This is a genomic window from Actinoplanes sp. NPDC026670 (assembly GCF_040638175.1).
In the GTDB taxonomy this organism is placed as follows: Bacteria; Actinomycetota; Actinomycetes; order Mycobacteriales; family Micromonosporaceae; genus Actinoplanes.
On sequence record NZ_JBEZXU010000012.1, the window covers coordinates 1 to 56837 of the forward strand.

53 protein-coding genes and 1 tRNA gene (1 of these 54 running past the window's edge) are annotated in these 56837 nt (G+C 70.6%); 31 read left to right on the forward strand and 23 right to left on the reverse strand.

The genetic code is table 11. The features are described 5' to 3' along the window. Positions 1–108: 108 nt before the first annotated feature. The 4 genes from rocD to AB0E94_RS13985 form a co-directional block, all read right to left on the reverse strand. Positions 109–1323, reverse strand: coding sequence for an ornithine--oxo-acid transaminase (gene rocD / locus AB0E94_RS13970; protein ID WP_360326107.1), 1215 nt, complete (start codon positions 1321–1323; stop codon positions 109–111). Further along, entirely contained in the window at positions 1320–2117 is a 798-nt protein-coding gene (gene ddaH / locus AB0E94_RS13975) for a dimethylargininase (protein WP_360326109.1), read from the reverse strand. Before ddaH ends, rocD begins: the two co-directional genes overlap by 4 nt. Before the next feature lie 260 nt (positions 2118–2377). Next, positions 2378–2947 (reverse strand): hypothetical protein, encoded by a 570-nt coding sequence (locus AB0E94_RS13980; RefSeq protein ID WP_360326111.1) that lies wholly within the window; start codon positions 2945–2947, stop codon positions 2378–2380. Between the two features lie 117 nt (positions 2948–3064). Further along, complete coding sequence (locus tag AB0E94_RS13985; protein WP_360326113.1) at positions 3065–3670, reverse strand: ATP-dependent Clp protease proteolytic subunit; 606 nt, start codon at positions 3668–3670, stop codon at positions 3065–3067. Positions 3671–3761: 91 nt separating this feature from the next. Between AB0E94_RS13985 and AB0E94_RS13990 the strand changes: the two genes are divergently transcribed. Then, entirely contained in the window at positions 3762–4598 is an 837-nt protein-coding gene (locus AB0E94_RS13990) for a zinc finger domain-containing protein (protein WP_360326115.1), read from the forward strand. Here AB0E94_RS13990 and AB0E94_RS13995 read toward each other — a convergent pair. Continuing rightward, positions 4570–5952, reverse strand: coding sequence for a polysaccharide deacetylase family protein (locus tag AB0E94_RS13995; protein ID WP_360326117.1), 1383 nt, complete (start codon positions 5950–5952; stop codon positions 4570–4572). The genes AB0E94_RS13990 and AB0E94_RS13995 overlap by 29 nt on opposite strands. Before the next feature lie 137 nt (positions 5953–6089). Continuing rightward, positions 6090–7244, reverse strand: a complete 1155-nt coding sequence (locus tag AB0E94_RS14000) for a glutamate--cysteine ligase (RefSeq protein WP_360326119.1) — start codon at positions 7242–7244, stop codon at positions 6090–6092. A gap of 126 nt (positions 7245–7370) precedes the next feature. Between AB0E94_RS14000 and AB0E94_RS14005 the strand changes: the two genes are divergently transcribed. After that, positions 7371–8744, forward strand: coding sequence for a carbohydrate-binding protein (locus AB0E94_RS14005; protein ID WP_360326121.1), 1374 nt, complete (start codon positions 7371–7373; stop codon positions 8742–8744). 1 nt (position 8745) lies between these two features. Here the strand turns inward: AB0E94_RS14005 and AB0E94_RS14010 are convergent, their stop codons facing one another. After that, positions 8746–9396 carry a DedA family protein gene (locus tag AB0E94_RS14010; RefSeq protein WP_360326123.1) on the reverse strand — a complete coding sequence of 217 codons (651 nt, stop codon included), beginning with the start codon at positions 9394–9396 and terminating at the stop codon, positions 8746–8748. A 125-nt stretch (positions 9397–9521) separates the two neighbouring features. Between AB0E94_RS14010 and AB0E94_RS14015 the strand changes: the two genes are divergently transcribed. The 6 genes from AB0E94_RS14015 to AB0E94_RS14040 are packed head-to-tail and all read left to right on the forward strand — an operon-like array spanning position 9522 to position 15233. Further along, positions 9522–9869, forward strand: a complete 348-nt coding sequence (locus tag AB0E94_RS14015; RefSeq protein ID WP_317790323.1) for a PadR family transcriptional regulator — start codon at positions 9522–9524, stop codon at positions 9867–9869. Beyond that, positions 9866–10885 carry a hypothetical protein gene (locus AB0E94_RS14020; protein ID WP_360326125.1) on the forward strand — a complete coding sequence of 340 codons (1020 nt, stop codon included), beginning with the start codon at positions 9866–9868 and terminating at the stop codon, positions 10883–10885. Before AB0E94_RS14015 ends, AB0E94_RS14020 begins: the two co-directional genes overlap by 4 nt. Then, on the forward strand, positions 10878–12524 hold the full coding sequence (locus tag AB0E94_RS14025) for an alpha-amylase family protein (RefSeq protein WP_360326127.1): 1647 nt from the start codon (positions 10878–10880) through the stop codon (positions 12522–12524). The genes AB0E94_RS14020 and AB0E94_RS14025 overlap by 8 nt, the downstream gene beginning before the upstream one ends. A 51-nt stretch (positions 12525–12575) precedes the next feature. Beyond that, positions 12576–13337, forward strand: coding sequence for a 3-oxoacyl-ACP reductase FabG (gene fabG / locus AB0E94_RS14030; RefSeq protein ID WP_360326128.1), 762 nt, complete (start codon positions 12576–12578; stop codon positions 13335–13337). Positions 13338–13385: 48 nt separating this feature from the next. Beyond that, complete coding sequence (locus tag AB0E94_RS14035) at positions 13386–13775, forward strand: hypothetical protein (RefSeq protein ID WP_360326130.1); 390 nt, start codon at positions 13386–13388, stop codon at positions 13773–13775. A 27-nt stretch (positions 13776–13802) separates the two neighbouring features. Beyond that, complete coding sequence (locus AB0E94_RS14040; RefSeq protein WP_360326132.1) at positions 13803–15233, forward strand: glutathionylspermidine synthase family protein; 1431 nt, start codon at positions 13803–13805, stop codon at positions 15231–15233. A gap of 31 nt (positions 15234–15264) precedes the next feature. Here AB0E94_RS14040 and AB0E94_RS14045 read toward each other — a convergent pair whose 3' ends face one another. After that, entirely contained in the window at positions 15265–15681 is a 417-nt protein-coding gene (locus AB0E94_RS14045) for a hypothetical protein (RefSeq protein ID WP_360326134.1), read from the reverse strand. Then, positions 15674–16039: a hypothetical protein gene (locus AB0E94_RS14050; RefSeq protein ID WP_360326136.1), complete on the reverse strand. Its 366-nt coding sequence runs from the start codon at positions 16037–16039 to the stop codon at positions 15674–15676. The genes AB0E94_RS14045 and AB0E94_RS14050 overlap by 8 nt, the downstream gene beginning before the upstream one ends. A 78-nt stretch (positions 16040–16117) precedes the next feature. On the opposite strand from AB0E94_RS14050, the gene AB0E94_RS14055 reads away from it, so the two are divergent. Further along, the gene (locus AB0E94_RS14055; RefSeq protein ID WP_360326138.1) at positions 16118–17005 is read left to right on the forward strand and encodes a Gfo/Idh/MocA family oxidoreductase; all 888 of its coding nucleotides are present in this window, start codon (positions 16118–16120) and stop codon (positions 17003–17005) included. A 279-nt stretch (positions 17006–17284) separates the two neighbouring features. Beyond that, positions 17285–17614: a hypothetical protein gene (locus tag AB0E94_RS14060; RefSeq protein WP_360326140.1), complete on the forward strand. Its 330-nt coding sequence runs from the start codon at positions 17285–17287 to the stop codon at positions 17612–17614. Positions 17615–17621: 7 nt separating this feature from the next. On the opposite strand, the gene AB0E94_RS14065 is transcribed toward AB0E94_RS14060, so the two are convergent. Continuing rightward, positions 17622–18599, reverse strand: a complete 978-nt coding sequence (locus tag AB0E94_RS14065) for an AraC family transcriptional regulator (RefSeq protein WP_360326141.1) — start codon at positions 18597–18599, stop codon at positions 17622–17624. A gap of 296 nt (positions 18600–18895) precedes the next feature. Between AB0E94_RS14065 and AB0E94_RS14070 the strand changes: the two genes are divergently transcribed. Further along, positions 18896–19252, forward strand: coding sequence for an STAS domain-containing protein (locus AB0E94_RS14070; protein ID WP_109591156.1), 357 nt, complete (start codon positions 18896–18898; stop codon positions 19250–19252). Positions 19253–19321: 69 nt separating this feature from the next. On the opposite strand, the gene AB0E94_RS14075 is transcribed toward AB0E94_RS14070, so the two are convergent. The 3 genes from AB0E94_RS14075 to AB0E94_RS14085 are packed head-to-tail and all read right to left on the reverse strand — an operon-like array spanning position 19322 to position 21961. Continuing rightward, positions 19322–20875: an MDR family MFS transporter gene (locus AB0E94_RS14075; protein WP_360326143.1), complete on the reverse strand. Its 1554-nt coding sequence runs from the start codon at positions 20873–20875 to the stop codon at positions 19322–19324. Further along, positions 20875–21462: a helix-turn-helix domain-containing protein gene (locus tag AB0E94_RS14080; protein ID WP_360326145.1), complete on the reverse strand. Its 588-nt coding sequence runs from the start codon at positions 21460–21462 to the stop codon at positions 20875–20877. The genes AB0E94_RS14075 and AB0E94_RS14080 overlap by 1 nt, the downstream gene beginning before the upstream one ends. Positions 21463–21502: 40 nt before the next feature. Beyond that, complete coding sequence (locus AB0E94_RS14085) at positions 21503–21961, reverse strand: hypothetical protein (protein WP_360326147.1); 459 nt, start codon at positions 21959–21961, stop codon at positions 21503–21505. 63 nt (positions 21962–22024) lie between these two features. Between AB0E94_RS14085 and AB0E94_RS14090 the strand changes: the two genes are divergently transcribed. The 3 genes from AB0E94_RS14090 to AB0E94_RS14100 all read left to right on the forward strand — a co-directional run bounded on the left by AB0E94_RS14090 (position 22025) and on the right by AB0E94_RS14100 (position 26063). Continuing rightward, entirely contained in the window at positions 22025–22384 is a 360-nt protein-coding gene (locus AB0E94_RS14090) for an SgcJ/EcaC family oxidoreductase (RefSeq protein WP_360326149.1), read from the forward strand. Between the two features lie 79 nt (positions 22385–22463). Then, entirely contained in the window at positions 22464–24032 is a 1569-nt protein-coding gene (locus tag AB0E94_RS14095; RefSeq protein ID WP_360326151.1) for a serine/threonine-protein kinase, read from the forward strand. A gap of 171 nt (positions 24033–24203) precedes the next feature. Beyond that, a complete protein-coding gene (locus AB0E94_RS14100; RefSeq protein WP_360326153.1) occupies positions 24204–26063 on the forward strand; it encodes a capsular polysaccharide synthesis protein in 1860 nt (619 codons plus the stop codon). Between the two features lie 1579 nt (positions 26064–27642). Here AB0E94_RS14100 and AB0E94_RS14105 read toward each other — a convergent pair. The 3 genes from AB0E94_RS14105 to AB0E94_RS14115 all read right to left on the reverse strand — a co-directional run bounded on the left by AB0E94_RS14105 (position 27643) and on the right by AB0E94_RS14115 (position 29262). Continuing rightward, a tRNA-Arg gene (locus AB0E94_RS14105) sits at positions 27643–27714 on the reverse strand. A 105-nt stretch (positions 27715–27819) separates the two neighbouring features. Further along, a complete protein-coding gene (locus AB0E94_RS14110) occupies positions 27820–28461 on the reverse strand; it encodes a DUF305 domain-containing protein (RefSeq protein WP_360326155.1) in 642 nt (213 codons plus the stop codon). Positions 28462–28464: 3 nt separating this feature from the next. Then, a complete protein-coding gene (locus AB0E94_RS14115) occupies positions 28465–29262 on the reverse strand; it encodes a DUF3105 domain-containing protein (RefSeq protein ID WP_360326157.1) in 798 nt (265 codons plus the stop codon). 86 nt (positions 29263–29348) lie between these two features. Here AB0E94_RS14115 and argS point away from each other — a divergent pair, with 86 nt between their 5' ends. The 5 genes from argS (at position 29349) to thrC (ending at position 35186) form a co-directional block, all read left to right on the forward strand. Then, positions 29349–31010: an arginine--tRNA ligase gene (argS, locus tag AB0E94_RS14120; protein WP_360326158.1), complete on the forward strand. Its 1662-nt coding sequence runs from the start codon at positions 29349–29351 to the stop codon at positions 31008–31010. A 3-nt stretch (positions 31011–31013) separates the two neighbouring features. Beyond that, complete coding sequence (lysA, locus tag AB0E94_RS14125; protein ID WP_360326160.1) at positions 31014–32399, forward strand: diaminopimelate decarboxylase; 1386 nt, start codon at positions 31014–31016, stop codon at positions 32397–32399. After that, positions 32396–33703 carry a homoserine dehydrogenase gene (locus tag AB0E94_RS14130; protein WP_360326162.1) on the forward strand — a complete coding sequence of 436 codons (1308 nt, stop codon included), beginning with the start codon at positions 32396–32398 and terminating at the stop codon, positions 33701–33703. The genes lysA and AB0E94_RS14130 overlap by 4 nt, the downstream gene beginning before the upstream one ends. Then, complete coding sequence (locus tag AB0E94_RS14135) at positions 33700–34068, forward strand: VOC family protein (RefSeq protein ID WP_360326163.1); 369 nt, start codon at positions 33700–33702, stop codon at positions 34066–34068. Before AB0E94_RS14130 ends, AB0E94_RS14135 begins: the two co-directional genes overlap by 4 nt. A gap of 68 nt (positions 34069–34136) precedes the next feature. After that, a complete protein-coding gene (gene thrC / locus AB0E94_RS14140; protein WP_360326165.1) occupies positions 34137–35186 on the forward strand; it encodes a threonine synthase in 1050 nt (349 codons plus the stop codon). Here the strand turns inward: thrC and AB0E94_RS14145 are convergent. Then, positions 35183–35653: a MarR family transcriptional regulator gene (locus tag AB0E94_RS14145; RefSeq protein WP_360326166.1), complete on the reverse strand. Its 471-nt coding sequence runs from the start codon at positions 35651–35653 to the stop codon at positions 35183–35185. The two genes, thrC and AB0E94_RS14145, sit on opposite strands and share 4 nt — an antisense overlap. Before the next feature lie 152 nt (positions 35654–35805). Between AB0E94_RS14145 and AB0E94_RS14150 the strand changes: the two genes are divergently transcribed. The 5 genes from AB0E94_RS14150 to AB0E94_RS14170 all read left to right on the forward strand — a co-directional run bounded on the left by AB0E94_RS14150 (position 35806) and on the right by AB0E94_RS14170 (position 44937). Next, positions 35806–39066 carry an efflux RND transporter permease subunit gene (locus tag AB0E94_RS14150; RefSeq protein ID WP_360326167.1) on the forward strand — a complete coding sequence of 1087 codons (3261 nt, stop codon included), beginning with the start codon at positions 35806–35808 and terminating at the stop codon, positions 39064–39066. 61 nt (positions 39067–39127) lie between these two features. Beyond that, positions 39128–40384: an MFS transporter gene (locus AB0E94_RS14155; RefSeq protein WP_360326169.1), complete on the forward strand. Its 1257-nt coding sequence runs from the start codon at positions 39128–39130 to the stop codon at positions 40382–40384. 20 nt (positions 40385–40404) lie between these two features. Beyond that, positions 40405–41349, forward strand: coding sequence for a homoserine kinase (gene thrB, locus AB0E94_RS14160; protein ID WP_360326171.1), 945 nt, complete (start codon positions 40405–40407; stop codon positions 41347–41349). Between the two features lie 295 nt (positions 41350–41644). Further along, positions 41645–43642 carry a transcription termination factor Rho gene (gene rho / locus AB0E94_RS14165; protein ID WP_360326173.1) on the forward strand — a complete coding sequence of 666 codons (1998 nt, stop codon included), beginning with the start codon at positions 41645–41647 and terminating at the stop codon, positions 43640–43642. Positions 43643–43776: 134 nt separating this feature from the next. Beyond that, positions 43777–44937 carry a nitric oxide synthase oxygenase gene (locus tag AB0E94_RS14170; RefSeq protein WP_360326174.1) on the forward strand — a complete coding sequence of 387 codons (1161 nt, stop codon included), beginning with the start codon at positions 43777–43779 and terminating at the stop codon, positions 44935–44937. On the opposite strand, the gene AB0E94_RS14175 is transcribed toward AB0E94_RS14170, so the two are convergent. The 3 genes from AB0E94_RS14175 to AB0E94_RS14185 are packed head-to-tail and all read right to left on the reverse strand — an operon-like array spanning position 44921 to position 47490. Beyond that, complete coding sequence (locus AB0E94_RS14175; RefSeq protein WP_360326175.1) at positions 44921–45538, reverse strand: RNA ligase family protein; 618 nt, start codon at positions 45536–45538, stop codon at positions 44921–44923. The genes AB0E94_RS14170 and AB0E94_RS14175 overlap by 17 nt on opposite strands. Position 45539: 1 nt before the next feature. Continuing rightward, positions 45540–46436, reverse strand: a complete 897-nt coding sequence (locus tag AB0E94_RS14180) for an AAA family ATPase (RefSeq protein WP_360326176.1) — start codon at positions 46434–46436, stop codon at positions 45540–45542. 7 nt (positions 46437–46443) lie between these two features. Further along, the gene (locus AB0E94_RS14185; protein ID WP_360326178.1) at positions 46444–47490 is read right to left on the reverse strand and encodes an RNA ligase; all 1047 of its coding nucleotides are present in this window, start codon (positions 47488–47490) and stop codon (positions 46444–46446) included. Positions 47491–47686: 196 nt separating this feature from the next. Here AB0E94_RS14185 and rpmE point away from each other — a divergent pair, with 196 nt between their 5' ends. Together rpmE and prfA are read left to right on the forward strand one after the other, a co-directional pair. After that, a complete protein-coding gene (gene rpmE / locus AB0E94_RS14190; protein ID WP_093619065.1) occupies positions 47687–47911 on the forward strand; it encodes a 50S ribosomal protein L31 in 225 nt (74 codons plus the stop codon). 79 nt (positions 47912–47990) lie between these two features. Next, positions 47991–49082, forward strand: a complete 1092-nt coding sequence (prfA, locus tag AB0E94_RS14195; RefSeq protein WP_360326179.1) for a peptide chain release factor 1 — start codon at positions 47991–47993, stop codon at positions 49080–49082. Here the strand turns inward: prfA and AB0E94_RS14200 are convergent. Then, positions 49066–50436, reverse strand: coding sequence for a PQQ-binding-like beta-propeller repeat protein (locus tag AB0E94_RS14200; RefSeq protein WP_360326180.1), 1371 nt, complete (start codon positions 50434–50436; stop codon positions 49066–49068). The genes prfA and AB0E94_RS14200 overlap by 17 nt on opposite strands. Beyond that, positions 50433–51932 carry a GGDEF domain-containing protein gene (locus AB0E94_RS14205; protein ID WP_360326182.1) on the reverse strand — a complete coding sequence of 500 codons (1500 nt, stop codon included), beginning with the start codon at positions 51930–51932 and terminating at the stop codon, positions 50433–50435. Before AB0E94_RS14205 ends, AB0E94_RS14200 begins: the two co-directional genes overlap by 4 nt. Positions 51933–51999: 67 nt before the next feature. Here AB0E94_RS14205 and prmC point away from each other — a divergent pair, with 67 nt between their 5' ends. The 4 genes from prmC to AB0E94_RS14225 are packed head-to-tail and all read left to right on the forward strand — an operon-like array spanning position 52000 to position 55136. Further along, entirely contained in the window at positions 52000–52887 is an 888-nt protein-coding gene (prmC, locus tag AB0E94_RS14210) for a peptide chain release factor N(5)-glutamine methyltransferase (RefSeq protein WP_360326184.1), read from the forward strand. A gap of 24 nt (positions 52888–52911) precedes the next feature. Continuing rightward, the gene (locus AB0E94_RS14215; RefSeq protein ID WP_360326360.1) at positions 52912–53556 is read left to right on the forward strand and encodes an L-threonylcarbamoyladenylate synthase; all 645 of its coding nucleotides are present in this window, start codon (positions 52912–52914) and stop codon (positions 53554–53556) included. Between the two features lies 1 nt (position 53557). After that, on the forward strand, positions 53558–54154 hold the full coding sequence (locus AB0E94_RS14220; protein WP_360326185.1) for a phosphotyrosine protein phosphatase: 597 nt from the start codon (positions 53558–53560) through the stop codon (positions 54152–54154). Positions 54155–54170: 16 nt separating this feature from the next. Continuing rightward, complete coding sequence (locus tag AB0E94_RS14225) at positions 54171–55136, forward strand: L-threonylcarbamoyladenylate synthase (protein WP_360326187.1); 966 nt, start codon at positions 54171–54173, stop codon at positions 55134–55136. Here AB0E94_RS14225 and AB0E94_RS14230 read toward each other — a convergent pair. Further along, entirely contained in the window at positions 55119–56582 is a 1464-nt protein-coding gene (locus tag AB0E94_RS14230) for an SDR family oxidoreductase (protein WP_360326188.1), read from the reverse strand. The two genes, AB0E94_RS14225 and AB0E94_RS14230, sit on opposite strands and share 18 nt — an antisense overlap. An 82-nt stretch (positions 56583–56664) precedes the next feature. Between AB0E94_RS14230 and glyA the strand changes: the two genes are divergently transcribed. Beyond that, positions 56665–56837, forward strand: partial view of a serine hydroxymethyltransferase gene (gene glyA / locus AB0E94_RS14235; RefSeq protein WP_360326190.1) — the beginning only. The gene runs 1138 nt beyond the window's last position; 173 of the gene's 1311 nt are visible here — the first part of the coding sequence; it begins with the start codon at positions 56665–56667; its stop codon lies off the right edge, out of view.

A 56837-nucleotide genomic window follows, 5' to 3' on the forward strand; every position in this document is an offset into this window, starting at 1 on the left:
CCCCGTGGCGGTTTGGGGCGCGCCCCCGACGTGGGCGTCCCGGCGGGTGGGCCGCTCACACGTCTGGGGGGCGCTGCCACCGGCAGCGCCCCACTGAGCAGAACCCGGTCAGCCCTTCAGGACCTCCGCGAGCTGGGCCAGCGCGTGGTCCAGGTCCTCCTCGGTGACCACCAGCGGCGGGGCCAGCCGGATCGTCGAGCCGTGCGTGTCCTTGGCCAGCACGCCGCGCTGGGCGAGCCGCTCGCAGGCCTGCCGGCCGGTCATCAGCACCGGGTCGATGTCCACGCCGGCCCAGAGGCCCCGCCCGCGGACCGCGACCACACCCTGGCCGATCAGCGCCTCCAGCCCGGCGTGCAGCCGGGCGCCGAGCCGCGCCGATCGCTCCTGGAACTCGCCGGTCTCCAGCAGCTTGACCACCTCGGCGCCGACCGCGCACGCCAGCGGGTTGCCGCCGAAGGTGGAGCCGTGCTCGCCGGGCTTCAGCACACCGAGGACCGCCCGGTCGGCCGCGACCGCGGAGACCGGCACGATGCCGCCGCCGAGCGCCTTGCCGAGCACGTACATGTCCGGGACGACACCCTCGTGCTCGATCGCGAAGGTCTTGCCGGTACGCCCCAGACCCGACTGGATCTCGTCGGCGATCATCAGCACGTTGTGGTCGGTGCACAGCTCACGGATCCCGGCGAGGAACCCGGCCGGCGGCACCAGCACCCCGGCCTCACCCTGGATCGGCTCCATCAGCACGGCCACCGTGTTCGGGGTGATCGCGGCCCGGACCGCTTCCAGATCACCGAACGGCACCACCACGAACCCGGGCGTGTACGGCCCGAAGTCGGCCCGCGCATCGGGGTCGGTGGAGAAGCTGACGATGGTGGTGGTGCGCCCGTGGAAGTTGTCCGCCGCCACGATGATCTCGGCCTGCTCGTCGGCCACGCCCTTGACCCGGTAACCCCACTTGCGGGCCACCTTGATCGCGGTCTCGACGGCCTCGGCGCCGGTGTTCATCGGCAGCACCATGTCCTTGCCGCACAGTTCGGCGAGCCCACGGCAGAAGGTGGCGAACTGGTCGTGCACGAACGCCCGGCTGGTCAGGGTGACCCGGTCGAGCTGGGCGTGCGCGGCGGCGATCAGGCCGGGGTGCCGGTGCCCGAAGTTGAGCGCCGAGTACCCGGCCAGGAAGTCGAGGTAGCGCACCCCGTCGACGTCGGTGACCCAGGCGCCCTCGGCCTCGGCGACGACCACCGGCAGCGGGTGGTAGTTGTGGGCCGTCCAGCGCTCGGCGTCGGCGAGAGCCTCGGGCGTCCGGAACTCGACAGTCGTCACGAGCGAACCTCCAGCGTGCAGCACTTGGGACCGCCGCCGGCCTTGCGCAGCTCGGACAGGTCGACCCCGATGGTCTGGTAGCCGGCCGCGCGCAGCGCGCCGGCCAGGTGGGTGGCCTGCTCGGGCAGCACGACGGTCTCGCCGTCGCTGACCGCGTTCAGGCCGAGCACGGCGGCGTCCTCCGGTGTTGCGATGATCGCATTCGGGAAGAGCTGCCGGAGCACGGACTGTGAACCCGGCGAGAAGGCCTGCGGCAGGTACGCGATGGTGCGCTCGTCGAGCACGCAGAGCGCCGTGTCCAGGTGGTAGTAGGCCGGGTCGACCAGTTGCAGGGTGATCACCGGGCGCTGGAGGAACTCCTGGGTCTCGGCGTGCGACGCGTGCGCCGTCCGGAACCCGGTGCCGGCGAGCAGCACGTCACCGGCGAGCAGGATGTCGCCCTCGCCCTCGTTGGTGTGCTTGGGCTCGCGCACCTCGAAGCCGCGCTCACGGAACCAGGACGCGTACGCCGGGGCCTCGTCGGCCCGCTCGGCGTCGCGGAACTGCACCCCCAGCACGCGGCCGTCGACGACGGTGCCACCGTTCGCGGCGAAGACCATGTCGGGCAGGCCGGGCAGCGGGTCGATCAGCTCGACGGTGTGGCCGAGTCCGAGGAACGCCTGCCGCAGGTTCTCCCACTGGCTGACCGCCAGCGCGTTGTCATACGGCGCCGTGGGGTCCATCCACGGATTGATCCGGTACGTGACGGCGAAGTGGGTGGGCCGGCACATCAGGTAGCGGCGCTTCAGGCTCATGGAGAAAAACGGTATGCGGGAGTGACCGACGATCCCCAGGGAGTAACCATGCGTGCACCGGCTGATCGTTGCGTGATCACCGGGGTGTGCGGCGATTCATTGCAAAGGCCCCGGCGGGACGGCGAACCGCCGCCCTTGCCGGGGCCTCAACGATCTCCGGCGAACCGCCGGAGGCTTTTCGGGGCGGGCCGGCCTGCGCCGACCCGGTTCCGAGGAGTTCGTCCGCCGCCACATCATCGGCGGTGAATGTCAGATACCCGTCAAATCCGCGTTTCAAACTGTGTGTCAAGCCACGTCCGGAACTCGGTGACCGTCTGCGTGTCGGTGCCCAGCCACCACAGCTGCCCGGCCAGCGCGAGCACACCGATCACCACGGCGGCCAGCGAGAGGACCACACCGATCAGCGCGCCGGTCTTGCCGGCCACGTGCCGTTTACGGGTCGCGAAGACGCCGGCGATGGACAGGACCAGCGCCACCGCGGACACGCCCACGCCGTACCCGAGAAGGGGTCCGGACAGCACGAGAAGCGCACCGGCGACCGAAAGGACCAGGCCGAGGGTCGCGACGAGGCTCGCCCTGGCCCGCGGAGCGGGCGGCGCGGAAGGCTCGGGAACGGCGACCGGCTCAGAGACGGCCTTGGCCCGCTGGGTCTCCGAGACGGGAGCGGGCCGGAACGTCTGCGGACGGGCCGGCGGGGGAGCGACAGTGGTGTCCGGGCGGACCGGGGTGAGGGTGGCGGTGGTCGGTTCGTCGCGCCGCGGCGCCACCGGGGTCCGCTCGGTGTCCGCGTCGTCGACGGTCGTCTGGCGGGGGAAGGTAGGGAGCCTCACGTCTGAACCTCCTTGGCAGGTTTGACTCGTCAGGTTTGACCGAGGTACATACCCCCACCGCCCGGAAACGACACGAAGGGCACGCCCCCGAGGGGGACGTGCCCTTTCGAGAACGGGTCAGACCAGCGAATTCACCGCGTTCACATCGGTGGCCTTGGCGATCACGTGGTCGACCAGACCGTAGTCCTTGGCCTGCTGGGCGGTGAACCAGCGGTCACGGTCGGAGTCACGCTCGATCTCCTCCGGGGTGTGCCCGGAGTGGAAGGCGATCCGCTCGTTCATCACCTGCTTGATGTGCAGCATGCTCTCGGCCTGGATGGCGATGTCGGCCGCGGTGCCGCCGATGCCGCCGGAGAGCTGGTGCATCATCACCCGGGCGTGCGGCAGCGCGTACCGCTTACCGGGGGTGCCGGCGCAGAGGAGGAACTGGCCCATCGACGCGGCCATGCCCATCGCGATGGTGGCCACGTCGTTCTTGATGTACTGCATGGTGTCGTACACCGCCATGCCGGCGCTGATCGAGCCACCCGGAGAGTTGATGTAGAGAGCGATGTCGCGCTCGGAGTCCTCGGAGGCGAGCAGGAGCATCTGCGCGCAGATCCGGTTGGTCACCTCGTCGTTGACCTCGCTGCCGAGGAAGATGATCCGCTCCCGGAGCAGCCGGTCGAACACCTGGTCGTCGAAGGACGCGCCGCCGCCCCGCATAGTCGTCTCAATGCTCATGGGAACACTTTCTCCCAGCCGGGCCGCGGATCCCAGCGATTCGCCTCAGGGCGAATCCGCTCACGGCATAATGCCCGGCTACCTTTGGTGCGTGCCGGAGGGACATACCATTCACCGCCTCGCGATCCGCCATCGTGAGCTCTTCGCCGGGCATCCGGTCACCGCGGGCAGCCCCCAGGGCCGCTTCGCCGCCGGCGCCGCCCTGATCGACGGGCGCAGGCTCCTCGACACCGAGGCGTACGGCAAGCATCTGCTCCACCACTACGAGGGCGAGCACACCCTGCACGTGCACCTCGGCCTCTACGGCAAGTTCGCCGACGGGCAGCTGCCCGCCCCGGCGCCGGTGGGCCAGGTCCGGATGGTCCTGACCGGTTCCGGTCACTGGCTGGAGCTGCGTGGCCCGACCGCCTGCGAGGTCCTCGACCCGGGTGCGGTCGACGTGCTGCGGTCCCGGCTGGGCGCCGACCCGCTGCGTGACGACGCCGACCCGGCCGCCGCGTTCGCCCGGGTGCGAGCCAGCACCAAGCCGCTGTTCGCCCTGCTGATGGACCAGTCCATCGTGGCCGGGTGCGGCCTGATCTACGCCAACGAGACGCTGTTCCGGGCCGGGTTGTCGCCGCAGACGCCCGGCGCCGCGATCGACCCCGACCGCTGGGCGGCGATCTGGGACGATCTGCGGTCGCTGATGAAGGAGGGCGTGCTGCGCGGCCGGATCGACACCGTGCACACCCAGCACACCCCGGAGGCGATGCGGCGGGCGCCGCGGGTCGACCGGCACGGCGGCGAGGTGTATGTCTACCGCCGCCCCGGCCAGCCCTGCCTGGTCTGTGGCACCCCGATCGCCCGGGACGAGCTGGCCGGCCGCAACCTCTACTGGTGCCCGGCCTGCCAGCCGTCCGTCACACCGTCGCGGCGTCGCTCGGGGTGACCGCCGGTGCCTCGGCCGACGGGGTGACCGACGGCGTCGGGTCCGGGGTGGGCGTCGACGGGGTGGGCTCCGGGGTCTCGGCGCCGGGGATGCCAACCTTGAAGTTGGCCACCAGCCAGGGCAGCAGCTCCTCGTACGCCGCGGTGGTGTCCGGCTGGTTGAAGTCGTGCGACAACACGATCGCGCCCGGCCGGGTCTCCTTCTTGACCTGGGCGATCACCCGCTTGATGTGCTCCGCGGAGGTCTCGCCCTCCGGGTGCTCCCAGTCACGCGGGTCGACCTCCCAGTAGAGCGAGGTCATGCCGTCGACGTAGGCGGTCTTGACCAGCCGGTCGGTGAAGTTGCCGCCGGGCGCCCGGAAGTAGGGGATCTCGGCGTCCGGAACCGCCGCCCGGATGGCCGCGTTCGTCCGTTCCAGATCAGCCTTGATCTGGTTCGCCTTCTTGCCGCCGATCTTGAGGTCGTGGTTCCACGTGTGGTTGCACAGCACGTGACCGCCCTCGACGATCTGGCGGACCAGGTCGGGGTGCCGCCGGGCCTGCGTGCCGACCAGGCAGAACACTGCCTTCACCTGGTACTTGTCCAGCATCGCCAGAATCTTCGGCGTCTCGACCGGGTCGGGCCCGTCGTCGAAGCTGAGCATCACCACGTCGGACCCGGTGGTGCGCAGCGAGTTGAACGGCCCGTCCCCGGCCGGCACCACCACCTGCTGCGCGGCCTCGGTGGGCTTGGCGGTCGGCGTCGACTGTGGATCCGGCGACTCGGGCTTGTCCGTGCCGGTGGCGGCCGGTGCGGCGACGACCGGGTCCGGCTCGCGATCCGGCGCGGGCTTCTTCCGATCCGGTTTGCTGATCACGCCGACCGCCTCGGCGGCGGCGGTCATCACCGAGGTGCTGCCGCCGTCGTCCTGCGGGATCGTCGGCACCGCGGTGAGCAGCAGGCCGGCGGCGACCAGGGTGCCGAGCAGCACCTGTGGCCGGCTCTTCGCGGCGGCGACCCAGGCCTCGACGGGCATCGTCGAGGGCGCGCGATGCGCGCCACCGGTGGAACGGTCCGATGAGGACCGCCTGGTCTGCGAGCGGCGGCGGGCGGCGCGGCCGGTTTCGTCACGGCGGACGACGGTCCGGGTGGTTCCATACGATTCGTACGCGCCCGCGCGGTGCCGTGCCGACCGGGGAGCCGGGATAGTCGCGCCGGAGGCGGTGACGATCGCGGCGCGCAGGCTGGTGAGCCGGGACGCCGTGGAGGGAGCCGGGGTGTCGTCGGCGACCGGATCGGGTGCTCGGTGCCGCCCGGTGGCCGGGCTGATCGCGCGGGACGTCGGCGCAGGTGAGAGGGGGGCGTGCGGCGACATTCGTCATGCCTACCGTGCCGCAAGATCTCGCGCGATACCGAATAGGTCACCGACTGATCACATAGGGCGATACCCCCTGCTCACCCGCAGTGATGCCGATAAGTGCAATTTGTGATTGAAGCCGCTTCGGGCGTCACCTAATCCGTGGGAGCGTGCTCATCGGCCGTGGCTCGGGCGAGCCAGTCGACCACGTCGCCTATCGATGCCCCGCGGGCCAGCAACGCCCGCTGCCGGGCGGCGCCGGTGCCCCGGTCGCGCAGCCGTTCCATCAGGACGGTCGCCGTGCCGAGGTCGCCGTGCCGTTCGAGTTCCGGGCGCACGTAGTCGAAGAGCTGCCGCATCAGCCGCCACGCCGGGCGCGGCTCGCGGGTCGCCATGTCGATGTTCAGGCCCTCCAGCCCGTCGTGCGCGGCCCGCCAGTGCGCCGCCATCAGCAGCGGGTGCTCGACGTCGGGCGCCTCCATCCCGGCCTGGACCTCGTGCAGCACCGTGCCGACCAGCGCCCGGGTCAGCGCGGCCAGCAGGACCGCGTCGTCGGCGGTGGGCATCACGTCGCCCATCCGGATCTCCACGGTCGGATAGTTCGCCGACAACCGGGCGTACCAGTAGAGCATCCCCTCGTCGAGCATCGCGCCACTCGCTTCGAGGTCGCCGATCAGCGTCAGGTAGTGCTCGTGCGAGCGCAGGTACGGCGTCGGCCCCACCGTCGGCCAGCGTTCCCAGAGCATCGAGCGCCAGCTGGCGTACCCGGTGTCGTGCCCGCCGGACAGTGGCGAGTTGGCGGTGGCCGCCTGGAGCACCGGCAGCCAGGGGCGCACGTGGTTGAGCACCTGCACGCCGGTCTCCGGGTCGGGGATGCTGACGTGCACGTGGGTGCCGCACATGCCCTGGCCGGGGGAGAGGTCGCCGAACCGGGCCCGCATCCGGTGGTACCGCTCGTCGTCGACGATCCGTGCGTTGTGGCCGGTGGCCGGCCCGGTGCCGACCGCGACGAGCCGGGCGCCGGCCCGTCGTGCCGCCGCCGCGACCTCGGACCGCAGCCGGCGCAGTGACGTGGCGAGGCCGTCCAGTTCGAGCTGCGGCGGGCTGGCCACCTCGATCTGGGTCCGGTAGAACTCGTGCTGCACGCCGTCCCGCAGGTCGCCGGGCATCTCGGCGAAGACCGCGTCCACCGCTTCCGCGGCCCGTGGCTCGACCGCGTCGACGAGAAGGTACTCCTCCTCGACGCCGAGGGTGAGAAGGTCGTCACGCTCGGCTTTCGCGGCGAGTTCGGGCGAGATGGCGGTCTCCATGCGACCGGGTTACCCGAGCTGATCTCTTCGGAAACGATCGGCGTACTTCCATGTTGACAACACCTGGAAACAAGCGTGCAATCTGTGAGAGCGCTCTCTCGACTCCCCAGGAAAGGCGCATCCCCCATGAGAATCCCCCGGAAACTGCTGGCCGTGGCCACGGCGATACTCGCCGTCGGCGCCTCGGTGACGTTCGTGGCCACCGCCGACGCTGCGGTCCCCGCCGCACCGGCCGGCATGTCCCTGGTCTTCAGTGACGACTTCACCGGCGCCTCGGGCACCGGCCTCAACCGGTCCAACTGGCTCTACTCCACCGGCACCGGATATCCCGGCGGCGCCGCCAACTGGGGCACCGGCGAGATCGAGACGATGACCGACTCGACCGCGAACGTCTACCAGGACGGCGCCGGCAACCTGGTGATCAAGCCGATCCGGGACTCGGCCGGCCGCTGGACCTCCGGCCGGGTCGAGACCCAGCGCACCGACTTCGCCGCCCCGGCCGGCGGGAAGATGCGCATGGAGGCCCGCATCCAGCAGCCCAATGTGACCGGCGCGGCTGCGGCCGGGTACTGGCCGGCGTTCTGGGCGCTCGGCGCGGCGGCCCGCCCGGTCGGCGCGACGAACTGGCCCAGCATCGGCGAGATCGACATCCTGGAGAACATCAACGGCCGGTCCAGCGTCTTCTCGGCCCTGCACTGTGGCAGCAACCCGGGCGGCCCGTGCAACGAGACCACCGGCCTGACCAGTGGCGAGCGGGCCTGCAGCGGCTGCCTCGGCGCCTTCCACACCTACGCCACCGAGTACGACCGCAGCGTCTCGCCCGAGCAGCTGCGCTTCTACCTGGACGGGAACAACTACTTCACGCTCACCTCGAACTCGGTCGACAGCACCACCTGGACCAACGCCCTGCACCACGGGTTCTTCATGATCCTCAACGTGGCGATCGGCGGCGGGTTCCCGGCGGCGTTCGGCGGCGGCCCGACCGCGGCCACCCAGTCCGGCGTGCCGATGGTGATCGACTACGTGGCCGTGTACCAGTCCAGCGGTGGCACCACGCCGACCAGCCCGACCCCGACCGCGACCGGCGGGACCAGCCGGGACGCGTACTCCCGGATCGAGGCCGAGTCGTACAACAGCTCCGCCGGGGTGCAGCTGGAGACCTGTTCCGAGGGCGGCCAGAACGTCAGCTACATCGCGAACGGCGACTGGCTCCAGTTCAACAACGTCAACTTCGGGACCGGTGGGGTGAAGGACTTCGTGGGCCGGGTCGCGTCCGGTGCGGGCACCGCGATCAGCGGCCTGATCGAGGTGCGCCTGGACAGCCGCAGCAACGCCCCGATCGGCAGTTTCGCCCTCGCCAGCACCGGCGGCTGGCAGACGTGGACCTCGGTCCCCGCCAACGTGTCGAACGTGACCGGCTCGCACACCGTCTACCTGACCTTCACCAGCGGCCAGCCGGCCGATTTCGTGAACGTCAACTGGATCCAGTTCCGCAAGTGAGTCAGCGTGCGCGGGCGGCGGCGCGCTGCCGCCGCTTGCGCACCTTCTTGGTCACCCAGGACCCGATCGCGATCGCGAAGAACGCCCAGATCGCGTAGTCGAACCACTGGGCGTACTTCTCCAGGTCCTCCCAGCGGGAGCCGAGCGCGTAGCCGCCGCCGATGAACAGGGCGTTCCAGAAGCCGCTGCCGATCGTCGTGTAGAGCATGAACTGGCCCATCGGCATGTGGTTGGCGCCCGCCGGGATGGAGACCAGGCTGCGCACCACCGGCGCACAGCGCCCGAAGAGCACCGCGGCCCGCTCGTGTTTCTCGAACCACCTGTCGGCCTTGTTCAGGTCGTCGGGGTCGACGAGCGGGATGCGGTCGAGCCAATGCTTCAGCCGCTCCTCGCCGAGCCCGCGGCCCAGCCAGTAGAGGGCGACCGCGCCACCGAGCGCGCCGAGCGTCGCGGTGATCCAGACCAGCACCAGGTTGACCCGGCCCTCGCTGGCCAGATAGCCGGCCATGGAGAGCACGATCTCACTGGGAATCGGCGGAATCAGATTTTCCAGCGCGACCAGCAACCCGACGCCGACCTCACCGAGCGAGTCGATCACCGAGGCCACCCAGCCGGTCAGTCCACCGAGATTGCTGAGATCGCCGTCGGCCATGCGCCCGCCTTTCGAAATGTCGCCGTTCAGTCCCCACCCACTGTGCAGGCGATTTCTGAGAGTTACCCGTGAGCGGACGGTCGAACCCCTCCCGTATATGCCGATGATCGGTATATGCTTTCGCCATGACTGAGACGCCGATGCGGGAGCCGACGTTCCTCGTGCTCACCGCTCTGGCCGAGGAGCCCCGGCACGGCTATGCCGTGATCGAGGACGTGGCCGGCATGACCGGCGGGCGGGTGCGGCTGCGGGCCGGCACCCTCTACGCCGCCCTCGACCGGCTGCGCGCCGAGGGCCTGATCGAGGTCGACCGCGAGGAGGTGGTGCAGTCCCGGCTGCGGCGCTACTACCGGCTCACGGGGGCCGGCGAGCAGAGCCTGGCCACCGAGACCGCACGCCTGCGCGCACAGGCGACCATCGCCGAGCGCCGCCTGCACGCCCGTCAGACCCGACTAGGGGGAGCTACCACGTGACCAGCCTGGAGATTCGATACCGCCGCCTGATGCGGATCTATCCGGCCGGCCACCGGGCCGCCTACGAGGAGGAGATGATCGGCGTCCTGATGTCCGGCGCCGAGCCCGGCCGCCGCTTCCCCTCCCCGGCCGATGCGATCGACCTGGTCCGCGCGGGCCTCACCGCCCGCTTCGGCCAGGCCTTCCACACCCAGAGGGGTACGGGGTGGCGAGACGCCGCCGGAGCGACCGCCCTGTTCGCCGCGCTGCTGATGGCCGGCGCCGCGATCAACCGCTTGATCGCCGGCCTCACCCTGTGGGCCGAGGGCGATCCGCTGCGGTTGCACGGCGTGGAGGGGTTGATGCTCCTCGACCCGGCTCTGCGCGCTGTGATCTGGCCGCTGGTCGTGGTCGCCGCGGTGCTGGGCCTGCGCCGCGCCACTGTCGCGCTCGCGGTGGCCGGAGTCCTGGTCCAGGCGATCGTGGTGGTGCTGTGGTCGTCGTCGTTCCCGTCCGGCGGCTTGTGGCTGGATTGGGGGTTCCCGACGGCGATCATGATCACCGCTCTGTTCGCCGTGGCGGTTTCCGGGAGGTGGGTTCGTCCCGTGCTGGGTGTCCGCGGCATTGCGCTGGCCTCGATCGGGGCGGTGCTGGCGGCCTTGACCCGAGCCCCGGCTCTGGACGACTTCTGGTTCGACGAGCGGTTCGACGGGCTGTTCTTCCAGCCGGTGGAGGTGATTCAGGATTGGGTGCCGCTCCTCGTCCTGACCGTGGCGGCGTGGACCGCCGGCCCGCGGGTGCGCGGCCGGACCGCGGTTCTGTCGGCCGCCGCGCTGACCGCCGCATATGCCTTCCCGGACCTGTCAGGGCTGTTGACTGTCGCCGCCCTCGGTGATCTGGGTGGCGCGGACGTGCTGAGCCGGATCGTGGTGGTGCTGCTGGCGCCGGTGGTGGTCCTCGCCGGTGGGCTGCTCGTGCTGGCCGTCCGGGAGCGTTTGACCGGCAGATGGCACGGACATGTAAGGGCGCATGAGTGACCGGTGGTATTCCAAGGCCGTCGTCTACTGCCTCGACATCGACTCGTTCGCCGATTCCGACGGTGACGGCTGCGGTGACATCCGTGGCCTGATCGGGCGGCTGGACTACCTGTCCCGGCTCGGGATCAACTGCCTGTGGCTCAACCCGATCCACCCGTCGCCGGGTGCGGACGACGGCTACGACGTGACCGATTTCTACAATGTGGACCCCCGGTTCGGCACCCTGGGCGACTTCGCCGAACTGTTGCACCAGGCCGCCAACCGGGGCATCAAAGTGATCATCGACCTCGTGGTCAACCACGTGTCCGACCAGCACCCGTGGTTCCAGTCGGCACGATCGTCGCCGGACTCGCCGTACCGTGACTGGTTCGTCTGGAGCGAGACGGCGCCGGCCGACCGCAACCAGGGCATGGTCTTTCCCGGGGAGCAGGCCGAGACCTGGTCCTACGACCGGACGGCGAAACTCTGGTACTACCACCGGTTCTACAAGTTCCAGCCGGACCTGAACATCACGAACCCCGAGGTGCGGGCCGAGATCAAGAAGATCTGCGCGTTCTGGCTGCAACTGGGGGTGTCCGGGTTCCGGATGGACGCGGTGCCGTTCATCATCGAGGAGACCGAGCCGGGCAGCCCGACCGCGCCGATGGACTTCGGGTTCCTCAGTGAGCTGCGCCAGCACGTGCAGTGGCGCAAGGGCGACGCGGTCCTGCTGGCCGAGGCCAACGTGGAACCGGACAAGCTGGTGACCTACTTCGGCGACGAGGGCGGGTCCAGCAACCGCATCCACATGCTGTTCGACTTCATGCTCAACGCGCGGCTGGTGCTCGGCCTGGCCCGGCAGGACACCGAGCCGATCATCGACGCGCTGCGGGACTCGCCGAAACTGCCGGACGGCGGCCAGTGGGCCACCTTCCTGCGCAACCACGACGAGATCGACCTGTCCCGGCTCACCGCCGAGCAGCGCAAGGACGTCCTCGACCGGTTCGGGCCGGACGAGAACATGCAGTTGTACGGCCGGGGCATCCGCCGTCGCCTGGCCCCGATGCTCGGCAACGACCGCCGGCGGATCGAGCTGGCGTACGCGCTCCAGTTCAGCCTCCGTGGCACGCCGGTGCTGCGGTACGGCGAGGAGATCGGCATGGGCGAGAACCTGGACCTGGACGGGCGCTACGCCATCCGTACCCCGATGCAGTGGAACAACCTGCCGAACGGCGGATTCTCCAGCGCGGATCCGAAACAGGTGATCCGGCCGGTGATCTCGGGCGGCGACTTCGGCTACGAGACGCTCAACGCCACCCTCCAGCGGCACGATCCGAAGTCGCTGCTGTCCTGGTTCGAGCGGATGATCCGTACCCTCCGCGAGGCGCCCGAGATCGGCAGCGGCTCCTGCACCCACGTCGACGTGCCCGCCCCGAGGGGCATCCTGGTGCATCGTGCCGACGCCGACACCGGAACCATGCTGTTCGTGCACAATCTGGGTACCGAGGCGGGTGCGGTCGATCTGAGCAGCCTGGCCGCCGAGGCCGAGTACCCGAACGACGTGCTGGCCGACCAGGAGTACCCGGAGCCGGGCGAATTCGACAAGATCCGCGTCGCCGGGTACGGATACCGGTGGATCCGGATGCGCAGAACCGCCTGACCAGGTTTAGCATCGGCTTCCAGCAGCGTGGATCACTATCCGGAGGCCGCAATGTCGCAGTCCGTACCTCGTGTCGCTGTCGTGACCGGAGCCGCGCGCGGCATCGGCGCGGCGATCGCCCGTAAGCTCGCCGCCGACGGCCTGGCGGTCGCGGTCGTCGACCTCGACGAGAAGTCCGGCGCCGAGACCGTCGACGCGATCGTCGCGGCGGGCGGCTCGGCCATCGCGATCGGCGCGGACGTGGCCGACAAAGATCAGGTGCGGGCGGCCGTCGAGCGGACCGTGGCCGAGCTCGGCGCCCCGACCGTGCTGGTCAACAACGCCGGGGTGCTGCGCGACAACCTGCTCTTCAAGATGTCCGAGGACGACTGGGACACCGTGATGGCCGTCCACCTGCGGGGCGCCTTCCTGTTCAGCAAGGCCGTCCAGGAGCACATGGTCGCCGCGAAGTACGGCCGGATCGTCAGCCTGTCCAGCACGTCCGCGCTGGGCAACCGGGGCCAGGCGAACTACGCCGCCGCCAAGGCCGGCCTCCAGGGCTTCACCAAGACGCTCGCCATCGAGCTCGGCAAGTTCGGCATCACGGCGAACGCGGTCGCGCCGGGCTTCATCGTGACCGACATGACCCGGGCGACCGCGGCGCGCATCGGGGTCGACTTCGACGACTTCGAGAAGGCGACGGTGAGTCAGATTCCGGTCGCTCGGGCCGGCCGCCCCGAGGACGTCGCCAATACTGTGTCGTTCCTCGTGAGCGAAGGCGCCGGGTTCGTTTCCGGACAGGTCGTATATGTCGCGGGCGGGCCGAGGGACTGACAGGTTAATGGTTACTGGCAACTTGCTGAGAAGAGTTACAAAGAAATCATGAACCGACGCATGAGTTCCCGGACCGTGTCGCTCACCAGCACGTTCCTGCTGCTGGCAGCGGGTGGCCTGGCCGCGTGCGACAGCGACGAATATGTGGACGAGGGTTTCTACTGTGCCGACGCCGACGGGACGATCGTCGACGAGGACCTCTGTGACGACGACGGTGGCGGCGGCGGTGGCGGTGGCTTCTTCATCTGGCACTCGTCGGGGTACCGGTCGGGTTACCCGGTCGGCTCCAAGCTGCCCGCCGGCGGCACCAAATTCGCCTACAACGACGCGGCGTCCCGGTCGAAGTTCGGTCTACCGTCCAGCGGGAAGATCAGCAACGGCACGGTGAAGACGAGCGTCGTGGGCAAGGGCGGCAGCGGATCGTCGTCGGGGGGCTGACGTTTGCGGCGGATTCCGTACGGGCCGGTGCGTGACGGGTGGCGGCTCACCAACTACAGCCTCGGCCTGACCTACAACGACGACGTCCTGCCCGACGGGACGACGTATTCGTACTGGCAGGAGGGGCCGTACTACGACTTCACGGCTGCCGAGATCGAGGAGCTGGAGACCGCTTCGACGACTCTCTACGCGATGTGCCTGGAAGCCGGCGACTGGATGGCCGGGCAGTGCCCACGGCGTACCGTCGAAGGTCGTAAGCAGGGCTTCTTCGCCTCGATCTGCACCGCCGAGTCGTGTTTCCTGACCCGCATCGGGATCCCCGAGTACACGCACGAGCAGATCCTGCGCACCTGGTTCGACGGCGACGCCGAGACGTGGACCCACCAGGACAAGGACCCGGACGGCCGGCTGCCGATGCAGACGCCCGACTATTCGCCGACCGTCTACGGGCGGTTCGACCTCTGGTACAACGGGGCCGGCACCGTCCCGCGGCTGCTCGAGTTCAACGCGCAGACCCCCACCTCACTGATCGAGGCCGCGGTCATCCAGTGGCACTGGATGGACCAGACCGGGGTGGCCGGGCACGAGTGGCGCCAGTGGAACTCGATCCACGAGCGCCTCGTCGGCTGGGAGGCCACTCCGGGCGAGCCGGGTGATCCGGGCGCCTGGCGCCGCAACATCGGCAAGCTCCGCGAGGCACGGCCCTGGCTGCCGGAGAAACCCAAGATCTTCTTCGCGTACGAGACGTCCGAGACCTCTGGTGAGGACCGGATGAACGTCGCGTACCTGATGGCCACCGCTGAGGAGGCCGGGTTCCCGGTCGAGCTGATCGCGATGAGCCAGATCGGCTGGGACGTCGCCGGGGACCGGGTCCTCTTCGTCCCGGCGCCGGGTCAGGAACACCGTGCCGAGCCGATCGACGTGATCTTCATGCTCTACCCGTGGGAGTGGTTCTGGCACGAGGAGGGCGGCAAGGCCTTCTTCCGGAACATGGCCGACCCGCAGAAACGCGGCACCGTCTGGATGGAGCCGCCCTACAAGGCGGCGCTGCTCGGCAACAAGGCGCTGCTGCCGGTGCTGTGGAAGCTCTTCGGCGACGACCCCGAGCGCGGGAGATACCTGCTGCCCGCCTACTTCGCCGAGTCGTCCGGGGCGGCGAAACTGACGTCCTACGCGAAGAAGCCGGTGTGGGGCCGCGAGGGCGGCTCGGTCACGCTGGTCCGTGACGGCGTCCCGGTGACCGACGTGCCCTCCGAGTACGGCTCGGACGGCCGCTACGTCGTCCAGGAGCTGTGCGAGCTGCCCACCTTCGACGGCCTGGAGGGACCGGTCCACCCGGTGATCGGCGCGTGGCTGATCGACGGCGAACCGGCCGGCATGGGCATCCGCGAGGGCATCGGCACAGCCGGCCTGGTCACCACCAACACCTGCAACTTCCTGCCCCACGTGATCAGCTGACCGGCGTTTGCGGCGGAGCGAAGCGGAGCAATCAGACTCTGTGCCGCCAGATCCACCACAGGCCGACGAACGGCAGGACGAGCGGCACGTAGCCGTAACCGCTGCCGAAGTGCGACCAGACCGTGTCGTCCGGGAAGGCCACCGCGTCCACGACGCTGAGCGTGCCGATCGCCAGCACGCCGATCAGCTCGATCGAGCAGCTGATCAGGGCGATCCGGCGACCGGCGGGGCCGCCCCGGGCCAGGCCCACGGTGGCGGCGATGTAGACCAGGCCGGCGAAGGCGGACAGCAGGTACGCGAGCGGCGCCTCGGAGAAGTGCGTGGTGATCTGCACCAGGGCGCGGGCGCTCGCGGACAGCGCGAAGACGCCGTAGACGAGCAGCAGGACACGGCCGGCGCCGGAGCCGAGAGCGGCGTCGGCCGGACGGACTGTGGTTTTCTCAGACACCGGTCACCGACGCGATCTGCTGCAGGCGCAGCACGAGGACGGGCAGGATCAGGCAGGCGATCCCGAGGGTCAGGTTGCCCCAGCGGGTCGGCTCCATCTTGGCCAGGATCATCCCGGTCGGGATCAGCCCGATCGTGGTGACCAGATAGCCGGCGAACGTGCCGATGTCGGAGGGTTGCTTGTCGCCGAAGAGGCCGGCCACCGCGACGATGACGAGGATCGTGGTCAGCACGGTCAGCGCGGCGCCGGCGATCATGTCGATGCGGGTCGGCGCCCGGTCCAGGGCCGTCCGAATCAGATACCAGGCCGCCAGGGCGAGGGCGGCGACGATTGTCGCCGTCGACAGGGCTCCGTTCACCCGGCCAGGTTACTGAGGCCCTTCCGGCCTGGTAACTTCCGGCCCGGGAGATCAAGAACGCGAGGGCGGGGCTAACCGGTGCGCTTCGGACTATTCGGTACGGGACCATGGGCTCAACTGGCGCATGCGCCGGGGCTGGCCGCACATTCCGGCGTCGAGTTCGCCGGCGTCTGGGGGCGAGATCCGCAGAAGACGGCCGATCTGGCCGGCCGTTACGGGGTTCCGGCCTACCGTGACGCCGACGCGCTGATCGCCGACGTCGACGCGGTCGCGATCGCGCTCCCGCCGGACGTGCAGGCGCCACTCGCGCTGCGGGCGGCCCGGGCCGGACGGCACCTCCTGCTGGACAAGCCGGTCGCGTTGCGTACCGAAGATGCCGAAGCCCTGGCCGACGCGGCGGGTGAGGTGGCTTCGGTGGTCTTCTTCACCCGCCGGTTCACGCCCGAACTGGACGGTTTCCTGACCGAGGCGGCGGCGACCGGCGGCTGGGCCGAGGCCCGGATCGACCACCTCGGCTCGATCTTCGTGCCGGACAACCCGTTCGGCGCGTCGCCGTGGCGGCGCGAGCGCGGTGGCCTCTGGGATGTCGGCCCGCACGCGCTCGCCGTGGTGCTGCCGGTGCTCGGTCCGGTGGCCGAGGTCACTGCCGTGGCTGGGCCGCGTGATCTGACGTTCGTGCTGCTCAAGCACGTGAGTGGGGCGGTCAGCCGGTTCACGCTGGCGGTGGACGCGCCGCCCGCGGCGGCCCGGGAGGAGGCGGTCTTCGCCGGGGACGCCGGGGTCCGTGAGGTGCCGCGCGGCCGGTGGGAGCCCGCCGACGCGCTGGGCCGGGCCGTCGACCAGTTGCTCGCCGCGGCCGCCGGGGGACCGTCGTCGGCCGTCGACGTGCGTTTCGGCGCCGAGGTGACCGCGATCCTGGTCGCCGCCGAGCGTTCCCTCACCGAAGGCGCGACGGTCACCGTTTAGATCCTCACTGGAAAACCACGCGGCGTAATGGGGGTATTGATCTGACCCTGGCCGAACTGAGCGCTAACTGGACAGAACCTGCGCGTTACGGATGGACGCAAAGTAGCGAGCCGAATACATTTTCGCCTTGTCACGTGCACCGGGGGCCGAATCGCCCGGCGGTGGCGTTCGCGGGCCCGCGACGCCATCGGGTACGTGTCGGGGTGAGGGGATGCACTGCATGACCGACCGCACAGCCAGAGGTATGGACGTTCCGGCCCGTCGCGGGGGAGCGCGGGCGTGACCGGCCTGTGGGATGCCGAGCGAGACGCCTCCGAAGCCGTGCAGGCGCTGGCCAGTCTGGCCGCCCTGCTGCGGGAAGAGACGCCGGCCGACCCCCGGGTGCTACGGAGCCTGGCCGAGAACGGCGGGGCGGCAGCCGAGCGCGTGGTGGCGTACCTGCGCCGGCAATGCGCTCCCGGAGACGGCGAGATGGCCACGGTTCCGCCACGGCTGGCGGCCTGGCGTGACTGGGTTCCACCGCGCGGCCACCTGTTCGGGGCGCCGGGAGCGGACCGGCAGTCCGACGGTGTGGCGCAGCCGCGGCGTTGTGGTGACCCGGGCGAGTGACACCCGTTCAGGTGGTCGTCCGCAGGGTCTCCGACGGTGACTCTCCGAAGCGTTTGCGATAGGCCGACGCGAACCGGCCGAGGTGTGCGAACCCCCATCGGTGCGCCACGTCGGCCACCGTGATCATGGCCGGGTCGCCGGTGCGGAGCGTCTCGTGGGCCCGGGTGAGCCGGACCTGTTGCAGGTACGTCATGGGCGCGCACCCGATGTGCCGGCGGAACCCGGACTGGAGCGAGCGGATGCTCGTCCCGGCGATGCCCGCCAGCTCGCCGACCGTGAACGCGCGTTCCGGCTCGCCGCTGATCGCGTCCAGGACCCGGCGGATGGGCCGGGGCGGTCCGGGGACGGGCGGCGCCACGAGTTCGGCGGCGTACCGGTGCGGCACGCTCAGCAGCAGCCCGCTGAGCACGCTGCTGCACAGCTGCTCGGCGATCAGCGGCTCGAAGATCAGGCTGCTCTCGTGTTCGAGCTCGTCGCGCAGCAGCCGGACCAGGCGGCTCCAGCTGTGGGCCGGGCCCTCGGTGAGGTCGAAGGCGGGCGGCAGGTCGATCGGGCCGTCGATCGGATGGCCGAGCAGCGCGACCAGCTCCGCCTCCAGCGCCCAGCTCTCGATCCGCACGTCCAGTTCCGCGGTGTTCGGCTCGTGGCGCAGCCGGACCCGCTCACCGGGCCGGAAGGCGAGCGCGGTGGCCGGGGAGGCGACGACCTCCTGTCCGCCCCGGCAGGCGTGCACCAGCCCGGTGGTGGGCAGCGTGACGTGGTAGGCGGCCAGCGCCGGGAAGTCCAGGGTCGCGCCGGCGGCGAACGTGAGGTGGCCGACCGTCAGCGGTCCGAGTCGGATCACCTCGACCCCCAGTTTGAGATCTCCGTCAGCGGACACCTGAGGGTAGAAACGATTCAGGACCTGTCGGGCCCGATCGCCGTCGACGCTGTCGAAGTAGACGGTGTCCGGCGCCGGTGTGGCGCGCGGCAGGGCGTCAACCATGCCGTCTGGCGCTCCAAGGCATACGGTGAGTATTCGGTCAGGTGGGTGGACAGTCAACGTGGCCGCCACGCACTGACCGTTCCAGCACATTCCGGCCATATGAACTACTCTGGCGTTCCGCGCCTACGTGGCGTAACTTGCAGACCAGCGGATTGTTGTAGGAACGCGGGTTCCCGGTCGGCGTCCTCAGCGAACGCCGCTCAGCGCACGACCCCACTTCTTCGGTCGGCGCCACCGTGTCCCGCGGCAGGATCGGCGTCGGCTCAGAAGGCTGGGACGCCAGGAAGAGGGCAGCTGTGTATCTGCCGATCACGACCCGCCAGCTGGCCGACGGCACCGTTGAGATCGCCCCAAGTGGCGAGATCGATCTGGACAACGCTCACGTCATGCGGGACGCGGTGAACGACGTCCTGACCGGTATGACGCCGAGTCGGATCTGCCTGGACCTGCAACGGGTCATGCTGATCGACAGTATCGGGATCGGCATTCTGGTCGCCTGCTTCCACACGGCCGCCGCGAGCGGCGTGAAGCTGGTGGTCAGCCATCCCAGTGCCACGGTCTACCGGCAGCTCTGGGTGTCCGGGCTGGTCGGCCTGCTCGGATGTGCCGAGCCGCCCACTCCACGCACGTCGGTGGGCCTGCGCCCGTCCTGACTTTGTCAGGTCTGTTTCACCCGTCCGAGGAAGGCCGGCCGACCGAAATCGACCGGCCCCGGGGAACGATCAGTGCAGGGCGGATTCCTGCTTGAGCCGTTCGTCACCGGAAAGGGTGGACAGCGGCTTCTCCTTGATGAAGAGCACCGCGATCACCGCGAGGAACGCGATCGGGGCGCCGACGAGGAACAGGTCGGCGGTGGCCGTACCGTAGATCTCTTTGATCACCGCAAGGATCTCGGGCGGCAACGTCTCCAGGTCGGGGACCTTCGCCTCGCCGCCTCCGGCGGCGGCGCCGAACTTGTCGGCGAAGAGCGTGGTGACCCGGTTCGTCAGGACGGCGCCGAGCGCGCTGACCCCGATCGAGCCGCCCATGCTGCGGAAGAACGTCAGCGCCGAGGTGGTGGCGCCGAGCTCGGCCGCCGGCACGTCGTTCTGCGCGGCCAGGACCAGGTTCTGCATGAGCAGGCCGACGCCGACGCCGAGCACCGCCATGTAGGCCGAGATCACCGGCACGCCGGTGTGCGCGTCGATGGTGCTGAGCAGCAGCATCCCGGCCGTCATCACGATCGAGCCGGCCACCAGGTACGCCTTCCACTTCCCGAACTTGGTGATCAGGGCGCCGGCCACGGTGGAGGAGACGAGCAGGCCGAAGATCATCGGCAGGCCCATCAGCCCGGCCACGGTCGGCGACTTGCCCAGCGAGATCTGGAAGTACTGGGACAGGAAGACGGTCCCGCCGAACATCGCCACCCCGACCAGCACGCTGGCGACGATGGCCAGGGTGACCGTCCGGTGCCGGAAGATGCCGAGCGGGATGATCGGCTCGGTCGCCTTCGACTCGGCCCAGACGGCCAGCGCGAGGATCACCACACCGGCGGTGACCAGCGCCGCGGTCTGCCAGGAGGCCCAGTCGAAGTGCTGACCGGCCAGCGTGGACCAGACGAGCAGGGTGCTCACGCCCGCGGTGATCAGCAGCGCGCCCAGCCAGTCGATGCTGACCTCGCGGCGGACCACCGGCAGGTGCAGGGTCTTCTGCAGCAGCGCGATCGCGATCACCGAGAACGGCACGCCGACCAGGAAGCACCAGCGCCAGCCGAGCCACGTGGTGTCCACCAGGACTCCGCCGATCAGTGGGCCGGCGATGGTGGCGACACCGAAGACCGCGCCGAACATGCCCGAGTAGCGGCCCAGCTCACGCGGCGGGATCATCGCGGCCATCACGATCATCGCGAGCGCGGTCATGCCGCCCGCGCCGACGCCCTGGATGATCCGGCTGACCAGGAGCACCTCGACGTTCGGGGTGAAGCCGGCGACCAGCGAGCCGACCACGAACAGGCCCAGGGAGAGCTGGATCAGCAGCTTCTTGCTGTACAGGTCGGCCATCTTGCCCCAGAGCGGGACGGTGGCCGTCATGGCGAGCAGCTCGGTGGTGACGATCCAGGTGTAGACGGACTGGCTGCCGTCCAGATCCGCGATGATCCGGGGCAGGGCGTTGGCGACCACGGTGGAGGCCAGGATGCTGACGAACATGCCGAGCATCAGGCCGGACAGTGCCTGCACCACCTCCTTGTGGGACATCCGGCCGGAGGTCTCGGCGGTTTCGGGTTCTACTGCTGTCATCAGCTTTCTTTCAGATCGTGGAGGATGGCGAAGGCTTCCCGGGCGTGTTCGATCAGCGGACGGGCGTCGCCGGCCTCGGCCCAGCGGATCAGCGCGACCCGGACGGCGGCGTTCGCCACCGCTGAGACGACAGCCGGGCGGGGGTGGTCCGGGGCGAGCCCGTCGTGGGCGGCGACGGCCGCGGACAGCCGTTGCTCGGCGGCGGATGCGGCGGCGATCAGCAGCGGCAGCAGCTGTGGATTGGCGGCGATCACGCGCATCCGCAGCAGCCACAGGTCACGGTCGCGCTGGATCTGCTCGAAGGCCGGCGCCAGCGCCGCCAGCAGGGCCTCCAGCAGCGGCCGGCCGGCCGGGAGGACCGGGGCGCCGCAGTCGGCCAGGGGGTCGCCGACGAGGGCGTCCTCCTTCGTGGCGAAGTAGTTGAAGAACGTGCGCGGCGACACCTCGGCGGCCGCGCTGATCTCGTCGGTGGTCACCCGGTCGGCGCCCCGCTCGTCGACCAGCCGGAGGGCGGCCGTGATCAGGGCGAGGCGGGTCTGCCGGCGCTTCAGCTCCCGGCGTCCGGGCATGGTCGGGTCCGCATCCACCCCGCGAGGTTAGATGCGTACTTGCAGTTTCTGCAAAGTTTTAATCGTTGAGCTGGGCCCGCTCGATCTCGGCGAGCGTGGCGGTCCACCACGGCCCGATCTCCCGGCCGGCCAGCAGGTCGGTGAGCAGCACCACGGCGTTGCGGGCCAGCGCGTCCGGTTTCGGCGGGGTCGTCCCGTCCTCGTCGAGCACCCCCAGCGCGGCGGCCAGCAGCCAGAGCACCACCTGCGGATCGGCCTCCGGCCACGACCTGACACAGCTCGCCAGCGCGGCGCGCACGTCGTCGGCGGTCAGCCCGTCCGGATGCCCGTCCTCCAGCAGCAGGCGCACCGCCGTGCCCAGGACCAGCCCGGTCCGGGCCGGGTCGAGCGCCGCCAGATCGGCCGTCGCCTCGGCCAGCGCGGCATGGTCGGCGGCCCGGACCGCGGCGACCCCGGCGGTGGCCGCGGCCGCGATCGGGCGGGCCGGTGCGGGCAGATGTCGCCGGCTATCCGTCATGGAGGAGACCCTACGGGCGTCCGGCTGGCAGGGTGGGATGGGTACCGGGAGAGGGAGACGGGGATGACGAGCCTGGACGCGGTGACCGCCTGGGTGGAGAAGTATCGCAAGGCGTGGGAGTCCAACGACCCGCACGACATCCGTGAGCTGTTCGCCGACGACGCCGCCTATTTCACGGCGCCCTACGCGAAACCGTGGATCGGCCGGGAGGCGATCGTCAGCGGCTGGCTGGCCCGGCAGGATCGCCCGCACAGCATCGGCTTCGCCTGGCATCCGCTCATCGTCACCGAGGAGATGTCGGTGATCGAGGCGTCCACCAGCTATCCGCGGCGGCGTTTCCGCAATCTGTGGGTGCTGCGCCTGGACCTCACCTGCCAGGCGCGGCAATTCACCGAATGGTGGATGCAGGAGCCGTCCGAATAAATGTGAATGTGAAAGATGAATGGCATTCGAGCGGTGCTCGGATGTGCGAATTCGCCGCCATTTCGGCAAACTGCGTCGAGTGGAGGCGGATCGGAAACTCGGCGGCCGGTACCGGCTGGAGAACGAACTCGGCCGTGGCGGCATGGCCGTCGTCTGGCGCGCCCTCGACGAGGTGCTGAACCGCCCGGTCGCGGTCAAGGTGCTCGCCGGGCGCTACGCGGGTGACGACCGGTTCCGGGCCCGGATCCTGCAGGAGGCGCGGACCGCGGCCACCCTGTCGCATCCGAACATCGCGCAGATCTACGACTTCGGCGAGTGCGGTGACGACGGGCTGCCGGTCCCCTATGTGGTGATGGAGCTGGTCAACGGCCCGACCCTCCAGCAGCGCGTCAACCGCGGGCCGATCCCGCCGCGCACCGTCTTCCGGATCTGCGGCGAGGTGGCCACCGCCCTCGCCGTCGCCCACGAGGACGGACTCGTGCACCGCGACATCAAGCTCGGCAACATCATGGTCACCCCGGCCGGGGCCAAGGTCGTCGACTTCGGCATCGCCGCCGTCGCCGGACCCGCCACCCCCGAGGACGCCCTGCTCGGCACCCCCGCCTACCTCGCTCCCGAGCGCCTCACCGGCGGGGCCATCGAACCCGCCTCCGACATCTACGCGCTCGGCGTGCTGCTCTACCGGCTCCTCTCCGGCACGCAGCCGTGGAGCGTCGAGACCACCACCCAGATGCTCAGGGCGCACGTCTACCAGGAACCCATTCCGCTGGGCGCGCAGACCGGCGTGCCCGACGAGGTCATCGATCTGGTCACCCGATGCCTGGCCAAGGACCCGGCCATCCGGCCGGACGCGGCAGAGGTGGCCGACCTTCTGGGCGACGCGGCCGAGGCTTCAACCCTTGATCTGGTACGGCCACTCGCGCCCGATTTCGCACATGAGGCGTCGAGCGGCTCTCGCATTTCAGGCGGAGCCTCGGCGGGATCCGGGGCCGGCGTCCGCCCCGTGGACCAGGGCATGACATCGCTCACACCACGGCCGCGCGGGACGGGCCTCCGCATCGGCACGGGGCGGGTGGCCGTACCGAAGAATTGGAAGAAGGCCCGGCTGCCCGCCGCGGCCGCCCTGGTGGCCCTGGCCCTCGCCGTGCCGTTCTCGCTCGCCGCCGGAGACGGCGACCCGGCCGGATCACCCGGAGTGGCCGCCCCGCCGCGGGTATCACCCTCAGTCACTCGCAAGCCGCCAGGTGTCACCCATCCGGCCGGAGTGCCCAGCCGGCCCGAGCGGGCCCCGGTGGCCAGCGCAAGCGCTGTCTCGACGGCAGGCACCGCACCGCGCGGACCGGAGTCGGCGGTGCCGTCGCAAGCCGAATCGCTACCGAGCGTGAGTGTTTCCGTCTCGCCATCCGTCTCGCCGTCGGTGCCGCAGGGCACCCGCCTGGACTCGGCGGGCGGGTCGGTGTACGCGAAGTGCGTGACCGACGGCGCCGAGTTGCTCGCCTGGGAACCGCGCCCCGGGTTCGTCACCGAACGCGCCTACCCCGGCCCCGACCTCACCGTCGACGTGGTGTTCGCCGCCGACCTGGCGCGCTACCGGATGACCGTGAACTGCCTCAGCGGACGGCCGTCCGGCGTGGTCCTGCCGTTGTAGCCGCCGTTCGTCCACGCGCTGCCGGCTCGTGCCCGATGTCCGACGCGCGCCGTCGGCTCGTGCGCGATGTCCGACGCGCGCTGCTGGACCGTGCCCGGTGTCCGACGCGCACTGCCGGGCCGCGCCCGATGTCCGACTAAACTGCGGCGGCACGCTGCGAAAGGGACATCGATGACGGCGACCGCACCCGACGAATGGCTCACCCGGTTCCGGGCGGTGCTCCGCCGTACCCCGCCGACGCAGTCCGCGCCCGCCGCCACCCCGCCGTCGGTGCTCAACCTGGCCCCCGACCCCGGCTTCCGGGTCGCGCCGAAAGGTGTCGACGTGCCCGAGCCGGTCTCCGCCGAACGGGTCGAGGTGCCGGGCCGGCCCGGCGTGACCGGGCTCAAGGTCACCGTGCCCGGCGGGGGCGGCGCCGCCGTGACCCCGGCCCTGACCGCCCTGCCCGCGGGCACCTACAGCGCGAGCGTGTCGGTCTTCCTGGCCGCTCCGCTGGACGGCCCGCCGCCCCGGCTGGCCGCCGAGTGGGCGCTGGAGGAACCGGCGTCGGTCCGTTCGATGCCGGCCCGCAACGAGCACGGCCACCACCGGATCGCGGTCACCTTCACCATTCCGGACGGGGCCCGCGAGGTGCGGATCCGGCTCGGCGCCGGGCCGGGCGACGCTATCTGGTACGACTTGGCGCTCACCGCCACCGAGCGGCCGCTGCGGCATTTCGACGGGTCCACACCTTCTGACGCGACCTACACCTACGAATGGACGGGCGAGCCCGACGCGTCCGCCTCCCGCCGAACCCTCGCCGCCGCCGGCGCCGGGTCGTTCGTTCCGGAGACGCCGGAGGAGGCTGTGGCGCTGGGCGCGATGGTGGCCGGGGATCTCCTGGCCGGGGCGCGGCTCGCGCTTGCGCTCGGTGACACCGCGGCCGCCGTCGGCGCGCTGCGGCAGGTCGTGAAGGCCGGCGACCCGGCCGGTGAGGCGGCCTGGGAACTGGGCCGGCTGGCGCTCGCCGAGGAACGCTGGGCCGCCGCCGAACAACTCCTGCGCGGCGCAGTGGCGAAACGCCCGGAAGCCTTCGAACGCGGCTACGCGCTGGCCCTGGCCTACGACAAACTCAAACGCCGGGACGACAGCCGTCAGGCCTCAGCCGCCGCCCTGGCCCACGACACGAAACTGCCGTTCGACGGCGCGGCCCTGCTCGACTCCGACGTCACGTCCTTCGGCGCCCGCCGGGAAGTCGGCATCTTCCTCGCCGAGAACCTGGCCCAGATCCGGGTGCAGGCCGAGCACCGCCTGGCCCGCCCGGTGGACAGCACGTTCGACCAGCCGATCTTCGTCTACTGGGCGCAGGGCTTCGACGCCGCGCCGCCGGTGGTGAAAGCCTGCCTGGCAGCGTTACGGGCCAACAACCCGGACTCCCGGGTGCACGAGCTGTCCCTGGCGAACATCGGCGCCTACACCGACGTGCCGGAGGACCTGGCGGCCGCCCTGGAAGGCGACCACTACCACTTCTCCGACCTGCTGCGGATGCTGCTGCTGGAGAAGTTCGGCGGCATCTGGGTCGACGCCACCTGCCTGGTCACCGAGCCACTGCGGCCGCACATCGACCGGGCGCTGGCCAAGGGCAGCGTGTTCGCCTTCACCTACACCGGCCCGTACCTGGTCAACTGGTTCCTGGCGAGCCGCCCCGACAGCTACGTCATGCACCTGTGGCGGGCCGCGTCGTTCCTGTGGTGGGAGAAGCGCGGCGAAATCGTCGACGTGCTCCTGCACCACCACATCTTCGAGATGCTGCACCGCCTGGACGACCGATTCCGCACCGAATGGGACGCCGGCCTACGACTCAACGCGACACCACCGCATGCGCTCCAGACGGTGCTGCTCCGGCCGTACGACCAGGAGATGTTCCAGACGATCACCGAGGGGGCGTTCGTGCACAAGTTGCGGCACCAGCTCCCATCCGGCTTCGGTGGCAGCGAGTCCTACCTGTCCCGAATCATCCGAGCCGACCACGGAGTGCGCCCCGACCAGTAGCCGATCGCCGCACTCCAGCAGACGTGACCGAAGCACAACGGCACAGCCTCGCGTGCGCGCCCGTCCCCGTCCCAGCGACGCCCCGTCGATCTGGATAGAAAACAAAGCCCAACCCGTGCGACGCTGCAGGTGACTGTGGCCATGACGCGAGGCTCGCCCGATCTCGCGGGGCGTAAGGGTGCGATGACGCCTGCCCACAGCCGTTTTCCCCGCCCCGGGCAGGCGCGAGGCGCCCCGGAAGACTTGTGGAGTTCCGCGGTACTCGAGTTCCGCCATTTCGGGGATCGTTTGGGTGACGGCGCACCGGTGTCCGTCGTCGCAGGCCTTGGTCGCCGGCCTTCCGCCACACACGCGGTCGCCGGCCTTCCGCGAGGCGCGGTGGTCGGCCTTCCGCGAGGCGCGGTCGTCGGTTCTGCGAGGCGCGGTCGGCGGCGCTTGGTCCGGAGTGGTCGCCGGCGGGCGGCCAGACGCGGTCGGCGGTGTTCGGCCGGCGTGCGACGACCAGCGCACACAATGCGGCAACGTGCGATTTCACCCTCGCCGGGACGACGACGGGCGCACACGGACGGCACAACGTGTGCGTCCATCCCCGTCAGAGCGAAGCAGGCGCACCCGATCGGCGAACGTGTGCGCTGACCACCGCTGCGCCCAGGCAAACGTGTGCGCTGACCACCGCTGCGACTGGCGGACCCGCCCTCGGCGGCCCGCTCCCGGCACCGCCTCCGGAACGGCCACCCAAGGTCATGAGACCTCGCGGTGATCTTGCCTCGCGGTGATCTTGCGGAGTTCGTTGGGGATGACGCTGACCAGGGCGAATGCAAGATTCACTTCGGCCGCGGCCCTGACCTGCAATGTCGCTTCACAAACGGCGAGACTCGAGCGCGAGACAGGTGTGCCCGAACTCAACAAGATCGAGAACGGGCTGTCAGCCTTCGAGTGCTTTACCCCGATTCAAGCGAGCCTGACGTGCAGCAGTCACGCAGGCGAGACCGACCGCGACCGTCCAAGACAGCCATCCCAAAATCGAATAGCACGGATGCAGCCAACCATCCGGGACCCACCACGTGTACTCGCGTGGTGGCGCTGAGACCATGGCCGCGTGTGCTCACGTGTTGGTGCTGAGACCGTGGCCGTGTCTGCTTGCGTGGTGGTGCTGAGGTCGTGGCCGTGCGTGCTCGCGTGATGGTGCTGAGACACGTGGTCGGGTGTGGGTCCGTGGCGGTGCCGAGGCCGTGGCCGCGTGTGCTCGCGTGGTGGTGCTGAGACCGTGGCCGTTTCTGCTTGCGTGGTGCTGAGGTCGTGGTCGCGTGTGGTCCGTGGTGGTGCTGAGACCGTGGCCGTGTCTGCTTGCGTGGTGCTGAGGTCGTGGTCGCGTGTGCTCGTGTGGTGGTGCTGAGACCGTGGTCGCGTGTGGTCCGTGGTGGTGCTGAGACCGTGGCCGCGTGCGGTCGCGTGGCGAGACTGAGGCAGCCACCGCGAGAATTCGTAACGCGGGGTCTGGGGCCTCGGGCCCCCAGGAGAAATGAAAACGAGCGACCCAGGTCCGCGCTTCCCGCGGACAGGGATCACCCGTCGATCGTGCCCCCGGCAGGATTCGAACCTGCGCTTTCGCCTCCGGAGGGCGACGCTCTATCCCCTGAGCTACGGGGGCTCAGTGATGATGAGCCTAGCAGGGCCTCCTGCGCCCCGGCCAACCGGTATCGCCGAAAACGGACGGGCCGCCGGAAAGCCCCGGCGGCCCGTCGATTGCTGCTGGTCAGGAGGCTGCGCCGAGCTTCTCCTGAAGGGCTTTCATGTCGGTCATCTCGCGCTGCTGGCTGTTGATGGTCAGCTGTGCGGCTTCGACGACCTCTTCGTCCTTGGAGACTCCGACGACCTCCTGGGCCATGTGCACGCCGCCCAGGTGGTGCTTGATCATCATCTGGAGGAAGAGGCGGTCGCCCTCGATGCCTTTCGACTCGCGGAGCTTCGTCATCTCCTCGGGGGTGGCCATGCCTGGCATCAGGCCGTTGACCACGCTGTCCGCGCCGTCCGGCATCCAGGCCATGGCGGGCTGGTCGCCTGTGGGCTGGAGGTTCCACTCGCGGAGCCAGGCCTGCATCATGCCGATCTGGCCCTGCTGGTTTAGGGCGATGTCGACACCCATGGTCCGCACTTCGGGGTCGGAGGCCTGCGCGTACGCAATGAGCCCCATCTCGACCGCCTGCGTGTGGTGGGTCGTCATGTCGCGGGCGAAGCCGGCCTCGGCGGAATCGTCGGCGGGCAGAGCGTCACCGCGGGGCACCAGGAAGCCGATGGCGACGCCGAGGACGAGCCCCACCACCAGCGCCACCGGAATCCAGTAGCTGAACCGGGACGGCGTGGGAGCGGGGTCGTCCGCGGCGACGGGGTCGGGCACGGATCAGCCTTGCGGGGTGGCGCCGGTGACGGAGACGCCGCGGTCGCAGAGCGCGGTCGGGCCCTCGATCGAGGCGTTGACCCGCAGCGCCTTGATGAACTCGTCGATCCGCGGGTCGTCCACCGTGTCGACCTTGAGCTGGTAGCCCCAGGCCTGGAGGGAGACGGCGTTGGTGAGACCGGGGAACGGGCTCATCATGGCCTTCTCTTTGCCCTCGACCTTGGCGGCGAGCGTGGCGACCTGGTCGGCCGGCAGGTCCGGGCGGTAGGCGAGCCACACGGTGCCGTGCTCGAGGCTGTGCACCGCGTGCTCGTTGGGGATCTGCTCGGTGTAGACGACGCCGTTGCAGTTCTCCCAGGTCGGGTTGTGCTCACCGGCGACCGGCGGGGACTGCTCGTAGGTGAGGGTGCCGCTCTTGTGCTGGCTGCCCTTGACCAGGTCGGGGTTCGACTCGCGGTAGTTGACCAGGCCGGCGATGGCGTTGGCCCGCTCCTCCCACGGCACGGCGTTCTGCTTGTCGGTCTTCACCGAGGCGTAGACGCCCCAGCCGATGATGCCCACCGCGATGACCACCACGAGGCCGGCGACGGCGATCGGGCCCCAGTTGCGTCCGCCGGCGACCTTGACCGGCGTGACCGGCTTGCGACCCTTGCCGCCCTTACCGCCGCCCTTGCCGGTGGGGCGGGTCCCGCCGGGCTTGTTGGCGCCGGAGCCGCCGGTGGGGGGCTTGCCCTGACCGGTGGTCTTGCCGACCTTGACGGTGGACGGGACCCGTTCGGGCCCCGGGGTGCTCATGCTCATCGTGCCTCGTCGATTCGTCAAAACGGGAAGGGGCGGGGCTCGGGTGGCCGCCGAACGCCGAAGTCTACCCCCGATAGCATGGCTGAGTGACTCCCGCCAACCTTGCTGACACCGTTCTCTCAGCCGCTCGTGCCGTATTCGAGACGCGCGGACTCGACGTCGCGCTGCTGCCCGCCGCGACGACGGTGGAGCGGCCGCGCAACCCCGAGCACGGCGACTACGCCTCCAACCTTGCCATGCAGGTGGCCAAGAAGGCGGGGGTCGCACCGCGTGAGCTGGCCACGGCGCTCGCCGAGGAGCTCGGCCGCCGGGACGGGATCGGGGCGGTGGAGATCGCCGGGCCCGGCTTCCTCAACATCCGCCTGGACACCGCCTCGATCGGCGCGATCGCCGGGCTTGTGGTCGGGGCCGGCTCAGCGTACGGCCGCAATGATGCCCTTTCTGGGGAAAAGGTGAATCTGGAGTTCGTCTCGGCGAACCCGACCGGCCCGATCCACCTGGGACACACCCGCTGGGCCGCGGTCGGCGACTCGCTGCGCCGGGTGCTGACCGCCGCCGGCGCCGAGGTGACCAGTGAGTACTACATCAACGACGCGGGCGCGCAGGTGGACCGGTTCGCCAGGTCGCTGTTCGCGGCGGCCAACGGCGAGCCGACGCCCGAGGACGGCTATGTCGGCGACTACATCACCGAGATCGCCAAGGAGATCACCGACGCCGACCCGGGCCTGATCGGGCAGCCCGCCGAGCAGGCGCTGCCGATCTTCCTGGCCCGTGGTTACGAGCTGATGCTGAAGGAGATCCGGGAGAGCCTGGAGCGCTTCGGCGTGCACTTCGACGTCTGGTTCTCGGAGCAGACGCTGCACGGCGGCGGCGCGGTCGAGCACGCCATCGAGGAGCTGCGCAAGCAGGGCCACATCTTCGAGGACGGCGGCGCGATCTGGCTGCGGACCACCGACTTCACCGATGACAAGGACCGGGTGCTGATCCGGTCGAACGGTGAGAAGACCTACTTCGCGGCGGACGCGGCGTATTACATCAACAAGCGGGAGCGCGGGTTCGACCGCTGCATCTACCTGCTCGGCGCCGATCACCACGGCTACATCGGCCGGCTGAAGGCGATCGCGGCGTGTGCCGGGGACGACCCGAAGAAGAACATCGAGATCCTGATCGGCCAGCTGGTCAACCTGGTCCGCGGCGGCCAGCCGGTGCGGCTGTCGAAGCGGGCCGGCAACATCATCACGCTGGACGAGCTGGTCGACGCGGTCGGGCCGGACGCCGCCCGCTACTCGCTGGCCCGGTCGTCCACCGACTCCACGCTGACGCTGGACATCGAGGAGATCACCAAGAACACCAGCGACAACCCGGTCTTCTACGTGCAGTACGCACATGCCCGGATCTGCTCGTTGCTGCGCAACGCCGAGGAGAAGAAGGTCAACCGCGGCGAGGAGTACGATCCGGCGCTGCTCTCCCACGAGCGGGAGCGCAACCTGCTGAAGACCCTGGGCGATTTCCCGGGTGTGGTGGCCACCGCCGCCGAGCTGCGTGAGCCGCACCGGATCGCGGTCTACCTGGAGGAGCGGGTGGCCACCGACTACCACCGCTTCTACGACGCCTGCCAGGTGCTGCCGAAGGGTGACGAGCCGGTGTCCGAGTTCGCCCAGTCACGGCTCTGGCTGGTCGAGGCCACCCGAACGGTGCTGGCCAACGGTTTGGACCTCCTCGGGGTCTCCGCGCCGGAGAGGATGTAAGGCATGCGCGCACACGAGGCCGGGGCCCTGCACGGTGATCTCGGCAGTCGCGGGCCGGCCTGGCTGCGTACCCCCGAGGATGTGAACGCCCTGGTGCCGCAGCTCTGGCCGCGGACCGTGACCAGGTCGGACGCCGGGGGTCTGGAAATCGGCGGCGTGAGCGTCGCCGATCTGGCGGCGGACTACGGCACGCCGGCCTACCTGCTCGACGAGGAGGACCTGCGGGCCCGCTGCCGCGATTTCAAGGCGGCCTTCGCCGAGGCGGACGTCTACTACGCCGGCAAGTCGTTCATCTGCAAGGCCGTGGTCCGGGTGATCGACGAGGAGGGGCTCTTCCTCGACGTCTGCTCCGGTGGCGAGCTGGCGGTGGCTCTGGCGGCCGGTTTTCCGCCCGAGCGGATCGGTTTCCACGGCAACAACAAGTCGGTGTCCGAGCTGCGCCGGGCGCTGGAGGCCGGGGTGGGCCGGATCATCGTGGACTCGTTCCACGAGATCGCCCGTTTGACGGAATTGGCGAAAACCTACAACAAGCGGCCCGGCGTGCTGCTCCGCGTCACGGTGGGTGTCGAGGCTCACACCCACGAGTTCATCGCGACCGCGCACGAGGACCAGAAGTTCGGGTTCTCGCTGGCCGGCGGGGCGGCGTTCGCGGCGGCGGCGCAGATCCTCGACGAGGGCGTGCTCGACCTGCGCGGGCTGCACTCGCACATCGGCTCGCAGATCTTCGACACCAGCGGGTTCGAGGTGGCCGCCCGGCGAATCCTGGAGCTCCAGGCGCAGATCCGGGACGCGCGCGGGGTGGAGCTGCCGGAACTGGACCTGGGTGGCGGGTTCGGTATCGCGTACACCACGCAGGACGACCCGTCGACGCCTGGTGATCTGGCCAAGCGGATCAACAAGATCGTCGAGTCCGAGTGCGAGCTGGCCTCGCTGCGTAAGCCGCACCTGTCGATCGAGCCGGGGCGGGCGATCGTCGGCCCGGCGGTCTTCACCCTGTACGAGGTGGGGACGGTCAAGGACGTCGACGGCATCCGCACCTACGTGAGTGTGGACGGGGGGATGAGCGACAACATCCGTACCGCCCTCTACGACGCGTCCTACTCGGCGACGATGGCCAACCGGCGCAGCACGGCCGAGCCGCTGCTCGCCCGCGTTGTGGGAAAACATTGTGAGTCCGGGGACATTGTCGTGAAGGATGAATTCCTGCCCAGCGACGTGCAGCCCGGAGATCTTATTGCGGTTCCCGGGACCGGCGCGTATTGCCGGAGCATGGCCAGCAACTACAACCACGTTCCTCGGCCGCCTGTGGTGGCGGTTCGTGACGGCGCCGCCCGCGTCATCGTGCGCCGGGAGACCGAGGACGACCTGCTTGCATTGGATGTGGGATGAGCCCCGTCTCGAAATCGCCGATCCGTCTGGCTCTGCTCGGCTGCGGTGTCGTCGGTACTGAAGTGGTTCGGCTGCTCCACGAACAGGCCGACGACCTGACGGCCCGGATCGGCGCCCCCCTGGAGCTCGTCGGCATCGCGGTGCGGCGTGCCGGCCGGGAGCGCGGTGACCTGCCGGTCGACCCGTCGCTGTTCACCACCGACGCGCTGGGCCTGGTCAAGCGCGACGACGTGGACGTGGTGATCGAGGTCGTCGGCGGCATCGAGCCGGCGCGGACCTGGCTGACCGAGGCGCTGCGGGCCGGCAAGAGCGTGATCACAGCGAACAAGGCGCTGCTCGCCGAGGACGGCGGCGCCCTGCACGACGCCGCCACCGAGGGCGGGGCCGATCTCTACTACGAGGCGTCGGTGGCCGGCGCGATCCCGCTGCTGCGCCCGCTGCGCGAGTCGCTGCACGGCGACCGCGTGACCGCGGTCACCGGCATCGTGAACGGCACGACCAACTTCATCCTCTCCTCGATGGCGTCGACCGGCGCGGGCTTCAACGAGGCCTTGGAAGAGGCGACCGAGCTGGGGTACGCGGAAGCCGACCCCACCGCCGACGTGGAGGGCTTCGACGCCGCCGCGAAGGCCGCCATCCTCGCCTCGCTGGCGTTCCACACCCGGGTGACCGCGGCCGACGTGTTCCGTGAGGGCATGACCGGGGTGACCGCCGGCGACATGGCCAGCGCCAGGGAGATGGGCTGCACGATCAAGCTGCTCTGCATCGCCCAGCGGACCGCGGATTCGGTGAGTGTCCGCGTGCACCCGGCGATGATCCCGCTGAGTCACCCGCTGGCGAGTGTCGGTGACGCCTTCAACGCGGTGTTCGTCGAGACCGAGGCAGCCGGCCCGCTGATGTTCTACGGCCGGGGCGCCGGTGGCCGGCCGACCGCGAGCGCGGTGCTCGGCGACATCGTCGCGGCCTCCCGCAACAAGCTGACCGGCACCCGTGCGCCGAGCGAGAGCAACTACGCCGAGCTGACGGTCCGCCCGATCGGCGAGTCGATGACCCGCTACCACATCAGCCTCGACGTGGCCGAGAAACCGGGTGTGCTGGCCACCGTGGCCGGTGTCTTCGCACGGCACGAGGTGTCGATCGCGACGGTCCGGCAGTCCGGCCGGGAGGACGACGCGAAACTGGTCATCGTCACGCACAGCGCTCCGGACGCGGCGCTCGCCGCCACCGTCGAGGAGCTGTCGAGTCTGGACATCGTCCGGTCGATCGCGAGCGTGCTGCGTGTCGAGGGAGGCGCGGGCCAGTGATCGATCACGTGGGTTTCCAGTGCCGTGACCTGGCGGCGAGTGCCGCGTTCTACGACGCGGTGCTGGCGCCGCTGGGCGGCGCCCGGTTGATGGACTTCAAGGTCGCCATCGGGTACGGCACGGACCACGCCGATTTCTGGATCGGTGAGCTGAACGAGGGTGAGGGGTTCGTCGAGGCCCACATCGCGTTCGCCGCCGCTGACCGCGCCGCGGTCGACGAGTTCCACCGGGCCGCCGTCGCGGCCGGGGCCGAGGTGCTGCACGAACCCCGCCTGCACCCGGAGTACCACGAGCACTACTACGGCGTCTTCGTCCGCGATCCGGACGGGAACAACGTCGAGGCCGTGTGCCACAGCCCTGAATAAATGCTGCCACCGTCCTGAATAATGGCCTGCAAATCCCGAAGATTGACATGCGAGTGAGGAGTACCGCCATGTGGCGGGGTTTGATCGAGGCGTACCGGGACCGGTTGCCGGTCTCCGAAGCCACGCCGGTGGTCTCGTTGCACGAGGGCAACACGCCGCTGGTGCCCGCGCCGGTGCTGTCCCAGCGGGTCGGTGCGGACGTTTACCTGAAGGTGGAGGGCGCCAACCCGACCGGCTCCTTCAAGGACCGGGGCATGACGATGGCCGTCTCCAAGGCGGTCGAGGAGGGCGCCAAGGCGATCATCTGCGCGTCCACCGGCAACACCAGCGCGTCCGCGGCGGCCTACGCGGCCCGGGCCGGCATCACCTGCGCGGTGCTCGTGCCGCAGGGCAAGATCGCGCTCGGCAAGCTGGCCCAGGCCCTGGTGCACGGGGCCCGCCTGCTCCAGGTCGACGGCAACTTCGACGACTGCCTGGCGCTGGCCTCGAAGCTGTCCCAGGACTACCCGGTGGCGCTGGTCAACTCGGTGAACATCTTCCGCCTGCACGGGCAGAAGACGGCGTCCTTCGAGATCGTCGAGGCGCTCGGCGACGCGCCGGACATCCACTGCCTGCCGGTCGGCAACGCCGGCAACATCTCCGCCTACTGGATGGGCTACCAGGAGGACAAGGCGGCCGGGAACAGCTCGAAGCTGCCGAAGATGTACGGCTTCCAGGCCTCCGGCGCGGCCCCGATCGTGAACGGCGCGGTGGTCGAGCAGCCGTCGACGATCGCCACCGCGATCCGGATCGGCAACCCGGCGAGCTGGACCAAGGCGCTGGACGCACGGGACGCGTCGGGCGGCCTGATCTCGGCGGTCACCGACCGGGACATCCTGAACGCGTACCGCCTGCTGGCCCGTGAGGTGGGCGTCTTCGTCGAGCTGGGCAGCGCGGCCAGCGTGGCGGGTCTGCTCCAGCAGGCCGAGGCGGGGAAGATCCCGGCCGGCTCGCGGGTGGTCTGCACGGTGACCGGGCACGGCCTGAAGGACCCGGAGTGGGCCATCTCGACCGCCCCGTCGCCGACCGTGATCGCGAACGACGCGCTGCTCGCCGCGAAGGCCCTCGACCTGGCCTAGTTTTCCCCGGTTCCGGGATCGGCCGCAGCGTGGTCTGACAGACTGGCTGCGGCCTCTTCGGCTGCCTGGCATCCCGCTTCGCGGACCAGCAACTCCATGGCCTGGGCCACGATAGTCAGCTCCTCCGCTGAGAGCCGGCTGAGGAGTTCGCGCTGCTTCGCCACCCCTGCCGTGATGATGCCATCGATGACCTCGGTGCCCGCCTTCGTGAGTCCGATCCGGCGAACCCGCCGATCGTTCACGTCCTCCGTGCGTGTGATCAGGTCCTGCACGACGAGGCGGTCGACCATGCCACTGAGCGCCGCGGCGCCGACACCGAGCATCCGGGCCAGCTCACCGCCGGCGAGCGTGCCGTGCCGGGACAGCAACAGCATGATCTTGAGCTGCGACATCGTCAGATGTGACGAGAAGAGCGGGTCCGACCGGTCGTCGGCGAACAGGTGCTCGAGCTGGATCGACGAACCCATGATGTCCGCGATGAGCTTCTCTTTCTGGCCCAGCGCCCGCTCCTTTTGTGACGTTCCTGTTTCTGGACGGTACCAGGGGGCCCGGTGAAAAACCATTTGTTCGCGTCATGCAAACTATCAGTATCGACCGAACCAATCTCGGGGGAGCGCCAATGTCAGCTCTGACACGGCTCAGCCTTGCCAACCGAGGTCTCGTCGCCCTGATCGCACTGGTGATCAGCGGCTTCGGGCTCTATGCGATCCCGTCACTCAAGCAGCAGCTCTTCCCCTCGATCGAGCTGCCCGCCGCGTTCGTCAGCGCGGTGTTGCCCGGAGCCTCGCCGGAAACGGTCGAGGAGCAGGTGACGAAGCCGATCGAGGACGCGGTCAAAGGCATCGACGGCATCGACACGGTGACGTCGACCTCCCGCGAGAACGCGTCAAGCGTCGTGGTGATGTTCGAGTTCGGCACGGACATCGAGTCCGCCGTCAACCAGGTCACCACCTCGATCAACCGGATCCAGGCGCAGCTCCCGGAGAACGTCGACCCGCAGGTCTTCGCCGGCGGCACCGACGACATCCCGGCGATCGTGCTCGCCGCATCAGGCGGTTCCGACGAGGCCGACCTGCTCCGCCGGCTCAACGAGACCGTGGTGCCGGAGCTCAACGGGATCGAGGGCGTCCGCGACACCCAGGTCACCGGGGCCCGTGCCAAGCAGGTGGTGATCACCCCCGACCTGGTGAAGATGGGTGGGGCCGGCGTCAACCCGTCGTCGCTGACCACGGTGCTCCAGGCCAACGGCGTCTCCATCCCGGCCGGCGCGGTCACCCAGGACGACAAGTCGCTGACCGTGCAGGTCGGCACCCCGCTCACCTCGGTCGACCAGCTCAAGGACGTCTTCCTCACCGGCTCCCGCGGCCCGGTCCGCCTCGGTGACGTGGCCGCGGTGGAGAGCAAGCTGCCGGCCCCCGATTCCTACACGCGCACCGACGGGGTGGACAGCCTCGGCATCGCGGTCACCGCCCGGCCCGACGGCAACCCGGTCTCCATCTCGCACGAGGTCCGGGACCTGCTCGACGAGCTCCAGAAGAACTCCGGCGCCACGCTCACGGTGATCACCGACCAGGCGCCGTATGTGGAGAGGTCCATCGAGAGCCTGACCACCGAGGGCCTGCTCGGCCTCGCGATGGCGGTCGTGGTCATCCTGGTCTTCCTGCTCAGCGTCCGTTCCACCCTGGTCACCGCGGTCTCCATCCCGCTGTCGGTGCTGGTCGCGCTGATCGCCCTGTGGATCGGTGACTACACCCTCAACCTGCTCACCCTCGGCGCGCTGACGATCGCGGTCGGCCGGGTGGTGGACGACTCGATCGTGGTGCTGGAGAACATCAAGCGCCATCTCGAGTACGGCGAGGAGAAGGTGCAGGCCATCACCGGCGCGGTGAAGGAGGTGGCCGGCGCGGTGGTCGCGTCCACGCTCACCACGGTCGCCGTCTTCGCCCCGATCGCCCTGGTCGGCGGTCTGGTCGGGCAGATCTTCTCGTCCTTCGCGATCACCGTGACGGTGGCGCTGCTGGCCTCGCTGTTCGTGTCGCTGACCATCGTGCCGGTGCTGGCGTACTGGTTCCTCAAGCCGCCGCCCGCGGGCGCCGACAACGAGGCCGTCCGCAGGGCCGCCGAGGAGAAGGAACTGCGCAGCCCGCTCCAGCGCGGCTACCTGCCGGTGATCCGGTTCGCCACCACCTGGCGCTGGACCACCGTGCTGATCGGCATCGCGGTGCTGTTCGGGACGTTCGGGCTCGCCACCCGCCTGGAGACCAACTTCCTCGACGAGTCGGGGCAGGACAGCCTGACCATCACCCAGGAGATGCCGCCCGGCACCAGCCTGGCGGCCACCAACGAGGCGGCCAAGAAGGTCGAGGGCGTCCTCGCGGCTCGCGCCGAGATCGAGACCTACCAGGTCAACGTCGGTGGCAACTCGGCCAACCCGTTCGCCGGTGGCGGCGGCTCCGGCACCGCCAACTACAACGTGGCGCTGAAGGAGGACGCCGACGCCGAGGAGGTCTCCGCCGCGTTGAAGGAGCAGTTCGCCCAGCTCACCGACAAGGGCGAGATCAAGATCGGCCAGGAGAGCTCGGGGCTGGGCAGCAGCCAGCTCTCGGTGCAGGTCTCGGCGGCCGACAACGACGTGCTCGCCGCCACCACCGAGCAGGTCCGGGCCGCGATGGCCGGGGTCGCCGGGGTCACCGACGTGGACACCACCCTGGTGACCAGCGTGCCGCGGCTCGAGGTCGAGGTGGACCGCAAGGCCGCCGCGGCCGCCGGGCTCACCGAGGCGCAGATCGGCCAGACCGTGGCCGGCATGTTCCGCAGCGTCCCGGCCGGCCAGATCAGCGTCGACGGCAACAGCGAGGACGTGGTGATCTCGTTCGGCTCGGCGCCGGCCGACCCGGCCGCGCTGCGGGCCCTGCCACTGACCACCCCGCGCGGCATCGTGCCGCTGGACCAGGTCGCCGACGTCAAGGAGGTCGGCGGGCCGCCCACGATCACCCGGAACGACGGCAACCGCACCGCCAGCGTCACCGGCGCGGTCGTCGGCTCCGACCTGAGCCAGGTCAACGCCGACCTCACCAAGGCCCTGGACGCCCTGCAGACGGCGCCCGGCGCGGAGATCACCATCGCCGGTGTCGGCGCCGACCAGGCGGAGGCGTTCGAGCAGCTCGGCCTGGCCGTGCTGGCCGCGATCGCGATCGTCTTCATCATCATGGTCGCAACCTTCCACAGCGTGCTCCAGCCGGTGATCCTGCTGGTGTCGATCCCGTTCGCGGCGACCGGCGCGATCGGCCTGCTGCTGATCACCGGCACCCCGCTCGGCGTACCGGCTCTGATCGGTGTCCTGATGCTGGTCGGCATCGTGGTGACCAACGCCATCGTGCTGATGGACCTGATCAACCATTACCGGGCCCAGGGGTACGGGGTGAAGGAGGCCGTGATCGAGGGCGGCCGGCACCGGCTGCGGCCGATCCTGATGACCGCGATCGCGACCATCTTCGCCCTGATCCCGATGGCGCTGGGGCTCACCGGCGAGGGCGGCTTCATCTCGCAGCCGCTGGCCATCGTGGTGATCGGCGGTCTGGTCAGCTCGACGCTGCTCACGCTGGTGCTGGTGCCGACGCTCTACACCCTGGTGGAGAACCGCAAGGAGAAGAGCCGGGCCAAGCGCCAGGCCAGGCGGCTGCGCAAGCACGGCGCGGCGGGCGGCCCGAAGCACGCCGCCGACGAGCCGGCCGACGACCTGGTCCCGGCCGGGATGGCGCCGGACTCCAGCGGCGGGGCCCACGAGGCCCGGTCCGAGTCCCGGGGCGCGCTGCGGGGCTTCACCGATCAGTTCGAAGTGCTGAAGATGCCGCGCAAACCGGCCAAACCGGCTGAGTAAGCGGTACCGAATCGATGCCCGGTCCCCGGTGGGACCGGGCATCGACTATATGGTCAGGTACGTGCCAGCAGCCTTCTCGGTCCTTACCCGCAATCGTGACTTCCGCCGCCTGTTCGCGGCCGAGCTGGTGGTCTTCGGCGCTGACTGGTTCGTCATGGTCCCGCTGCTCGTGCTGCTTCCGGAGCTGACCGGCGGCGGCACGCTCGGTGCGATGGTGCTGGCCGTGGACACCGGGATCCTGGCGCTGCTGCTTCCGTGGACGGGCACGGTCGCCGACCGGGTGGACCGCCGGAAGATCCTGATCGTCTCGAACGCCGCGGCCTTCCTGTCGGTGCTGCTGCTGTTCACGGTCCGGTCCGCGGCCACCGCCCCGCTGGCGCTCGTCGCGGTCGGGGCGATCGCGGTGTCCAAGGCGTTCTACTCACCCGCCGCGTCGGCCGCGCTGCCGAACCTGGTGGACCCGGAGGACCTGGCCGCCGCGAACACCGTCGCCGGCTCCGCCTGGGGCACCATGACGGTGGTGGGCGCGTCCCTCGGTGGAGTTGTGAGCAGCGCTTTCAGCCCGTACGTCTGCTTTGCCGTGACGGCCGTCTGCCTGCTCACCGGAAGCCTTCTCACCACCCTGATCCGACGGCCGATGCAGGCGCCGCGCAGCGGTGGCGGCGAGCCGGTCCGTGCTCTGACCGCGCTGATGGAGTCGCTGCGCTACATCGGCGCCCGCCCGCGGCTGCGCGCTCTGGTGACGGTGAAGTCCGCGGTCGGGCTCGGGAACGGGGTGCTGACCGTGTTCCCGCTGATCGCGGCGGCCCACGGGGCCGGCGCGCTGGGCGCCGGGCTGCTGTTCGCCCTGCGCGGTGCGGGCGCGCTGGTCGGCCCGCTGGTGATGCGCCCGGTGCTGAACCGCCCGTCCTGGCTGCTGCCCGGCTTGGCCCTGTCGATGGGCCTGTACGGCGTCGGCTACCTGGGCGCCGCCTTCACCCAGTGGTTCCCGCTGGTGGCCGCTCTGGTCTTCGTCGCGCACTTCGCCGGCGGCAGCAACTGGGTGCTGTCCAACTACGCCTTGCAGGGTGAGGTGCCGGACGCGCTGCGCGGCCGGGTCTTCGCCACCGACATGATGCTGGCGACGCTCGCCATCGCGGTGAGCCAGTTGGTCGCGGGCGCGGCCATCGACCGGGTCGAGCCCCGCTGGATCATCGCGGGTTGCGCGTCGATCACCCTCACCTACGCGATCGGCTGGCGGATCGCGACCCGTCGGCTCCGGCCCTCGGCCGAGCCGACATTCGGGATTACCGGTACCGGGGAGCTTCCCCCGAAATGATCACGCCCTAGCATGTGACGATGGGTTTGACCTTCGTCACCGGGCCGGTCTCCGTCAGCACGCCGGCGACCAGCGCCAATCTGGGCCCCGGCTTCGACTCCCTCGGCCTGGCGCTGACCCGCTACGACGATCTGTCGGCGCGGGTGACCGACGGCGGCTTCACCGTGACGGTGCTCGGCGAGGGCGCCGGTGAGCTGCCGACCGGTGAGGATCATCTGGTGGTCCGGGCGATGCTGACGACCTTCGACGAGGTGGGGGTGCGCCCGCCCGGCCTGGCCGTCGAGTGCGTCAACCGGATCCCGCAGGCGCGCGGCATGGGCAGTTCGTCGGCGGCGATCGTCGGCGGTGTGCAGCTGGCCCGTGGCCTGATCGCCGGCGGCCTCGAGCTGATCGACGACGCGGCCGCCCTGCGCATCGCGGCCCGCATCGAGGGCCACCCCGACAACGTCGCTCCGTGCCTGCTCGGCGGCTTCACGGTGGCCTGGACGGAGCCGGGCGGGGCGCGGGCGGTTAAGCTGACGCCGGCCGGGGGTGTGCGCCCGACGGTTTTCGTTCCCGCCGAGCTGGGCTTCACGGCGTTGGCCCGGGCCGCGCTGCCGGCCGAGGTGCCGCATCACGACGCCGCGTTCAACGCCGGGCGGGCCGCGCTGCTCACGCACGCTCTCACCAGCGATCCGTCGCTGCTGTTCCCGGCCACCGAGGATCGTCTGCACCAGGACTACCGCGCTCCGGGGATGCCGGCCGCGGCGGCTCTGGTGGCGGCGTTGCGTTCGGCCGGGGTGGCCGCCGTGATCAGCGGCGCCGGCCCCTCGGTGCTGGCGTTGACCGAGGTCCCGGGCGATTTCGCACCCGGTGCGCACTGGCACAGCGAAGTGCTGGGCGTGGATGACGCCGGTGCTCGTGTGAAAGGGGGTATGGTGGAACACGCCGAGCGGGGTCCTGTTGCCGCAGGTCGCACGAGTTGACTACGCTCAAGACCTAGCACAGCCGCGAAGCAAGCGATCTCTGCGGTTCGGCGCACCCCCGAGATTTCTGGGCCTTCTGGCCTTTCTCAACTCTCATCAAGGCAAACGCCGGGCAGCATCCATGGATCGCTGCACTCGCCGAGACCTACCCGCCGACAGTCGACGGGCAGGGATACCGTCGAGCTGCCGTGCTGCACGAACTCCCGCGCCGCTGTTGCGAAGCGGGTTCCGAGGGCACCCGGCCCAAGGCTGAAGTTCCGGGTGGACTCGGGCTTTTTCCGACGGAAGGAATCCATTGAGCGACACCACCGACGTGACGTCGGGTGTTTCTGACGTCGCTGACGGCGCAGGCACCACCGCGACCGCTACGAAGCGCCGCCGGGGCGGCACCGGGCTGTCCGCCATGCTGCTGCCCGAGTTGCAGAGCCTCGCCGCCTCCCTCGGCATCTCCGGCACCGCCCGGATGCGCAAGGGCGAGCTGATCGCCGCGATCACCGAGCGCCAGAGTGGCGGCGCCCCCGCCGCCGCGGCCGCCGAGAAGGCTCCGCGCCCGCGCACCAACGGCTCCGACGCCGTCGCACCGGCCCCTGTCCAGGCCGCTCCGGTCGAGACTCCGCAGACCGCAGCCGCTCCGGCCGAGTCCGCTCCGGCCGAGCGCCCGTCCCGGAGCCGCCGCGAGCGTGGCCCCCGGGAAAGCGCTCCGCGTCAGACGGAGACCGCGGCCGCTCCGGCAGCCGAGGCTCCCGCCGCCGTCGTGGCGGCTGAGGCGCCCGCGCCCGCCGCCGAGCCCACCGAGCGCCCGGAGCGGGCCGAGCGTCCCGACCGGGGCGAGCGTCCCGAGCGCAACCGGGACCGGCAGCGCAACCAGCGTGACGGTCAGCGCGACAACCAGCAGCGCGACGGTCAGCGGGACAATCAGCAGCGGGACAATCAGCAGCGGGACAATCAGCAGCGCGACGACCGCGGTAACGACCGTGGCCCGCGTGACGGACAGGGTCACGACGACGGAGACGACGACGGCGACGGCGGCCGCCGGAGCCGGCGCAGCCGTTTCCGGGACCGTCGCCGCGGCCGTGACCGTGACGACAACCCGCGCGAGGAGCGCAGCAGCGGCCAGCGTGAGGGCCGGGAGCCGCACGTGTCCGAGGACGAGGTGCTCGTCCCGGTCGCCGGCATCCTGGACGTGCTGGACAACTACGCGTTCGTGCGGACCACCGGTTACCTCTCCGGCCCGAACGACGTCTACGTCTCGATGTCGCAGGTCAAGAAGTACGGTCTGCGCCGCGGTGACGCGGTGACCGGCGCCGTGCGGTCCACCCCGCGTGACGGTGGCAACGACGGACAGCGGCGGGACAAGTACAACCCGCTGGTCCGTCTCGACACCATCAACGGGATGGAGCCGGACGAGGCCCGCCGTCGTCCCGAGTTCTACAAGCTCACCCCGCTCTACCCGCAGGAGCGCCTGCGGCTGGAGACCGAGCCGCACATCCTCACCACCCGCATCATCGACCTGGTGATGCCGATCGGTAAGGGCCAGCGCGCGCTCATCGTCTCCCCGCCGAAGGCCGGTAAGACGATGGTCCTGCAGGCCCTGGCCAACGCGATCACCCGCAACAACCCCGAGTGCCACCTGATGGTCGTGCTCGTGGACGAGCGGCCCGAAGAGGTCACCGACATGCAGCGCACGGTGAAGGGCGAGGTCATCGCGGCCACGTTCGACCGTCCGCCGCAGGACCACACCACGGTCGCCGAGCTCGCCATCGAGCGGGCCAAGCGGCTGGTCGAGCTGGGCCACGACGTGGTCGTGCTGCTCGACTCGGTGACCCGTCTCGGCCGGTCATACAACCTGGCGGCGCCGGCTTCCGGCCGCATCATGTCGGGTGGTATCGATTCGACCGCGCTCTACCCGCCGAAGCGGTTCCTCGGCGCGGCGCGCAACATCGAGAACGGTGGCTCGCTCACCATTCTCGCGACCGCGCTGGTGGAGACCGGGTCGATGATGGACACGGTGATCTTCGAGGAGTTCAAGGGCACGGGTAACGCCGAGCTCAAGCTCGACCGCAAGATCGCGGACAAGCGGATCTTCCCGGCCGTGGACGTGTCCGCTTCCAGCACCCGTAAGGAAGAGATCCTTCTGGGCAAGGAGGAGCTGGCGATCATCCACAAGCTCCGCAAGGTGCTCAGCTCGCTGGAGTCCGGCGCTGCCCTGGACCTGCTGATGGACCGGCTCAAGCAGACCCGGACCAACATCGAGTTCCTGATGCAGATCGCCAAGTCCACGCCTGGCGAATAAACGAATAAAAACGACGCAGCCCACCCAATCGGGTGGGCTGCGTCGTTTTTGTCGCACAGCCTGTCTGATTCGGCCCATACCCGGCTGTGCGAACCTCCGGTATCCCCGTCGCTCGACGCATCCGGAGGCGCCCGATGATCGTGCCCGGCTACCGGGACTGTCCCGCCGAGCCATGGGATCCGGGCTCACCTGTGGACCCCGGCGAGGCCGAGGACTTCCTGCGCCGCTGCTACGTCGAGAACCCACGGCTCGGCCCGGTCGAACCCCGGCTCGCCATCGTCCGCGCGCAGATCGCCGCGACCGGCACCTATGTGCACACCACGGACGAGCTGACCCACGGCGCGAAGATGGCCTGGCGCAACGCGAGCCGGTGCATCGGACGGCTCTACTGGCGCAGCCTGATGGTCCTGGACCGGCGGCGGGCCCGGACCGCCGACGAGATCTACTCGCTGCTGGTGCAGCACCTGCACACCGCCGGCGACGGGCAGATCCGCCCGGTGATCAGTGTCTTCGCCCCGGCCCAGCCCGGCCAGCCACACGCCCGGGTGTGGAACGAGCAGCTGATCCGGTACGCCGGATATCGCACCGAGGACGGCAGCGCGGTCGGCGACCCGCGGCAGATCGACTTCACCGCGGCGGTACGCGGCTTCGGCTGGCAGGGCAAGGAGGAGGCGTTCGACGTGTTGCCGCTGGTCATCGAGACGCCTGTCGAGGGGGTGCGGGTCTACGAGCTGCCGGAGCGAGCGATCCGTGAGGTGCCGCTCAGCCATCCCGAGTTCGGCTGGTTCGCTGAGCTGGGCCTGCGCTGGCACGCGGTGCCGGCGATCGCCAACATGCGCCTCACCATCGGCGGTGTGCACTATCCGCTGGCCCCGTTCAACGGCTGGTACCTGGGCTCCGAGATCGGCGCCCGCAACTTCGCCGACGCCGACCGCTACGACCTGCTGCCGCTGGTGGCCGCCCGGATGGGACTGGACACCAGCCGGGAGTCGACGCTCTGGCGGGACCGGGCGCTGGTCGAGCTGAACCGGGCGGTCCTGCACAGCTTCGAACGGGCCGGCGTCAAGATGAGCGACCACCACACCGAGTCACAGCGCTTCATCGCGCACCTGCGTAACGAGGAGAAGGCCGGCCGCCGGGTGCCCGCCGACTGGAGCTGGATCGTCCCGCCGATCTCCGGCGGCATCACCCCGGTCTTCCACCGCTACTACGACGAGTTCGACCAGCGCCCGGCCTTCTACCTGGACGCCGAGGCGGCGGAGCTGGCGCGGGGCTGTCCTAGGCGAACTCGTTGATCGCGAAGTCGTCGCGGTGCCGCCAGGACGCCTCGGTACGGACATGGTCCGGCCGCACCCACTTGAGGAGCTTGCGGTCGAACTCGGCGGCCGGGATGCGGCCGGCCGCGCGTACCACGTACCCCTCGGAGGTCTCGCTGTCTCGTTGGGCGGCCCACGCGGCGCGCGCCTCGGAGAGGCTGCCGCCGCGGTAGAGGACCGGGACGACCGGCAGTTCCAGGCGGCGTGCCCAGTCCACCGTGTCGTCCCAGCCGAGCAGGGTGTTCGTCTCGTCCCAGATGCCGAAGACCAGGAAGACGCCGGGGAGGTCGTGGTAGGCGACGCTGCGGCGGGCCCACATGGACTCGCCGCAGACCCGCCACTCGTCGGGAATCCGGTACGCCGTCATCGCCCACAGCGCCTTGGCCGGCCGGTCCCAGGGCTGGGTGCCGGAGTCCAGTGAGCGGGCGAACATGGTGTCGCGGGTGAAGGTGAGGTTCCCGCCGTCCATCTTCTCGGTCACCACGAGCTCGCCGTCCAGCCAGGACAGATCGTGCTGAATCCGGTCGTCGGCGGTCGCTCCCGGCGAGCCGGGCAGATGGAACGTCCGCGGGTACTTCACCCTAGAAATCCCCCTCCGCCACCTGGAAGACGGTCAGGCCGAGCTGCCGCCACATACGTACCACCTGTTGACGGTCGTCGAACACCCCCACGATCAGCCAGCGATCCCTGACCTCCTGGTCGAAGATCTCCCGCTTGACGATCGAGTCCTTGCGGCTGTCGCCTTCCGGCCGCATGAACAGCGCCTCGTACGGCACCCCGACGAACAGGTCGAGCCAGGCCTCCGTCTCCGGGCGGCACACCGCGTCACGCCCGGAGCAGAAGACGATCGCGTGGCCGGCCGCGTGCATCGCCCGGACCGCGGTGATCACCGCCGGATTCGGCTCGTCCTCACCGACCCGCCCCCAGTCGTACGGGCTCCGGCCACTCATCAGCGCGACCGTCCCGTCGATGTCCACCAGCACCGCCTTCGGCAGATCCGGGTCGGGCCGGTAGATCACACCCGACCCGCCCGGATCGGCGAACGGGATCGGCAGCGGCAGGTTCTTCCCGGCCAGGTACCGCTGGTGCATGCGGCGGATCGGCTCCTCGCCCACCTGCTCGTCCTCGGGCCGGTCGGCGTCGCGCCGCACGCACTCGTCGACCGGCACGTCGGTGAAGTCGTGCACCTCGAACGACGCGTTGTGCCGCGCCGCCATCTCGGCCCACTCGCGGACCGTCTTGGCCCGCAGATTGGTGTCGTCGACGATGACGCTGCCGCGCGCACGCAGCAGCGCCTCGACGGCGGCCCGCTGCGCCTGGGTGATCTGCGCCTCGGCGTGCTGCGTGGCGAGCCGCCGGCCGTGCAGCATCCGGCGCAGGTCGTCGCGGTTGACCCGGACCACGTCCGGCTGGAGCTTGCGAGCGAACGTGGTCTTGCCGGAGGCCGGCAGGCCCCGGGTGATCAGAAGTCGTGTCATCGGGGGGTCACTCCTTGACTGCCGGCCGGGCGCGCTGCCACAGGCCGGGACGGTAGTCCTTGCCGTCCAGCCGCAGGAAGAGCTCGGCACGGTATTCGGTACGGAGAGCCTGCGCCGCGAACTCCTTGCGGCCCCAGCCCTCGGGAAGTGAAGTGACGATCGTCTCGTAGGCGGCCTCGACCGCCGCCGCCCGTGCGTCGACCTCGGCGGTCAGTTCGGTCGCGACGCCCTCGACCCAGACGTGGAACTCGTCCGGGAGCGGCTCGACCAGAGCGTCCAGGTCACCGCCGTTGGCCAGGATCTCCCACACCGACCGCGGAGTGAGTCCGGTCACCAGGCGGTGCAGGCGTACGTAATCCGCGTACTTGATCTTCACCCGCTGGTCGGCGTCGATGAAGTGGACGACCAGGCCCTCCCGGCCGTCCCGCGGCGGCGCGGCCAGCGCCTCGGCGAACGTCGCGTAGGTGAACGACTCCACCACCGGCCCCGGCCACTCCGGCACCGCCTCCGGCCCGAAGGTCCGGCCGGTCGCGATCTCCACCGCGCCGAGCAGCACCAGGTCGTCGAGACCCCGGTAGTCCACGACGATCCGGTTGGCCGGGTAGATGATCTCGACGAGCACGGTCAGGCCGGCCGGCGGGACGAACGTGCCGTACCGGTCACGAAGCACCTCGGTCGCGTGCTGAGCCTGGTCCGAGGCGAACGAGCCGCGGGTGGCGACGGCCCAGCCGGCCCCGTCGTGGTAGATCACCCCGAGGCTGCCGTCCATCTTGTCGGTCACGCTGACCCGCGCCCCCGGCTCCAGGACCGGCGCGTGGCTCTCCGAGTGGTTGAAGAACTTGGTCATCGGCCGCGCCGCGACCCGGCCGTCGGCGGCCACGATCAGGCCACGGCACATCAACGTGACCGGGGTCCAGGTCGCCGTGTACTGGCAGGCCTCGGTGTAGTTGTAGATCTCGAACGGCAGGCTGGGGTGACGCTGCTTCCGGACCAGCCCGTTGTCGACCGCGGAAGCCAGCTCGGCCGGATCGAGGACGTCGTTCAGCAGCGTCATGACAGTGCTCTCCAAGGGTGGGAATGCCGGGAGGAGCGCTCACGTTAACCAGCGTGTATCCGGTTGCGCCTCCTGATTTCCGGCCGGTATGGGAGGCATGGCAGACTGGTACATCGGCCAGTAAGGGTTCCGGTTCACGTCTTTGCTCATCACAGGCGACCCGGCGACCCGCACTTTCGAGAGGGACCGAGAAGACATGAAGAGCGGCATCCACCCGGAGTACGCGACCACCGAGGTCATCTGCTCCTGCGGCAGCACCTTCACCACCCGCAGCACCGCCAAGGGCGGCGAGATCCGCGTCGAGACCTGCAGCGCCTGCCACCCGTTCTACACCGGCAAGCAGCGCGTCCTCGACACCGCGGGCCGGGTTGCGAAGTTCCAGGCGAAGTACGCGAAGGTCACCGCCGCGAAGAAGAAGTAACCGCGTCGACGGCGCCCGTCCCGGATTCCGGGGCGGGCGCCGTTCGCATGTGGTCCGCTGTCCTGGTTGGGAGAGAACGATGAGCAACGACCGCCTTAGCACCCTTCTGGCCGAGTACGCGGACCTCGAGAAGCGGATGGAGGACCCGTCGATCCACGCCGACCAGGCACTGGTCCGGCGGATCGGCCGCCGGTTCGCCGAGCTGGCGCCACTGAACGCCGCCCACGACGAGCTGGAGGCCGCGCGCGCCGACCTGGCCGCCGCCGAGGAACTGGCCGCCGAGGACCCGGCGTTCGCCTCCGAGGTGGAAGCGGTCGCCGCGACGCTGCCCGCGCTGGAGGAGAAGCTCGGCGAGATGCTGATCCCGCGCGACCCGAGCGACGCCAAGGACGTGATCATCGAGATCAAGGCGGGCGAGGGCGGCCAGGAGTCGGCGCTGTTCGCCGGCGACCTGCTGCGCATGTACACCAGGTACGCGGAACGCCGCGGCTGGGTGGTCGAGGTGATCGACTCGCAGGAGTCGGACCTCGGCGGCGTCAAGGACATCTCGGTCGCGGTCAAGACCAAGGGCGCGCCCGAGGGCGGTCACGGCGTCTGGTCCCGGCTCAAGTGGGAGGGCGGCGTGCACCGGGTGCAGCGCGTCCCGGTCACCGAGTCGCAGGGCCGCATCCACACCTCGGCCGCCGGCGTGCTGGTGCTGCCCGAGGCCGAGGACGTCGAGATCCACATCGAGCCGGGTGACCTGCGGATCGACGTGTTCCGTTCGTCAGGTCCCGGTGGCCAGTCGGTCAACACCACCGACTCCGCCGTCCGGATCACGCACCTGCCCACCGGCACCGTGGTGAGCTGCCAGAACGAGAAGAGCCAGCTCCAGAACAAGGAGTCGGCGATGCGCATCCTGCGGTCCCGGCTGCTCGCGGTGGCCCAGGAGGCGGCGGACGCGGCAGCCGGCGACGCCCGCAAGGCCCAGGTGCGTACGGTCGACCGCTCCGAGCGGGTCCGCACCTACAACTTCCCGCAGAACCGGATCACCGACCACCGCATCGGCTACACCGCCTACAACCTGGACCTGGTGCTCGGCGGCGAACTGGACGGCGTGCTCGACGCGCTGGCCGGCGCCGACCGGACCGCCCGCCTGGCCGGCGACACGGAGTTCAGCCGACGGCAGTGACGACCAGCCGGTCGTCGGTCGTGCAGACGATCCAGCCCTGCTCCCCGATACAGAACTGCCGGACGCCGCCACCCATCCCACCGAGCGTGATGCTCCGCCCGGTGGTGGTGTCGATCCGGTTCACCGCGCTGCGGGACACGTCGAGGTCCCGCAGCAGCGTCGCCGTGCCCCGCCCGGCGTCCTGGTAGAGCACACCGCCGCTGCTGCCGGGCCCGATCGCCCGCCCGGTGGCCGCGTCGACCAGGGTCTGTCGCGGCCGGTCGTCGGAGCCGGTGATCAGTAGCCGCTCGCCACCGGCCACCTCCCCGGCGAACTGGGCGCCGTCGATCGCCCAGCGTCTCTCGCCGGTCTGCGGGTCGACCGCCTCCAGGCCCTCCTGCATGACGCCGAGACAGACCAGCGGGCCGCAGTCCTGCACGTTCGCCCAGCCGGCGGCGTCCCGGCTCCAGAGCGGCGTCAGGTCGTCGGTCCGGTAGACGGTCACCCGGCTCCGGTCGGTGTTCACATCCAGACCGGTGTCGGTCACCACGAGCCGCCCGGCGGCCGAGCTGAGATTGGTGCCCGCCCCGGTGTTGTACGACATCGGCCGCCACGGCACGGACCCGGCGAACACCTGCGTGCCGTCGTCGTAGCGCAGCACGGTCAGGTCGCCCTCGGGGCTGGCGGTGACGACCCGGGCCGGGACCTCGCCGTCCATCTGAACCACCACGGTGTCGGACTTCTCCGGCGCGCGCCGCTCCCAGACGGTCGAGCCGTCCCGGACCCGGACCAGCCGGATCCAGGTGAGCGGCCCGGCATCCGACCGCTCGAACATCAGCAGCGTGTCGGTCGCGGGCTCGCCGAACGGGGAGCCGGGCCGCTCCCACAGTGGCCGGCCGGTGGCCGGGTCGAGGGCGGTGGTCGAACCGGCGTAGGAGTAGCCCATCATGCCGCCGTCGTCCGTGGTGATCTCGATCGTCTTCTCGTCGCCGGGGAGCAGCAGCACCCCCGCCTGCAGGGTGAAGCCCATCCAGTTCTGGCTTTCACCGGTGTCCAGGGTCCAGTGGGTGGCGCCGGTGGCCAGGTCGTACGCGGTCAGGTCGGTCTCGCCACCCTCGTTGCGGCGCACCAAGAGCCGGCCCTCGTCGATGACCATGGACTCGACCTGCGAATACGGCATCGACCACACCTCGTGCAACACCGGCGGGCCGGGCAGCCCGGAACCGCCGAGCACCAGAGCGGCCAGCACCGCCACGGCCACCTTGGCCAGCCGGCCGAGCCGGGCCCGGTCGAACTCGCGGCTTCCGTCCGGATAGACCTCCGGCTCGCCGGGGGAGTAGCTGACGTCGCCGAGGTCGATCACGGACGTGGTCATACAGTCGGTTTCCTGCTCGCGGCCGCGGCCGCCAGTGCCGCGCTCAGTCCCCGCCCGTTGGCGCCGACCTCCGACCAGCCCGAGGCCAGGCCGATCGACGTGCCCGGCACCAGGGCCTGCCAGTTCTCGGTCGTGGCGGCCGCGCCGATGCGCCGCGCCACCTCGGCCGCCTGGTGCGGGCCGGCCCCGGGAAGGACCAGCACGAACTCGTCGCCGGCGAACCGGGCCACGAAGTCGCCACGCCGCATCACGCGGTGCAGCACACCAGCGATCCGTTGTAGCACCAGGTCGCCACAGTGCCGGCCGTGCCGCAGGTTGACGGTGGTGAAACCGATCACGTCGCAGACGCCGACCGCGGCCCGCTCGCCCCGCGACAGCAGCGTGTCCACATACCGCTCCAGCTGACGGCGGTTCGGCAGGCCGGTCAGCGGATCGGTGAGGGTCTCGTCGCCGTACCGCCCGGGGTCGCGGTGGGTCTCCTGGGCGTCCAGGCGGGCCGCCACCCCGTCCAGATAACCGTCCCGGAGCTGGTCGATCCGCAGGGCGGCGAGGCGGAACGCATACCTGTCGGCGGCGTGCGCGGCCGCGTGGTCGCCCGCGCTGGCGTGGCAGATGCTGCGCAGCCGGGCCGGCTCGGCGGGGCCGAGCACCTCGGCCGAGACCGGCACCGCGGCCAGCATGGCCAGCGCCTGATCCGGCCGGCCGGACGCGATGGACAGGCAGACCGAACCGAGATGCCGCAGGTCACGGGTGCGGGCGCTGTCGCCGCCGCCGGTCAGCCAGCGGGCCGCCTCCGGCCCGGTCGGCTCACCGAGCGCGGCCCGGCGGGCCAGCGCATAGCCGTAGACCGTACGGCTACCGGGCCGCAGCCGGTCGGTGGCGAGGTAGCGGGACAGCTCGGCGTCCATGTCGCGCAGCACCCGCAGGCAGCCGTCGGTGTCGCCGTGATGGTCGAGGGCGACCGCGTTACGCAGCCGGATGCCCGGCGCGGCGAACACCTCGGGGGCCAGCCCGGCCGCCGCGCCGATCTCCCGCGCCTGCTCCACCGCGGTCAGCGCCTGCCCGTGGAAGCCCAGGTAGGAGTAGGCCATCGCCAGGTCGTGCCAGCCCCAGGCGGTCTCCGAGTCACGCTGCGGGACGGCGGCCAGCGCACGCGCCGCCTGCACCAGGTGGGTCACCCCGCGGTCCAGGTTGCTCTGCAGGTGGGCGCCGAGCGCCGCGAACGCGTGCATCTGCCCGCGCAGGTACGGATCGGGCACCTCACGGACCGCCTCGGCGGCGGCCGCCATCGCGGCGGCCAGCTCACCGACCCGGCCCAGGTTGATCAGCGCGCCGAACCGCTGGACCAACGCGTACGCCCGGGTGGCCGGATCCGAGGCGGAGGCGAGCACGCGGTCCAGGATCGGCAGGGCCGTCGCCGACTGCCCGTTCTGCTGGAGCACACCCGCGTGGCGCAGCTCATCGACATGTTCCGCGAGCTGGTCCAACCAACTCACCAGGCGCCTCCCACGGCATCGGCGGGTCGCCGGCGGGCCCGCGTGCGCGACGTCCCATGATTATGCCGTGACACCGCGACACGAACACCCCCGCGAGGGCACGGATCGGGCGCGCCTGGCGCCGGAGCTGGCAGCGGCTGCCGCCGATCTCGCGCGAGCCGGGGTGGAATCACCGCGGGTCGATGCCGAACTGCTGGTCGCGCACGTGCTGGGGGTGTCCCGCGGGCGGCTGCTGCTGATCGACTCGATCCGGCCCGAGGAGCTGGCCCGCTTCCGCGAGCTGGTCGGCCGGCGGGCCGGCCGGATCCCGTTGCAGCACCTGCTCGGCACGGCCGCGTTCCGGCACGTGGAGCCGGCCGTCGGCGACGGGGTCTTCGTGCCCCGGCCGGAGACCGAGCTGCTGGCCGGGTGGGGCGCCGAGCGCACCGGGCCGGGCGCGCTGGTGGTCGACCTGTGCAGCGGCAGCGGCGCCATCGCGATCGCGATCGCCGACGAGACGGAGGCCGGCCGGGTGGTCGCCGTCGAGCGGTCCCCGGCCGCGCTGACCTGGCTGCGGCGCAACGCCGCGGCGTATCCGGTGGTCGAGGTGGTCGCCGGCGACGTCACCGATCCCGGTCTGCTGTCCGATCTGCGCGGTACGGTCGACGTGCTGCTCTGCAATCCGCCGTATGTGCCGGACGGCACCGTGGTCCCGCCGGAGGTCTCCGGCCACGACCCGGCCGAGGCGGTCTTCGGCGGCGCGGACGGCCTGGACGTGATCCGGCCGGTCATCGCGCTGGCCGCGGCGCTGCTCAAGCCGGGTGGATGGGTGGGCATCGAGCACGACGACGTGCACGGCGAGGCGGTTCCGGGGCTGCTCCGCGCGGACGGCCGGTTCATCGAGGTGACCGCGCACGACGACTTCACCGGCCGCCCTCGATATGCGACCGCCCGCCGCCGGTGGGACAGCGGGTAGCCGCATGGCAGACTGCATCTCGTGATGCTCTACGACTGCGCCACCGTCGCGGACCGGGACCGCGGCATCGCCGCCGCTGTCGAGGCGGCCAAGAGCGGCGAGCTCGTGGTCTTCCCCACCGACACGGTCTACGGGGTGGCCGCCGACGCGTTCACCCACCACGCGATCACCCAGCTGCACCACGCCCGCGGCTCGGACCGCCGGGTGCCGCCGCCGGTGCTGGTCGGCTCCCGGCACACGCTGGACGGCCTGGTCTACTCGCTGCCGCGCGCGGCCCGTGAGCTGGCCGACGCGTTCTGGCCGGGCGCGCTGACCATCATCGTGGAGCATTCGCCCAGCCTCCAGTGGGATCTCGGGGACACCGGCGGGCAGGTGGCCGTCCGCATGCCGCTGCACCCGGTCGCGCTCGAGGTGCTGCGCGAGGTCGGCCCGATGGCCGTCACCACCGCCAACAAGCTCGGCTCCCCGGCCCCGCTGACCGCCGACGAGGCCCGCGACCAGCTGGAGTATGCGGTGCGCGTCTACCTGGAGGCCGGCCCGGCCGCCGACCCGGCGCCGAGCACGATCGTCGACGTCACCGGCGACGTCCCCCGCATCCTGCGAGCCGGGGCGATCCCGCTCGAGAAACTCCGTGACGTGGTCCCGGAAATCGTCGATGGGCAGGACTGACTTGGCTCCGTTCACCGTTCTGCACGTCTGCATGGGCAACATCTGCCGGTCGCCGATGGCCGAGCGCCTGCTGGCCCGGGCTGTCCGGGAGCGGGCCGCCGGCGCCGACGGCGGTCAGCTGCTGCGCAGTGTCAGCGCCGGCACCGGCGGCTGGCACGAGGGCGAGGAGATGAACCCGCCGGCCGCCCGGCTGGTCCGCGCCCGCCGTGGCACCGACGAGAACTTCCTGGCCCGCAAGCTGCGCGGCGACTTCATCGACGAGGCCGACCTGATCCTCACGGCCACCGCCGATCAGTACGACTACGTGGTGGCGCTGCGTCCCGATGCCGCCGCCCGCACGTTCGTCCTGGGTGAGTTCGGCCGCCTGCTCGGCGCCGTCGACAACACGGCGCTGCCGCCGGCCGAGCCGAAACCGGACGTGGTGCACGCCCGGGGCACGGCGATCGTCGAGGCGGTGGCCCGGCTGCGCGGCACCGAGGCCCCGCAGCCCGGCGACGACCTGGACGACCCGTGGGGCCGCGGCGACCAGACGTTCCAGCGGGTGGCCGACGAGATCGAGGACACCACGATGCCGCTCGCCGCCCTGCTCCTCCCGTGACCGGAGCCGTTTCTCAATGCCCATCGTTGTGACCGATGACCAGTGGCGCGGCGCGATCGCCGCGCCGGATGCCGACGGCCTGGCCCGCGCGGCCGGCCTGCTGCGGTCCGGCTCGGTGGTGGCCTTCCCGACCGAGACGGTCTACGGCCTGGGCGCCGACGCCTTCGACGAGAGGGCGGTCGGTGAGATCTACCGCCTCAAGCAGCGGCCCAGCTGGAACCCGTTGATCGTGCACGTCGCCGACGTGGCGGCGGCCCGGGCACTGGCCGAGATGTGGCCGGCCACTGCTGATGATCTCGCGGCCCGGTTCTGGCCAGGTCCGCTGACCCTGGTGGTCCGGCGGGCGCGGCACCTGCCCGGCATCGACACCGTGGCGATCCGTGTCCCCGCCCATCCGGTCGCTCTCGACCTGTTGAAAGCCTCCGGCCTGCCGCTCGCCGCGCCCAGCGCGAACCGTTCCGAGAGCATTTCGCCGACCACCGCCGAGCACGTGGTCCGCAGCCTGCCGGACGTGCCGATGGTCCTGGACGGCGGCCCCTGCTCGTGGGGCATCGAGTCGACGGTGCTCGACGTGACCGGTGACGTGCCGAGGCTGCTGCGCCCGGGCGCGCTCGGCCTGCGGGCGCTGCGCGAGGCGGTCGGCCCGATCACGCTGCCCGACGCCGAGACCGCGGATGGTGACGCCCGGCCGTCACCGGGCATGAGCCGGCGGCACTACGCGCCGCGTGCCAAGGTCGTTCTTCGCGAGGACGTGCGTTCCGTGGAGCGGTCCGGCCTGGCAGAGCCGGTCGCCGTGCTGACCTATGAGGGCACCGAGGGCACCGAGATCCTGTCCGCCGATCCCCGCGAATACGCCGCCGATCTGTATGCCGCCCTGCACCGCCTGGACGACGCCGGGTTCGCGACGATCCTGATCCAGGAGCCGCCGCGGACCGAGGACTGGCTGGCTGTCCGCGACCGCCTGTCACGTGCGGCCGCCTGACGTCTCCGCGGTCCGGGTGATGTTGCGGGCCATCCCGTTGAAGACGACACCGTGGAAGGGCAGCACCGACGCCCAGTAGAGGTGCCCGCCCAGTCCGCGCGGCAGGAAGACCGCCCGCTGCCGGTAGACACTGCCGCCCTCGCCGTCGGGTTCGGCGCGCATCTCCAGCCAGGCCCGGCCCGGCACCCGCATCTCGGCGCGCAGCCGCAGCAGCGTGCCCGGCTCGATCTCCTCGACCCGCCACCAGTCGAGCGCCTCACCGACCCGCAGCCGGTGCCGGTCGCGGCGGCCGCGGCGCAGCCCGACCCCGCCGGCCAGCCGGTCCAGCCAGCCGCGCACCGACCAGGCCAGCGGGAACGAGTACCAGCCGTTCTCCCCGCCGATCCCCTCGATGACCCGCCACAGCTCACCCGCGCTCGCGTGCACCGGGCGGGACCGCTCGTCGACGTAGACGCTGCCGCCGGACCAGTCCGGGTCGCTGGGCAGCGGCTCGGCCGACGGGTTCAGGCCGGACGCGGTGGACCAGCGGGTTTCCACGTCGGCGTCCCTGATCCGGCCGAGCGCGAGCCGTACCGATTCGTCGAATCCGAGCGGCGGCGGGCCGGGCAGCAGGCCGGCGATGTCGTTCTCGTGCGCGACCGCCTCGTGGATCAGGCTGGCCACCAGGGGACGGGCGATGCTGTTCGGCACCGGGGTGATCAGGCCGACCCAGTGCGCGGACAGCCACGGGCTGAGCGGGCGCAACGGCACGATGACCCGGCGGGGGAGCCCGGCCACCCGGGCGTAGCGCTGCATCATCTCGGCGTAGGTCAGCACGTCCGCGCCGCCGATGTCGAACCCGCGATTGACCTCCGGCGGGAGTCCGGCCGCGCCGATCAGGTAGCGCAGCACATCCCGTACCGCAATGGGCTGGATCCTGTTCTTGACCCACCGCGGGGTGACCATGACCGGAAGGCGTTCGGTGAGGTGCCGCAGCATCTCGAACGACGCCGAACCGGAACCGATGATGATCGGGGCGCGGAGCACCGCCGTCGGCACACCGCTGTCCAGCAGGATCCGGGCCACCTCGGCCCGGGAACGCAGGTGGGCGGAGGGTTTCTCGTGCGCGGGCGGCTCCGGCCCGCCGAGATAGACGATGCGGCGTACGCCCGCCGCGCGCGCCGCCGCCGCGAAGTTCTCCGCGGCCTCCCGGTCGAGCTGCTCGAAGTCCGGCCGCCCGAGTGAGTGCATCAGGAAGTACGCGACCTCGACGCCCTCGAACGCGGCGGGCAGGCTGGCCGGGTCGGCGAGGTCGCCCTCGACGATCTCGGTCTGCCCGGCCCAGGGCACGTCCCGCAGCCGGCCGGCGCTGCGTGCCAGGCATCGCACCTGGTGTCCCGCTTCGAGAAGTCTGGGCGCGAGCCGCCCACCGATGTAGCCGGTCGCGCCGGTCACCAAGCACCGCATAACTGGAGACTGTGCCCACGAACCGGGGGTCACAAGCCATATGCTCGGAAACCGGAAGGCTCCTCGATCTCGGGAGGCCAGCGTGGGCACCTTCTGGGGGCCGGACTTCGCGATGCTCGAACGCGAGGATCCGGAGATCGCGTCCGTGCTCCTCGACGAGGTGGCACGCCAGCGGGACACGCTCCAGCTGATCGCGAGCGAGAGCTTCACCTCACCGGCGGTGCTCGCGGCGCTCGGGTCGACCCTGGCCAACAA

Coding starts and splice junctions, on each gene's coding strand:
- ddaH (WP_360326109.1), bottom strand. CDS start 2,117: ATGAGCCTGAAGCGCCGCTACCTGATGTGCCGGCCCACCCACTTCGCC.
- AB0E94_RS13985 (WP_360326113.1), bottom strand. CDS start 3,670: ATGAGCATTGAGACGACTATGCGGGGCGGCGGCGCGTCCTTCGACGAC.
- AB0E94_RS13995 (WP_360326117.1), bottom strand. CDS start 5,952: ATGTCGCCGCACGCCCCCCTCTCACCTGCGCCGACGTCCCGCGCGATC.
- AB0E94_RS14000 (WP_360326119.1), bottom strand. CDS start 7,244: ATGGAGACCGCCATCTCGCCCGAACTCGCCGCGAAAGCCGAGCGTGAC.
- AB0E94_RS14005 (WP_360326121.1), top strand. CDS start 7,371: ATGAGAATCCCCCGGAAACTGCTGGCCGTGGCCACGGCGATACTCGCC.
- AB0E94_RS14010 (WP_360326123.1), bottom strand. CDS start 9,396: ATGGCCGACGGCGATCTCAGCAATCTCGGTGGACTGACCGGCTGGGTG.
- AB0E94_RS14015 (WP_317790323.1), top strand. CDS start 9,522: ATGACTGAGACGCCGATGCGGGAGCCGACGTTCCTCGTGCTCACCGCT.
- AB0E94_RS14025 (WP_360326127.1), top strand. CDS start 10,878: ATGAGTGACCGGTGGTATTCCAAGGCCGTCGTCTACTGCCTCGACATC.
- fabG (WP_360326128.1), top strand. CDS start 12,576: ATGTCGCAGTCCGTACCTCGTGTCGCTGTCGTGACCGGAGCCGCGCGC.
- AB0E94_RS14035 (WP_360326130.1), top strand. CDS start 13,386: ATGAACCGACGCATGAGTTCCCGGACCGTGTCGCTCACCAGCACGTTC.
- AB0E94_RS14065 (WP_360326141.1), bottom strand. CDS start 18,599: ATGGTTGACGCCCTGCCGCGCGCCACACCGGCGCCGGACACCGTCTAC.
- AB0E94_RS14075 (WP_360326143.1), bottom strand. CDS start 20,875: ATGACAGCAGTAGAACCCGAAACCGCCGAGACCTCCGGCCGGATGTCC.
- AB0E94_RS14085 (WP_360326147.1), bottom strand. CDS start 21,961: ATGACGGATAGCCGGCGACATCTGCCCGCACCGGCCCGCCCGATCGCG.
- AB0E94_RS14090 (WP_360326149.1), top strand. CDS start 22,025: ATGACGAGCCTGGACGCGGTGACCGCCTGGGTGGAGAAGTATCGCAAG.
- AB0E94_RS14100 (WP_360326153.1), top strand. CDS start 24,204: ATGACGGCGACCGCACCCGACGAATGGCTCACCCGGTTCCGGGCGGTG.
- AB0E94_RS14115 (WP_360326157.1), bottom strand. CDS start 29,262: ATGAGCATGAGCACCCCGGGGCCCGAACGGGTCCCGTCCACCGTCAAG.
- lysA (WP_360326160.1), top strand. CDS start 31,014: ATGCGCGCACACGAGGCCGGGGCCCTGCACGGTGATCTCGGCAGTCGC.
- AB0E94_RS14130 (WP_360326162.1), top strand. CDS start 32,396: ATGAGCCCCGTCTCGAAATCGCCGATCCGTCTGGCTCTGCTCGGCTGC.
- thrC (WP_360326165.1), top strand. CDS start 34,137: ATGTGGCGGGGTTTGATCGAGGCGTACCGGGACCGGTTGCCGGTCTCC.
- AB0E94_RS14145 (WP_360326166.1), bottom strand. CDS start 35,653: ATGGGTTCGTCGATCCAGCTCGAGCACCTGTTCGCCGACGACCGGTCG.
- AB0E94_RS14150 (WP_360326167.1), top strand. CDS start 35,806: ATGTCAGCTCTGACACGGCTCAGCCTTGCCAACCGAGGTCTCGTCGCC.
- thrB (WP_360326171.1), top strand. CDS start 40,405: ATGGGTTTGACCTTCGTCACCGGGCCGGTCTCCGTCAGCACGCCGGCG.
- AB0E94_RS14170 (WP_360326174.1), top strand. CDS start 43,777: ATGATCGTGCCCGGCTACCGGGACTGTCCCGCCGAGCCATGGGATCCG.
- AB0E94_RS14180 (WP_360326176.1), bottom strand. CDS start 46,436: ATGACACGACTTCTGATCACCCGGGGCCTGCCGGCCTCCGGCAAGACC.
- AB0E94_RS14185 (WP_360326178.1), bottom strand. CDS start 47,490: ATGACGCTGCTGAACGACGTCCTCGATCCGGCCGAGCTGGCTTCCGCG.
- rpmE (WP_093619065.1), top strand. CDS start 47,687: ATGAAGAGCGGCATCCACCCGGAGTACGCGACCACCGAGGTCATCTGC.
- prfA (WP_360326179.1), top strand. CDS start 47,991: ATGAGCAACGACCGCCTTAGCACCCTTCTGGCCGAGTACGCGGACCTC.
- AB0E94_RS14200 (WP_360326180.1), bottom strand. CDS start 50,436: ATGACCACGTCCGTGATCGACCTCGGCGACGTCAGCTACTCCCCCGGC.
- AB0E94_RS14215 (WP_360326360.1), top strand. CDS start 52,912: ATGCTCTACGACTGCGCCACCGTCGCGGACCGGGACCGCGGCATCGCC.
- AB0E94_RS14225 (WP_360326187.1), top strand. CDS start 54,171: ATGCCCATCGTTGTGACCGATGACCAGTGGCGCGGCGCGATCGCCGCG.
- AB0E94_RS14230 (WP_360326188.1), bottom strand. CDS start 56,582: ATGCGGTGCTTGGTGACCGGCGCGACCGGCTACATCGGTGGGCGGCTC.